Source organism: Dactylosporangium cerinum (assembly GCF_042653625.1).
Classification (GTDB): Bacteria; Actinomycetota; Actinomycetes; order Mycobacteriales; family Micromonosporaceae; genus Dactylosporangium; species Dactylosporangium cerinum.
Genome location: NZ_JBHSIU010000037.1, coordinates 253,289 through 308,289, shown reverse-complemented (window position 1 = coordinate 308,289; position 55,001 = coordinate 253,289). Strand labels below are relative to the sequence as shown.

The 55,001-nt window shown below is 72.0% G+C and carries 56 protein-coding genes (2 of these 56 running past the window's edge); 38 read left to right on the top strand and 18 right to left on the bottom strand.

Features of this window, described 5'->3' with window-relative positions:
• Nucleotides 1-889: the 3' portion of an FAD-dependent oxidoreductase gene (locus ACFPIJ_RS28050; RefSeq protein WP_380118988.1), read on the top strand. It extends 236 nt beyond the left edge of the window; 889 of the gene's 1,125 nt are visible here — the last part of the coding sequence; its start codon lies off the left edge, out of view; it ends in the stop codon at nt 887-889.
• Here the strand turns inward: ACFPIJ_RS28050 and ACFPIJ_RS28045 are convergent.
• From ACFPIJ_RS28045 to ACFPIJ_RS28035, 3 genes are read right to left on the bottom strand one after another with little or no spacing between them, the layout of a single operon-like run.
• On the bottom strand, nt 838-1,878 hold the full coding sequence (locus ACFPIJ_RS28045; protein ID WP_380118986.1) for a winged helix DNA-binding domain-containing protein: 1,041 nt from the start codon (nt 1,876-1,878) through the stop codon (nt 838-840). The two genes, ACFPIJ_RS28050 and ACFPIJ_RS28045, sit on opposite strands and share 52 nt — an antisense overlap.
• A 32-nt stretch (nt 1,879-1,910) precedes the next feature.
• Nucleotides 1,911-2,459: a Clp protease N-terminal domain-containing protein gene (locus ACFPIJ_RS28040; RefSeq protein WP_380118984.1), complete on the bottom strand. Its 549-nt coding sequence runs from the start codon at nt 2,457-2,459 to the stop codon at nt 1,911-1,913.
• Nucleotides 2,459-2,689 (bottom strand): helix-turn-helix domain-containing protein, encoded by a 231-nt coding sequence (locus tag ACFPIJ_RS28035; protein WP_380118981.1) that lies wholly within the window; start codon nt 2,687-2,689, stop codon nt 2,459-2,461. Before ACFPIJ_RS28035 ends, ACFPIJ_RS28040 begins: the two co-directional genes overlap by 1 nt.
• Before the next feature lie 62 nt (nt 2,690-2,751).
• Between ACFPIJ_RS28035 and ACFPIJ_RS28030 the strand changes: the two genes are divergently transcribed.
• The 4 genes from ACFPIJ_RS28030 (at nt 2,752) to ACFPIJ_RS28015 (ending at nt 6,195) form a co-directional block, all read left to right on the top strand.
• Nucleotides 2,752-3,729 (top strand): isopenicillin N synthase family dioxygenase, encoded by a 978-nt coding sequence (locus ACFPIJ_RS28030; RefSeq protein WP_380118979.1) that lies wholly within the window; start codon nt 2,752-2,754, stop codon nt 3,727-3,729.
• A gap of 92 nt (nt 3,730-3,821) precedes the next feature.
• On the top strand, nt 3,822-3,947 hold the full coding sequence (locus tag ACFPIJ_RS28025; RefSeq protein WP_380118976.1) for a hypothetical protein: 126 nt from the start codon (nt 3,822-3,824) through the stop codon (nt 3,945-3,947).
• An 81-nt stretch (nt 3,948-4,028) separates the two neighbouring features.
• Complete coding sequence (locus ACFPIJ_RS28020) at nt 4,029-5,339, top strand: LCP family glycopolymer transferase (protein WP_380118974.1); 1,311 nt, start codon at nt 4,029-4,031, stop codon at nt 5,337-5,339.
• Between the two features lie 7 nt (nt 5,340-5,346).
• On the top strand, nt 5,347-6,195 hold the full coding sequence (locus ACFPIJ_RS28015; RefSeq protein ID WP_380118972.1) for an NAD-dependent epimerase/dehydratase family protein: 849 nt from the start codon (nt 5,347-5,349) through the stop codon (nt 6,193-6,195).
• Between the two features lie 141 nt (nt 6,196-6,336).
• Here the strand turns inward: ACFPIJ_RS28015 and ACFPIJ_RS28010 are convergent, their stop codons facing one another.
• Complete coding sequence (locus tag ACFPIJ_RS28010; protein ID WP_380118970.1) at nt 6,337-7,503, bottom strand: M48 family metalloprotease; 1,167 nt, start codon at nt 7,501-7,503, stop codon at nt 6,337-6,339.
• 189 nt (nt 7,504-7,692) lie between these two features.
• Between ACFPIJ_RS28010 and ACFPIJ_RS28005 the strand changes: the two genes are divergently transcribed.
• From ACFPIJ_RS28005 to ACFPIJ_RS27940, 14 genes are all read left to right on the top strand, one after another.
• Nucleotides 7,693-9,363, top strand: a complete 1,671-nt coding sequence (locus ACFPIJ_RS28005) for a GspE/PulE family protein (protein ID WP_380118968.1) — start codon at nt 7,693-7,695, stop codon at nt 9,361-9,363.
• A 46-nt stretch (nt 9,364-9,409) separates the two neighbouring features.
• The gene (locus ACFPIJ_RS28000; protein WP_380119171.1) at nt 9,410-10,495 is read left to right on the top strand and encodes a type IV pilus twitching motility protein PilT; all 1,086 of its coding nucleotides are present in this window, start codon (nt 9,410-9,412) and stop codon (nt 10,493-10,495) included.
• Nucleotides 10,496-10,580: 85 nt separating this feature from the next.
• Nucleotides 10,581-11,813: a type II secretion system F family protein gene (locus ACFPIJ_RS27995; RefSeq protein ID WP_380118966.1), complete on the top strand. Its 1,233-nt coding sequence runs from the start codon at nt 10,581-10,583 to the stop codon at nt 11,811-11,813.
• A 93-nt stretch (nt 11,814-11,906) separates the two neighbouring features.
• Nucleotides 11,907-12,377 (top strand): prepilin-type N-terminal cleavage/methylation domain-containing protein, encoded by a 471-nt coding sequence (locus ACFPIJ_RS27990; protein ID WP_380118964.1) that lies wholly within the window; start codon nt 11,907-11,909, stop codon nt 12,375-12,377.
• Between the two features lie 80 nt (nt 12,378-12,457).
• On the top strand, nt 12,458-13,234 hold the full coding sequence (locus ACFPIJ_RS27985) for a prepilin peptidase (RefSeq protein WP_380118962.1): 777 nt from the start codon (nt 12,458-12,460) through the stop codon (nt 13,232-13,234).
• Between the two features lie 21 nt (nt 13,235-13,255).
• On the top strand, nt 13,256-14,278 hold the full coding sequence (pilM, locus tag ACFPIJ_RS27980) for a type IV pilus assembly protein PilM (protein ID WP_380118960.1): 1,023 nt from the start codon (nt 13,256-13,258) through the stop codon (nt 14,276-14,278).
• Nucleotides 14,275-16,617, top strand: coding sequence for a PilN domain-containing protein (locus ACFPIJ_RS27975; RefSeq protein WP_380118957.1), 2,343 nt, complete (start codon nt 14,275-14,277; stop codon nt 16,615-16,617). Before pilM ends, ACFPIJ_RS27975 begins: the two co-directional genes overlap by 4 nt.
• Entirely contained in the window at nt 16,617-17,162 is a 546-nt protein-coding gene (gene pilO / locus ACFPIJ_RS27970) for a type 4a pilus biogenesis protein PilO (protein ID WP_380118955.1), read from the top strand. The genes ACFPIJ_RS27975 and pilO overlap by 1 nt, the downstream gene beginning before the upstream one ends.
• Nucleotides 17,163-17,169: 7 nt before the next feature.
• Entirely contained in the window at nt 17,170-18,894 is a 1,725-nt protein-coding gene (locus ACFPIJ_RS27965) for a putative Ig domain-containing protein (protein ID WP_380118953.1), read from the top strand.
• Entirely contained in the window at nt 18,891-19,502 is a 612-nt protein-coding gene (locus ACFPIJ_RS27960; protein WP_380118951.1) for a hypothetical protein, read from the top strand. The genes ACFPIJ_RS27965 and ACFPIJ_RS27960 overlap by 4 nt, the downstream gene beginning before the upstream one ends.
• 168 nt (nt 19,503-19,670) lie before the next feature.
• The gene (locus tag ACFPIJ_RS27955; RefSeq protein ID WP_380118949.1) at nt 19,671-21,227 is read left to right on the top strand and encodes an RICIN domain-containing protein; all 1,557 of its coding nucleotides are present in this window, start codon (nt 19,671-19,673) and stop codon (nt 21,225-21,227) included.
• 135 nt (nt 21,228-21,362) lie between these two features.
• Complete coding sequence (locus tag ACFPIJ_RS27950; RefSeq protein ID WP_380118947.1) at nt 21,363-22,112, top strand: phosphatase PAP2 family protein; 750 nt, start codon at nt 21,363-21,365, stop codon at nt 22,110-22,112.
• A gap of 16 nt (nt 22,113-22,128) precedes the next feature.
• Nucleotides 22,129-23,019, top strand: coding sequence for a methyltransferase domain-containing protein (locus ACFPIJ_RS27945; RefSeq protein WP_380118945.1), 891 nt, complete (start codon nt 22,129-22,131; stop codon nt 23,017-23,019).
• The gene (locus ACFPIJ_RS27940) at nt 23,019-23,564 is read left to right on the top strand and encodes a VanZ family protein (protein ID WP_380118943.1); all 546 of its coding nucleotides are present in this window, start codon (nt 23,019-23,021) and stop codon (nt 23,562-23,564) included. The genes ACFPIJ_RS27945 and ACFPIJ_RS27940 overlap by 1 nt, the downstream gene beginning before the upstream one ends.
• Here ACFPIJ_RS27940 and ACFPIJ_RS27935 read toward each other — a convergent pair.
• Together ACFPIJ_RS27935 and ACFPIJ_RS27930 are read right to left on the bottom strand one after the other, a co-directional pair.
• Nucleotides 23,496-24,401 (bottom strand): hypothetical protein, encoded by a 906-nt coding sequence (locus tag ACFPIJ_RS27935; RefSeq protein WP_380118941.1) that lies wholly within the window; start codon nt 24,399-24,401, stop codon nt 23,496-23,498. The two genes, ACFPIJ_RS27940 and ACFPIJ_RS27935, sit on opposite strands and share 69 nt — an antisense overlap.
• Nucleotides 24,398-24,907 (bottom strand): SigE family RNA polymerase sigma factor, encoded by a 510-nt coding sequence (locus ACFPIJ_RS27930; RefSeq protein WP_380118938.1) that lies wholly within the window; start codon nt 24,905-24,907, stop codon nt 24,398-24,400. Before ACFPIJ_RS27930 ends, ACFPIJ_RS27935 begins: the two co-directional genes overlap by 4 nt.
• A 77-nt stretch (nt 24,908-24,984) precedes the next feature.
• Here ACFPIJ_RS27930 and ACFPIJ_RS27925 point away from each other — a divergent pair, with 77 nt between their 5' ends.
• The 6 genes from ACFPIJ_RS27925 (at nt 24,985) to ACFPIJ_RS27900 (ending at nt 30,579) form a co-directional block, all read left to right on the top strand.
• Nucleotides 24,985-25,428 carry a hypothetical protein gene (locus tag ACFPIJ_RS27925; protein ID WP_380118936.1) on the top strand — a complete coding sequence of 148 codons (444 nt, stop codon included), beginning with the start codon at nt 24,985-24,987 and terminating at the stop codon, nt 25,426-25,428.
• A 39-nt stretch (nt 25,429-25,467) separates the two neighbouring features.
• Nucleotides 25,468-27,519 (top strand): M3 family metallopeptidase, encoded by a 2,052-nt coding sequence (locus ACFPIJ_RS27920; RefSeq protein WP_380118933.1) that lies wholly within the window; start codon nt 25,468-25,470, stop codon nt 27,517-27,519.
• Nucleotides 27,520-27,630: 111 nt separating this feature from the next.
• Nucleotides 27,631-28,260: a hypothetical protein gene (locus tag ACFPIJ_RS27915; protein ID WP_380118930.1), complete on the top strand. Its 630-nt coding sequence runs from the start codon at nt 27,631-27,633 to the stop codon at nt 28,258-28,260.
• Between the two features lie 131 nt (nt 28,261-28,391).
• Nucleotides 28,392-29,105 carry a FadR/GntR family transcriptional regulator gene (locus tag ACFPIJ_RS27910; protein WP_380118928.1) on the top strand — a complete coding sequence of 238 codons (714 nt, stop codon included), beginning with the start codon at nt 28,392-28,394 and terminating at the stop codon, nt 29,103-29,105.
• Nucleotides 29,102-29,926, top strand: coding sequence for a sterol desaturase family protein (locus ACFPIJ_RS27905; protein WP_380118926.1), 825 nt, complete (start codon nt 29,102-29,104; stop codon nt 29,924-29,926). The genes ACFPIJ_RS27910 and ACFPIJ_RS27905 overlap by 4 nt, the downstream gene beginning before the upstream one ends.
• A complete protein-coding gene (locus tag ACFPIJ_RS27900; RefSeq protein ID WP_380118924.1) occupies nt 29,923-30,579 on the top strand; it encodes a lysoplasmalogenase in 657 nt (218 codons plus the stop codon). The genes ACFPIJ_RS27905 and ACFPIJ_RS27900 overlap by 4 nt, the downstream gene beginning before the upstream one ends.
• A gap of 79 nt (nt 30,580-30,658) precedes the next feature.
• On the opposite strand, the gene ACFPIJ_RS27895 is transcribed toward ACFPIJ_RS27900, so the two are convergent.
• Nucleotides 30,659-32,194 (bottom strand): citrate/2-methylcitrate synthase, encoded by a 1,536-nt coding sequence (locus ACFPIJ_RS27895; RefSeq protein ID WP_380118921.1) that lies wholly within the window; start codon nt 32,192-32,194, stop codon nt 30,659-30,661.
• 65 nt (nt 32,195-32,259) lie between these two features.
• Here ACFPIJ_RS27895 and ACFPIJ_RS27890 point away from each other — a divergent pair, with 65 nt between their 5' ends.
• On the top strand, nt 32,260-33,483 hold the full coding sequence (locus ACFPIJ_RS27890) for a LeuA family protein (RefSeq protein WP_380118919.1): 1,224 nt from the start codon (nt 32,260-32,262) through the stop codon (nt 33,481-33,483).
• On the opposite strand, the gene ACFPIJ_RS27885 is transcribed toward ACFPIJ_RS27890, so the two are convergent.
• Nucleotides 33,480-33,671, bottom strand: a complete 192-nt coding sequence (locus tag ACFPIJ_RS27885; protein ID WP_203847739.1) for a hypothetical protein — start codon at nt 33,669-33,671, stop codon at nt 33,480-33,482. The two genes, ACFPIJ_RS27890 and ACFPIJ_RS27885, sit on opposite strands and share 4 nt — an antisense overlap.
• Nucleotides 33,672-33,798: 127 nt before the next feature.
• Between ACFPIJ_RS27885 and ACFPIJ_RS27880 the strand changes: the two genes are divergently transcribed.
• Together ACFPIJ_RS27880 and ACFPIJ_RS27875 are read left to right on the top strand one after the other, a co-directional pair.
• The gene (locus ACFPIJ_RS27880) at nt 33,799-34,875 is read left to right on the top strand and encodes a sensor histidine kinase (protein ID WP_380118916.1); all 1,077 of its coding nucleotides are present in this window, start codon (nt 33,799-33,801) and stop codon (nt 34,873-34,875) included.
• Entirely contained in the window at nt 34,872-35,531 is a 660-nt protein-coding gene (locus ACFPIJ_RS27875; protein ID WP_380118914.1) for a response regulator, read from the top strand. Before ACFPIJ_RS27880 ends, ACFPIJ_RS27875 begins: the two co-directional genes overlap by 4 nt.
• Here the strand turns inward: ACFPIJ_RS27875 and ACFPIJ_RS27870 are convergent.
• The 4 genes from ACFPIJ_RS27870 to ACFPIJ_RS27855 form a co-directional block, all read right to left on the bottom strand.
• On the bottom strand, nt 35,528-36,472 hold the full coding sequence (locus ACFPIJ_RS27870) for a DUF1996 domain-containing protein (RefSeq protein ID WP_380118912.1): 945 nt from the start codon (nt 36,470-36,472) through the stop codon (nt 35,528-35,530). The genes ACFPIJ_RS27875 and ACFPIJ_RS27870 overlap by 4 nt on opposite strands.
• Nucleotides 36,473-36,561: 89 nt before the next feature.
• Nucleotides 36,562-37,212, bottom strand: a complete 651-nt coding sequence (locus ACFPIJ_RS27865; protein ID WP_380118909.1) for a response regulator — start codon at nt 37,210-37,212, stop codon at nt 36,562-36,564.
• Nucleotides 37,209-38,375, bottom strand: coding sequence for a sensor histidine kinase (locus tag ACFPIJ_RS27860; RefSeq protein WP_380118907.1), 1,167 nt, complete (start codon nt 38,373-38,375; stop codon nt 37,209-37,211). The genes ACFPIJ_RS27865 and ACFPIJ_RS27860 overlap by 4 nt, the downstream gene beginning before the upstream one ends.
• Nucleotides 38,375-39,052, bottom strand: coding sequence for a hypothetical protein (locus ACFPIJ_RS27855; RefSeq protein ID WP_380118905.1), 678 nt, complete (start codon nt 39,050-39,052; stop codon nt 38,375-38,377). The genes ACFPIJ_RS27860 and ACFPIJ_RS27855 overlap by 1 nt, the downstream gene beginning before the upstream one ends.
• Nucleotides 39,053-39,231: 179 nt before the next feature.
• On the opposite strand from ACFPIJ_RS27855, the gene argS reads away from it, so the two are divergent.
• Nucleotides 39,232-40,917 (top strand): arginine--tRNA ligase, encoded by a 1,686-nt coding sequence (argS, locus tag ACFPIJ_RS27850; RefSeq protein WP_380118903.1) that lies wholly within the window; start codon nt 39,232-39,234, stop codon nt 40,915-40,917.
• 78 nt (nt 40,918-40,995) lie between these two features.
• Nucleotides 40,996-42,195, top strand: a complete 1,200-nt coding sequence (locus ACFPIJ_RS27845; protein ID WP_380118901.1) for a glycosyltransferase — start codon at nt 40,996-40,998, stop codon at nt 42,193-42,195.
• Between the two features lie 2 nt (nt 42,196-42,197).
• Here ACFPIJ_RS27845 and ACFPIJ_RS27840 read toward each other — a convergent pair whose 3' ends face one another.
• On the bottom strand, nt 42,198-42,752 hold the full coding sequence (locus tag ACFPIJ_RS27840) for a glycosyltransferase family 2 protein (RefSeq protein WP_380118899.1): 555 nt from the start codon (nt 42,750-42,752) through the stop codon (nt 42,198-42,200).
• Nucleotides 42,753-42,815: 63 nt separating this feature from the next.
• Nucleotides 42,816-43,889, bottom strand: coding sequence for a glycosyltransferase family 4 protein (locus ACFPIJ_RS27835; RefSeq protein ID WP_380118897.1), 1,074 nt, complete (start codon nt 43,887-43,889; stop codon nt 42,816-42,818).
• A 337-nt stretch (nt 43,890-44,226) separates the two neighbouring features.
• On the opposite strand from ACFPIJ_RS27835, the gene ACFPIJ_RS27830 reads away from it, so the two are divergent.
• The 4 genes from ACFPIJ_RS27830 to ACFPIJ_RS27815 all read left to right on the top strand — a co-directional run bounded on the left by ACFPIJ_RS27830 (nt 44,227) and on the right by ACFPIJ_RS27815 (nt 48,159).
• Complete coding sequence (locus ACFPIJ_RS27830) at nt 44,227-45,639, top strand: DUF1996 domain-containing protein (RefSeq protein ID WP_380118895.1); 1,413 nt, start codon at nt 44,227-44,229, stop codon at nt 45,637-45,639.
• An 89-nt stretch (nt 45,640-45,728) separates the two neighbouring features.
• The gene (locus tag ACFPIJ_RS27825; RefSeq protein ID WP_380118893.1) at nt 45,729-46,889 is read left to right on the top strand and encodes a sensor histidine kinase; all 1,161 of its coding nucleotides are present in this window, start codon (nt 45,729-45,731) and stop codon (nt 46,887-46,889) included.
• Nucleotides 46,886-47,533, top strand: a complete 648-nt coding sequence (locus ACFPIJ_RS27820; RefSeq protein WP_380118891.1) for a LuxR C-terminal-related transcriptional regulator — start codon at nt 46,886-46,888, stop codon at nt 47,531-47,533. The genes ACFPIJ_RS27825 and ACFPIJ_RS27820 overlap by 4 nt, the downstream gene beginning before the upstream one ends.
• Complete coding sequence (locus tag ACFPIJ_RS27815; protein ID WP_380118889.1) at nt 47,530-48,159, top strand: carbohydrate-binding protein; 630 nt, start codon at nt 47,530-47,532, stop codon at nt 48,157-48,159. Before ACFPIJ_RS27820 ends, ACFPIJ_RS27815 begins: the two co-directional genes overlap by 4 nt.
• A 4-nt stretch (nt 48,160-48,163) precedes the next feature.
• Here the strand turns inward: ACFPIJ_RS27815 and ACFPIJ_RS27810 are convergent, their stop codons facing one another.
• Together ACFPIJ_RS27810 and ACFPIJ_RS27805 are read right to left on the bottom strand one after the other, a co-directional pair.
• Nucleotides 48,164-49,537 carry a DUF1996 domain-containing protein gene (locus ACFPIJ_RS27810; protein WP_380118887.1) on the bottom strand — a complete coding sequence of 458 codons (1,374 nt, stop codon included), beginning with the start codon at nt 49,535-49,537 and terminating at the stop codon, nt 48,164-48,166.
• Nucleotides 49,538-49,618: 81 nt separating this feature from the next.
• Entirely contained in the window at nt 49,619-50,029 is a 411-nt protein-coding gene (locus ACFPIJ_RS27805; protein WP_380118884.1) for a MerR family transcriptional regulator, read from the bottom strand.
• A gap of 56 nt (nt 50,030-50,085) precedes the next feature.
• Between ACFPIJ_RS27805 and ACFPIJ_RS27800 the strand changes: the two genes are divergently transcribed.
• Nucleotides 50,086-50,934, top strand: a complete 849-nt coding sequence (locus ACFPIJ_RS27800; RefSeq protein WP_380118882.1) for an SDR family NAD(P)-dependent oxidoreductase — start codon at nt 50,086-50,088, stop codon at nt 50,932-50,934.
• Here ACFPIJ_RS27800 and ACFPIJ_RS27795 read toward each other — a convergent pair.
• Together ACFPIJ_RS27795 and ACFPIJ_RS27790 are read right to left on the bottom strand one after the other, a co-directional pair.
• Complete coding sequence (locus ACFPIJ_RS27795) at nt 50,915-51,562, bottom strand: response regulator (protein WP_380119168.1); 648 nt, start codon at nt 51,560-51,562, stop codon at nt 50,915-50,917. The two genes, ACFPIJ_RS27800 and ACFPIJ_RS27795, sit on opposite strands and share 20 nt — an antisense overlap.
• Nucleotides 51,563-51,597: 35 nt before the next feature.
• On the bottom strand, nt 51,598-52,830 hold the full coding sequence (locus tag ACFPIJ_RS27790) for a sensor histidine kinase (protein ID WP_380118880.1): 1,233 nt from the start codon (nt 52,828-52,830) through the stop codon (nt 51,598-51,600).
• 110 nt (nt 52,831-52,940) lie between these two features.
• Between ACFPIJ_RS27790 and ACFPIJ_RS27785 the strand changes: the two genes are divergently transcribed.
• From ACFPIJ_RS27785 to ACFPIJ_RS27775, 3 genes are all read left to right on the top strand, one after another.
• A complete protein-coding gene (locus tag ACFPIJ_RS27785) occupies nt 52,941-53,645 on the top strand; it encodes a helix-turn-helix transcriptional regulator (protein ID WP_380118878.1) in 705 nt (234 codons plus the stop codon).
• 768 nt (nt 53,646-54,413) lie between these two features.
• Nucleotides 54,414-54,752, top strand: coding sequence for a VOC family protein (locus ACFPIJ_RS27780; protein WP_380118876.1), 339 nt, complete (start codon nt 54,414-54,416; stop codon nt 54,750-54,752).
• 101 nt (nt 54,753-54,853) lie between these two features.
• Nucleotides 54,854-55,001, top strand: partial view of a UDP-glucose dehydrogenase family protein gene (locus ACFPIJ_RS27775; RefSeq protein ID WP_380118874.1) — the start only. The gene runs 1,232 nt beyond the window's last position; the window shows 148 of its 1,380 coding nt (coding positions 1-148); its start codon is at nt 54,854-54,856; its stop codon lies off the right edge, out of view.

Sequence of the window (55,001 nt, the reverse complement as noted above, 5' to 3'; positions counted from 1 at the left end):
CAAGCAGCTCGGCGAGGCGCGCCGGGGGCGGGTCACCCTCATGCGCGGGCACCTGGTCGAGACGCTGCGCGACCTGGCGCAGGAGGCGGGCGCGACCGTCGTCACCGGGCGCCGCCTCGCCGACGTGGGTGCCGGCCGCACGGCCACGTTCGCCGACGGGGGCAGCGCGACCGCCGACCTGATCGTCGGCGCCGACGGCATCCACTCACGGTTGCGCGGCGTCATCGACCCGGCGGCGCCGGTCGCAAGGTACGCGGGGCTGTGGACCGTCGGCGGGCGCTCGGCACATGAGGTGGCGCCCGGCGCGTTCCACCTCATGTTCGGCGCGAAGGCCACGATGGTGTGCGCCCCGACGGCCGAGGGCACCCTCTGGGCCGCCCAGGTGCCCGCGGAGCGGCCGCCCGCGCAGACGCCCGGGCCGGACGAGCTCGCCGCGCTGTTCGCCGGGGACCGCGGGCCGGCGGTCGAGCTGATCCGGCGGACCGGGCAGTGGCATCCGCGCACCGTGATGCAGGCGATGCCGGGTGGCGTGCCGCGCTGGCACCGCGACGGCCTGGTCCTGCTCGGCGACGCCGCCCACCCGATGGGCGCCGGCCAGGGCGCCAACCTCGCCGTCGAGGACGCCGTGGTCCTCGCCAGGTGTCTGCGGGACGACCCCGCGGGCGCGCTGCAGCGCTACGAGGAGCTGCGCCGCCCCCGCACCGACCAGATGCTGAAGGTCGCCGGTGCGAACCGGGACGCGAAGGTCGCCGGGCCCGTCGCGGCCCGGGTGCGCGACGTCATGATGCCGTTCTTCTTCAAGCGGTTCGCCGAGAAGGGCGGTGCCTGGATGCACGACTACGACGTCGAATGGAACTCGGTCAGCGCGCCGGCCTCCGCGTCGACCTGACGGCGCACCGACGCCGGCAGTGCCGCGAACGGCTCCCAGGACACGACGCCGGCCTTGCTCACCGTCCAGGTGCCGGCGACCTGGCCGTCGACGAGGAACGTGCCGATCGACTGCGGCATCCGCATGTGGAACACCTTCGTGCGGTGCTCCTCGGGCAGGATCAGGGTCCGCCGGGCGTGCACCAGGAGGGTCGCGTCGTAGGTCGGCAGGAACCGCACCGGCGCCGGGGTCTGCGGGTCGGGCAGCGGCTGGTCCGGCAGGTCGACGAGCTCCCGCCCGCGTTCGTCGCGGAAGCGGCGCAGCTCCATCGTGGACAGCACCTTGGCGATGTCGGTGACGCTCAGGCCGGCCCAGTCGGCGATCTCGGAGCGGTGGGCCGGCCCGAACCCGCCGAGGTAGCGGCGCACGAGCAGCTCGCGGGCGGCCTCGACGGTGACGTCCGGCGCGCCGACCCAGTCCTCCGCCAGGCCGAAGAGGTCGGCGCGGCGGCGGGCCCACGTGCCGGACGGCGGCACGCGGACCATGTCGAGATACATGCCGATGCCGCCGCGGACGGCCGCGCCGAAGACCTGGTCGATCTCGGCCCGCCGGACCGGCCGTTGCAGCAGGAGCGCGCGCAGGCCGGCGGCGGCCTCGCTCAGCTCGGCGGGGCTGATGTCGTTGCGGTCGACGCGGTGATACCAGTCGCGCCGGGCGTCCCGGATCGCGATCAGGAACGGCCAGAAGTCCGCCCGGGACACGAGATGGATGGTGGCCCGCAGGATGGTGGCCTGGACGACCTCGCGGGCCTCCAGGAGCCGGGTCAGCGACTCCCGCTCGAAGCCCTCGATCCGGGTCCACAGCCCGATGTACATGGAGGGCGCGTACTGCGCCTGCAGCCCGGCCATCCGCTCCAGGACCGTGGCGGGATCATCCGGCACCCGGGCGATGAGGGACTGCCGGGCCAGCAGCGCGCGATTGAGGTCCCGCCAGGTCAGTGTCCGCTCCATGCCGACACTCAAGCACAGGGGTGCGACAGGAATCAGGCGACGTTGCGCAGCGCGGCCTTGACCAGCTCCATGGTGCGGTCGTAGGTCATGCCCTGCTCGCGCAGCAGCCGCCCGCCGGTGCCGCGCTCGTCGCGCAGGACGCCCAGCAGGAGGTGCTCGGTGCCGATGTAGTTGTGCTTCATCGACAGCGCCACCCGCAGCGACAGCTCCAGGGCCTTCTTCGCGTCGTTGCCGAACCGGTTGGACAGCTTGGTGCGGCGGAACAGGAACCCGCCGCGGCGGGGTGGCTCGGCCCGCTCCAGGGCGCCCGGCCCGAACGTCTGCTCGACGCTCTCGCGCACCGCGTCCAGGTCGATGCCGATGGAGCGCAGCGCGGCCGCGTCGTCGCCGGCGGCGAGCGTCGCGCGGAGTTCCCCGGCCTCGATGCCGCAGGCGCGCAGCACGTCGGCGGCGATCCCGCCGGCACTGAACATCGCCAGCACCAGGTGCTCGGTGCCGACCGTGCGGTGGCCGAGGGCGTCGGCCTCCTCGTTTGCGGTGTGGACCACGGTGCGGGCCCGGGTGGTGAACCGCTCGAACATCACTGCTCTCCAATCACTGGGGTCCGGTCGGCGTGCTTCTTGTGCACCGCCTGGCGCGACACGTCGAGGGCGTCGGCGATCTCCTGCCACGACCAGCCCTGCCGGCGCGCGTTGTCGACCTGGAGGTTCTCGAGTGCGTCGGCGAGGCGGCGCAGCGCGACCGCCGCCCGCAGGCCGATCCGGGGATCGGGGCTGGCCGCGGCGTCCGCGAGATCGCCTGCTTCCGTCATGTGTCAACCGTAGTTGACAGCCAATCGGGTGTCAACGTTGGTTGACAGTTAGTCTCCGTCGCATGGACGCGCTGCCGGTCATCGACATCTCCGACCCCGCCGTTGCCGCACCCCAGATCGAGGCGGCCTGCCGCCGCAGCGGCTTCTTCTACGTGACCGGCCACGGCGTGCCGGCCGAGCTGATCGACCGGCTCGACGCCGCCGCCCGCGCCTTCTTCGCGCTGCCCGAGCCGGACAAGCTGGAGATCGCGATGGCCCGCGGCGGGCGGGCCTGGCGCGGGTTCTTCCCGGTCGGCGCCGAACTGACCTCCGGCGTCCCGGACCGCAAGGAGGGCGTCTACTTCGGCACCGAGCTGGGGCCCGACGCCCCGCAGGTGCGCGCCGGGCTGCCGCTGCACGGCGCCAACCTCTTCCCCCGGCAGGTGCCCGACCTGCGGCCCGCGGTCCTGGAATACCTGGACCGGCTCACCGGCGTCGCGCAGACCGTGCTGCGCGGCGTCGCGCTGAGCCTGGGGCTGCCCGGGGACTACTTCGCGACCTCGTACACCGCCGACCCGACGATCCTGTTCCGGATCTTCCACTATCCGCCGGACGATCAGGCCGGGGGCGGTGGGTGGGGCGTCGGCGAGCACACCGACTACGGCCTGCTGACGCTGCTGCTGCAGGACGGCAACGGCGGGCTCCAGGTGCGCACCCCGGACGGCTGGCTCGACGCGCCGCCGATCCCCGGCACCTTCGTGTGCAACATCGGCGACATGCTCGACCGGATGACCGGCGGATGGTACCGCTCGACCCCGCACCGGGTCCGCAACCTCAGCGGCAACGAGCGGCTGTCGTTCCCGTTCTTCTTCGACCCCGACTTCAACCAGGAGGTGCCGCCGCTGCCGGCGACCGGCCACGCCGGCGGGCAGCGCTGGGACGGACAGGACCTCCGGGCGTTCACCGGCACGTACGGCGCATATCTGGTCGGAAAGGTGGGCAAGGTGTTCCCGGAGCTCATCGCCGAAACCCGTCACCAGGAAGTGCCGGACATCGGTTAGACCCAGGTCAGGGTGCTGGCACGATGACGGGAGCAAACCCGCGGGCGGTGAACCTACCGTTGTTCTTACCACCACCGCACCAGGAGGCCCCGATGACCACGCAGACGCAGACCACGACCCGCAAGCTCACCAACCTCGACAGCGAGCAGGGCATGCTCGTGCTCCTCGCCGTGATCGTGCTGGTCAGCATCATCGGCGTGATCCTGGTCGGCGGCTGAGCCCGGCGGGCGGAACTCCCAGGTGACTGCAAGGTAACTTGCAAGTGCAATCACGGGCACCCCTCATACCGTCATAGGGGTATGACCTCCGACGCCTCGCTCGAACAGGAGCTGCGGGACGTGTTCCAACGCCACGAGCATCTCGCCGAGGACCTGAGCCTCGACGACCGGCCGGCCGACGACCCATCGTCGCGCCGGCCGCAATCGTCCCCGCGGGGCGCCGGGTCCACGACTCCCAAGCAGGCCAAGACACTGCGGCGCAGCCGCAAGGACCCGCGATGGGCGCGCGCACTGGTGGTGGTGGGCGCGCTCATGATGGTGGCGGCGGGCAGCGTGTTCGTGGTGAAGGACGCGGTCATGGGCTACGCGACGCGCAACGTCAAGCAGGAGGACCTGATCGTCCCGGCCGCCGAGCAGCAGGGCAGGCACGTCACGATCAGCGGCGCGAAGAACATCCTGCTCATGGGCATCGACCCGCGCCCGGGCCAGGACCCGTCCGAGGCGATCCGCTCCGACTCGATCATCATCCTGCACATCCCGGCGGGCCACGACTCGGGATACCTGGTCTCGATCCCCCGCGACACCTGGGTGAAGATCCCCAGGTTCGACAACGGCAAGAACCGTTACCCGGGCGGCCACGACAAGATCAACGGCGCGTTCGCGATCGGCGGCCTCGGCACCACGGGCAAGGAGCAGCGCAAGTTCGGCGTCACGCTGCTCGCCGACACCATCGAGGAGAACTGGGGCATCACGTTCGACGCCGCGGCGATCATCGACTTCACCGGCTTCCAGAACGTGGTCAACGTGCTCGGCGGCGTGGACATGTACGTCGACCAGGAGGTCAAGTCGGTCCACATCGGTCACAACGCCAAGGGCGAGACCAAGGTCCCGTACATCCAGCGCGACAACGGCCGCGGCGGCACCGATCTCATCCCGATCTCCGGGGTCACCCCGCAGATGTACCACGTCGGCTTCCAGCACCTCGAGCCGTGGCAGGCCCTGGACTACGTCCGCCAGCGCGAGACCCTGCCCAACAGCGACTACGACCGGCAGCGGCACCAGCAGCAGTTCATCAAGGCCCTGTTCAAGCAGATCCTGAGCAAGGACGTCCTCACCGACCCCGGCAAGCTCAAGAAGGTCCTCGACGTCATCGGCCAGTCCATGACGATCGACTCCGGCGGCATCGGCCTCGACGACTGGATCTTCGCGATGAAGGGCATCAGCGGCGACAACCTGCTCACCGTCAAGACCAACAACGGGACCTTCTACTCATCCTCGGAGAACCCGGGCGCGGAGGCGCTCGACCCGACGACCCTGGAGCTTCTGGCGTCGATCAAGGCGAACTCCGTGGAAGACTTCATGGCTCAGCACACCAGCCTGATCTCGAGTTAGGACCCGCATGGCCCGCATCGTCGTCACCGGAGCGCACGGCAAGACCGGGCGGGCGGTCGTCACCGACCTGCTCGCCCACGGCCACCACGTCGTCGCGACCGACGCCGTGGGCCGGGCCGGGCACCTCAGCGAGCTCGGCACGCCCATGCTGGTGGCCGACCTGACCGACTACGGGCAGGCGGTCGAGGTCCTGCAGGACGCCGACGCCGTGGTGCACCTGGCCAACATCCCGGCGCCCGGCATGTATCCGCCGGCGGTCACGTTCAACCGCAACTCGACGATGAACTTCAACGTGTTCCACGCCGCGCAGCAGGCCGGGGTCGGGCGGGTCGTGTGGTCCTCCAGCGAGACGACCCTCGGCCTGCCGTTCGACACTCCCCCGCGGTACGCGCCGGTGGACGAGGAGCACTACCCGTTCCCGACGACGACCTACGCGCTGTCCAAGGTCGTCGGGGAGACCCTCGCCCGGGAGATCTCCGCGTGGAGCGGGATCCCGTTCGTCGGCCTGCGGCTGTCCAACGTGCACACGCCCGAGGAGTACGCCGCGGTCCCCGGGTACTGGGGCGACCCGCACCTGCGCAAGTGGAACCTGTGGGGCTACGTCGACGTGCGGGACGTGGCCGCCGCGTGCCGCCTGGCCCTCGACGCCCCGGTGAGCGGGGCGGGTTCGTACGTGATCGCCGCGGCGGACACGATCATGGACCGGCCGTCGGCGGAGCTGATGCGGGAGGTCTTCCCGGACGTGCCGCTGACCCGCGAGCTCGGCGAGTTCGAGACGTTGCTCGGCATCGACCGGGCCCGCGAGGTCCTCGGGTACGCCCCGCAGCACTCGTGGCGCACCGAACTGCGGCACTAGGGTCTGTATCGAAGTGGGGGTCGGAGCGAGGCGAGGCTCAGCGCCTGGGCTGGGCCGGTCCGGCGCAGCGCGCCGGGCCAGCCTGGGCGAGGCTCTGAGTCCGCCGCAGCCCGGCCATCCACTTCGATACAGACCCTAGGGTCACACCGAGCCCAACAGGAGGGCCCGGAGGTCGGTGAGGGCGCTCGGGGACGCCGCGACGTCGTGCAGGTTGCACTCGGCGCCGGACTCCGAGACCAGGACGCCGGGGGTGGCCGGGTGGACCCGGCGCCAGCCGCGCGAGGTCAGCGCCGCCTCCATCACCACGACCACGGACGGGGTCGCGTCGAGGTCCTCGGGTTCGGTCGGCGGCTCGGGCTGGGCCGGCCAGTTCGCCGCGACCAGCTCGTCCAGCCGGGTCAGCAGGACCTCGACGACCTCGACCGGGCCGGTCGGCTGGCGGCCCAGGAGGGTGGCGACCTGGTCGTGCACGGCGCGGGCCTGCCGGACGACCCAGCCGGGCCAGGCGGTGGCCGGCACCGCGGCGAACGTGGTCCACTCCGCCGGTGAGCGGCGCAGGACGTGCCGGGCCAGGGTCCGCTCGTCGGCGGCCGTGAGCGGATCGACGGGCACCAGGTCCACGGCCCGCAGCGCGAGATGCGCAGCCGCGAGAGGGGCGATGGCGCCGGCCAGGTTGGGGTGCCGGCTCATCAGCGCGGTCCGGGTGTCCTCGTCCAGGGATGCCATGACGGCGCCGGCCCGGATCGCGGCCCGCCAGCCGTCGTGGACGTCCTGGATGGCGGCGGAGGCGTGCTGCCAGACCTGCTCCTCCAGGTCGAAGGCGAGGTCGGCGAACTCGAACTCGGCCAGATCCGCCTTGACCACCGCGCGGGCGGCGGTGTGCAGCCCGGACGCGCTGCTGGCGGCCTGGTCGGCCTTGCGTTCCAGGGCGGTGGCGAACTCGCGGGTGGCGCGCAGCACCGCCGCCACCCGTGGCGGCAGTTCGACCCGGGACGGGTCGGCGGCCTCCTCGTAGAGGTCACGCAGCCGCGCCACGAGGTGCGCCCGGCGGTGGTCCACGACGGCGAGCTCGTGCGCGACCAGGGCCCGGATCTCGTCGATGGTCAGGCAGTACAGCAGCGGCAGCCCGACGATCAGCAGCCGCCGGCGCCGGCTGGCCCAGGAGCGGATGACCCCGTGGCCGGTCAGCACGACCGCGTCCGGGGCGGCCACGCCGACCCTCGCGGCGACCTCGGTGACCAGGGCGAGCAGCTGTCCGGTGACGACGACTCCCTCCGGTGGGGGTTCTGGGGGACGTCCGTAGCGCATCAGGACCCATCTGGCGCGCCACACACTGATCTTGCCGGGCAACGGATCTTCGACGACGGCAACCGACACAGCGAACGATCCTCATGACTGCGGCGGGGCACGTCAACGAGCACCGTCCATCCGGCCGGGGTGAATCCCGAAAGTCACCCGGATCGGTGCCGATGATGCGGTTGAGGACTCGGGGGTGAGATGTACCAGACGTTCAGTCCGTTGCTGGACGCGCTGAAGGAACGTGGGGCGGATCCGGAAGCGGTCGACCGGGCGGCCGCGGAGGCGGCCGCCACCGGCAGGTCGATCCGGGCCGTGCTCATCAACGACCACATCGTCACCGAGGACCAGCTGACCGAGGCGTCGGCGGACGCGTACGGGATCCAGACGCTGGACCTGGTCGGCTACCCGATCGACCCGGCCGCGGTCACGAAGATCCCGATGGCGCTCGTCCTGAAGCACCGGGTGCTCGGTATCGCCCTCAACGAGAGCGAGATCACCGTCGGCATCACCGACCCGGGTGACGTCCTGGCGCTGGATGACGTCCGGGCCGCGACCGGTCTCACGGTCCGGCCGGTCGTGGTGGCCCGCTCCGAGCTGCGCAAGATCATCGACCGGTTGAAGCGGGAGGAGAACGACCTCGGCGAGGTCGCGGAGAGCCTGCGGGCGGAGGCGGCGCCGACCACCTCGGCCCTGACGACGCTCAACGAGGACGCGCCGATCGTCCGCTACGTCAACTCGCTCATCGAACAGGCGATCGTGAACCGCGCGTCCGACCTGCACCTGGAGCCGGGCGAGCACAACATGCGGGTGCGGTACCGCATCGACGGCGTCCTGCACGAGGTGGACACGGTGCCCAAGCACGTGCAGTCGGCGCTCATCTCCCGGTTGAAGATCATGTCGAACGTCGACATCACCGAGCGGCGCGTCCCGCAGAACGGCCGGATCACCGTCGAGATCAACCAGCGGGCGGTGGACCTGCGCACGGCGACCCTGCCGACGGTGTGGGGCGAGAAGATCGTGCTGCGGGTCCTGGACACCAGCGGGATGGACCTGAAGCTGGCCAAGCTCGGCTTCAGCAAGGCCAACGCGGAGCGGTTCGCCAACTCCTACAGCAAGCCGCACGGCATGCTGCTGGTGACCGGCCCGACCGGCTCGGGCAAGTCGACGACGCTGTACGCGACGCTCGCCGAGATCAGCAAGCCCACGGTCAACATCATCACCGTCGAGGACCCGGTGGAGTACCGGCTGCCCGGCGTCAACCAGGTGCAGGTGGACCACAAGGCGGGCCTGACGTTCGCCGCAGTGCTGCCGGCGATCCTGCGCTCCGACCCGGACGTGGTGCTCATCGGTGAGGTCCGGGACCGCACGACCGCGCAGCTGGCCGTCGAGGCGGCGCTCACCGGCCACCTGGTGCTGTCGACCCTGCACACGAACGACGCACCGAGCGCCGTCACCCGGCTCGTCGAGATGGGCATCGAGCCGTTCCTGGTCGGCTCGTCGGTCGACTGCGTCCTCGCCCAGCGGCTCGCCCGCCGGCTGTGCGACTGGTGCCGCACCGAGTACGCACCGAGCGAGGCCGAACTGGTCGGGGCGCGCTGGCCGTTCGACCTGCTCGGCCCGCCCGAGAAACTGTGGCGCCCGGTCGGCTGCCGGTCCTGCGCCAACACCGGCTACCGGGGCCGCATCGCGCTGCACGAGGTCATGCCGGTCTCCGCCGAGATCGAGAAGCTGGCGATCGACCGGGCCTCCGCGCACGAGATCCAGGCCGTCGCCCGCACCGAGGGCCTCGTCGACCTGCGCCTGGACGGCCTGGCGAAGGCCGCCGAGGGGCAGACCTCGATCCCCGAAGTGGTGCGCGTGGCGGTGTAACCCTCAACACACGAAGCGGGCTGCCGATGGGCCGCGTGTGGAGACCATGGTGACCAGCGACGAGCGCGCCTCGCTCGATGCGATGCTGGTGTCGCTCGTCCGCGTCGGCGGCTCCGACCTGCACCTCACCGTCGGGGCGCCGCCGACGGTGCGGATCAACGGCGGCCTGCGGTACCTGCCCGGCTACGACGACCTCACCCCCGACGACACGGAGATGCTGGTCCGCGCCGCCGTGCTCAACGAGGGCCAGTGGAAGCACTTCGAGCAGGTCCAGGAGCTCGACTTCGCCTACGCCATCGAGGGCGTGTCGCGCTTCCGGGTCAACCTCTACGCCCAGCGCGGCTCGTTCGGCGCGGCGTTCCGGGCGATCCCGCACAACATCAAACCCCTCGACCAGCTCGGGGTGCCGGAGCAGGTGGCCCGCTTCGCGCACCTGCACCGCGGCCTGGTCCTCGTCACCGGGCCGACCGGCTCGGGCAAGACGACCACCCTCGCGGCGATCCTCGACCTGGCCAACCGCACCCGCTCCTCGCACATCGTGACGATCGAGGACCCGATCGAGTTCCTGCACGAGCACAAGCGGTGCCTGGTGAACCAGCGCGAGGTGGGCGCGGACACCACGTCGTTCTCGATGGCGTTGAAGCACGCGCTGCGCCAGGACCCCGACATCATCCTCGTCGGCGAGCTGCGCGACCTGGAGACCACGTCGACGGCGCTGACCGCGGCGGAGACCGGCCACCTGGTCCTCGCGACCCTGCACACGCAGAGCGCGGCGCAGACCGTCGACCGGGTCATCGACATCTTCCCGCCGCACCAGCAGCAGCAGGTCCGCGCGCAGATGTCCAACGCGCTGCAGGGCGTCGTCACGCAGGCCCTCGCGCCGCGCGCCGACGGTCAGGGCCGCACGATCGTCACGGAGATCATGTTCGCCACCCCGGCCATCCGGAACCTGATCCGTGAGGGCAAGAACCACCAGATCCCGTCGTTCATGCAGTCCAGCGGCAACGACGGGATGCTCTCGTTCGACCAGCACCTGGCCGAACGGGTCCGCCAGCAGCTCGTCACGTACGAGACGGCGCTGGAGCTGTGTCACTCGGCGGAGGAGTTCCGCCGTCTCGCCGGCCGGATGTGAGCACACGTGAGAGAGCGAAGCGAACGAACCATGTTGCAGTCGCGGATGTGCCTCGTGGCGTCGGCGAGCGAAGCGAGCTGACGACATGAGTGCGACAAAGACCTACGACTACCAGTCGATCGACCAGGCCGGGAAGCGCGGCAAGGGCAAGATCGAGGCCTCCAACGAGCTGGCCGCCGCGCAGCTGCTGCGCCAGCAGGGGCTGACCCCCCTCGCGATCACCAGCGCGGACTCGCTGATGAAGCGCGACATCACCATCCCCGGATTCGGCGACCGGACCACACTCAAGGACCTGTCGGTGTTCTCCCGGCAGTTCGCGACGATGACGCAGTCCGGCATGTCGCTGCTGCGCTCCCTGGCGGTGCTGGAGGAGCAGGCACAGAAGCCGTCGCTGAAGAAGGCGGTCGGCGAGGTCCGGCTCGACATCGAGGGCGGCACGTCGCTGTCCGGGGCGCTCGGCAAGCACCCGAAGGTGTTCCCGACCCTGATGGTGGCGATGATCCGGGCCGGCGAGACCGGCGGCTTCCTCGACAGCGCCCTGGACCGCATCGCGACGAACTTCGAGAAGGACACGCACCTGCGCGGGAAGATCAAGAGCGCGCTCACGTACCCGGTGATCGTGCTCGTCTTCACCGTCGTGATGATCAGCGCGGTGCTCATCTTCATCGTGCCGATCTTCGAGAAGATGTTCAAACAACTCGGCGGGGAGCTCCCCCTGCCCACCCGCATCATCGTCAACGCCAGCCACACCCTGTACTGGCTGGGGCCCCTCGTCATCGGGTTGATCGTGGTGGTCACGGTGACGCTGCGCCGGGCCGCGGCGGCGAACCCCGCGGTGCGGCTGACGCTGGACAAGGTGAAGCTGCGACTGCCGGTCTTCGGGCCGCTGTTCACGAAGATCGCGCTGAGCCGCTTCTCCCGCAACCTCGGCACCCTGCTCGGCGTCGGCGTGCCGGTGCTGCAGGCACTGGACGTGGTCGGCGCCACCACGGGCAACGCCGTCATCAGCAACGCCATGGCCGACCTGCAGAACGCGGTCCGCGAGGGCCAGCCGATGTCCTCGCAGCTCGGCTCGCACAAGATCTTCCCGTCGATGGTCGTGCAGATGGTCGAGGTCGGCGAAGAGAGCGGCCAAATCAGTCAGATGCTGGAAAAGGTTGCCGATTTCTACGACCGAGAGGTTGATAGCGCGGCCGACGCACTCACCGCGTCCATCGAACCGATCATGGTGCTCGTCATGGGCGGCGTGGTCGGCGGGATGATCATCTGCCTCTATCTGCCGATGTTCTCGATCTACCAGAACATCCAGAGCAACTGAACATGAACGGCGCAAGGCAGCGGAGCCTCGCCGCCAACCACCACACCCCGTGCAGGAGCAGGAGGCTCAACCATGCAGGAAACGCTGCGCAGGATGCAGAAGAAGCGTGCCGCCGGAGAGGGCGGATTCACGCTCGTCGAACTCCTCGTCGTTGTCGTGATCATCGGCGTCCTCGTCGCGATCGCCGTCCCCATGTACCTGAACTACCGTAAGGGCGCGGCGAACAAGTCCGCCGAGTCCGACGTGCGCGCCGCCGTCAGCGCGGTCGAGCAGTTCTACACAGAGAACGGCAACAAGTACCCGGACGACGTCGTCACCCCCGGCGCCGTGGGCGTGAAGGTCACCTTCAAGCTCGGCGCCGCGACGGACGGCCAGCAGGTCGCGACCCTGTCGCCGGGCAACACCCTGGTCTACAAGCAGCTCACCACCGGCACGTACCGGATCTGCGGCATGAACGAGGACGGCAAGGTGGTCTACAAGTACGAGAGCGCCGTCGGTGGCTCCGTCAAGAAGACCTCCGACGCGAACCTCGGCGACTGCATCGGCGCCGCCGCGCCGGCCTGACCGGTCCTGTCCGACGCTGTGGCGGCCCGTGGTCCAGCGGGCCGCCACATCCGACTCCGGCTCGAGAAAGGAGCACGCTGATGCTGTTCGCGCTCGTCGGCGTGCTCGGCCTGGCGATCGGGTCGTTCCTCAACGTCGTCATCCACCGTGTCCCCCGTGGCGAGTCGCTCCTGCGGCCGGCCTCGCACTGTCCACAGTGCACGGCGCCGATCCGGCCGTGGCACAACGTCCCCGTCGCCGGCTGGCTGCTGCTGCGCGGCCGCTGCGCCGACTGCGCCGCCCCGATCAGCGTCCGCTACCCCCTGGTGGAGCTCGGCACGGCGGCGCTGTTCGTCGCCGTCGCCGCCCGGTTCGGCTGGTCGGCCTCGCTGCCCGCGTGGCTGTACTTCGCGGCGATCGCGGTCGCCCTCGCGCTCATCGACCTCGACGTGCTGCGCCTGCCCAACGCGATCGTGCTGCCGTCGTATCTCGTGGTCCCGGCGCTGTTCCTCCCCGCCGTGGTGCTGGAGCGGGACTGGTCCGCGGGGCTGCGCGGGCTGGTCGGGATGGCCGTCCTGTTCACCTTCTATCTGCTGCTGTCCCTGGTGTACCCGGGCGGCATGGGCTTCGGCGACGTCAAGCTCGCCGGCGTGCTCGGCCTCTACCTCGGCTGGCTCGGCTGGGCGCCCCTGGCCGTCGGCACCCTCGCCGCGTTCCTGCTCGGCGGGATCGCCGGGGTCGCGCTGATGGCCGGTGGCCGGGCCGGCCGCAAGACCGCACTGCCGTTCGGCCCGTCGATGCTCGCCGGGGCGCTGATCGCGCTGTTCGCGGCGGCGCCGATCACCGACTGGTACACCTCCATCCTCCTGCCCGCCTGACGGTCTTATCTAAGGAGCACGATGGCTGCCGTCAACCTGATCGGACTGGACATCGGCACGGTGTCCATCCGCGCGGCGGAGACCAGCAACAGCAAGGACGGCCCGGTCATCAGCAACTTCGGCCACATCCTGCTGCCGCCCGGGGTCGTGCTCAACGGCGCCGTGCAGGACGAGGGGGCCGTCACCGGCGCGCTGCGGCAGCTGTGGTCGACGTTCAAATTCCGCAGCCGCAAGGTCGCGCTCGGCGTCACCCACCAGCAGGTCGTCGTGCGCGAGACCACGGTGGCCAACCTGCCGGCCAAGGAGATGCGCAAGGCGCTGCCCTTCCAGGTCCGCGACGCGCTGCCACTGGCACCGGAGAAGTCCCTCATCGACTTCTATCCCCTGGAGGAGCCCAGCGGCGACACCGTGCGCGGGCTGCTCATCGCCGCGCCCAAGGAACCGGTCCTCGCCGCGATCAGGGCCATCGAGGCGGCGAAGCTGCACGTGGTCCGGGTGGACCTGGCCTCCTTCGCACTGCTGCGTGCCGCGTCCCGGCTCGACGAGCAGGTCGAGGCCCTGGTCGACATCGGCGCCCACGCGACCAGCGTCATCGTGCACCACGACGGCGAACCGCTCATCGTGCGGACCATCCCCCGCGGCGGCAACGAGATCACCAAGACCATCGCCGACCGGCTCGACGTGCCGGTCGAGCAGGCCGAAGAGCTCAAGTGCCGCATCGGCCTGCGCACCGACACCGACGGGCAGACCGCGTCGGCGCTCAAGGACGCGGTCCGGCCGCTCATCAACGAGATCGGCAGCTCGTTCGCGTACCTCACCGCCGCCGGCCGGCAGGCCCGGGTCAGCCGGCTCGCGCTGTCCGGGGGCGGTTCGATGCTCCCCGGCCTCCTCGAGGCGTTGCACGCCCAGCTGCACGTGGAGGTGATCGCGGTCGACCCCATCATGCGGGTCCGCGGGCTGCGGCGGGTCCGGCACGGCAGCCTCGAACAGATCCGCGCCTCGGCGGCGGTGTCGGTCGGACTGACCCTGGGAGCGGCGTCGTGACCGGCCCGACCCCCGGCACCTGGTGGGAGGACGAGCCGGAACGCAAGCTGACCGGCATCGTCCTGCCCTCCTGGGGCGACGACCCCGACGACCGTGGCGACCCTGACGACCGTGGCGGCTTGCACGGCCGGGACGAGGCTCAGGGCCGTGGTGGGCCAGGCGGGCGCGACGACCGGGGTGGCGGCGGCGGTCCCGGCCACCCCGCCTCCTCGACGCCGGGACCAGCCGCGCCCCTGCCCCGGGATCAGCCCTGGGACCGACCGGCCGAACAGTCCTGGAACCGGCCGGCGGACCCGTCGGCGGACCAGGCATCGGACCGGCCGGCGGACCCGTCGGCGGACCAGGCCTGGGACCGACCGGCGGACGAACCCTGGAACCGGCCGACCGACCAGACCTGGAATCCTCCGGTCGAACAGGCCTGGGACCGGCCGGCGGACGGGCAGTGGGCCGCCCGGGTCGTCGACCCGCTCAACGACCCGCTGACCGGCCCACTCGACGGTGACTGGCGGCAGGAGACCCCTCCCGCCGCCGAGCCGCAGCAGCGGCTCGTGCCCGTCGTGCCGTCGGGGCCGCCGCCGATGTGGCCGCCCGCCGACCTGGCCCCCGTGGACCAGCCGCACGCCCGGGTCGACCTGCCGCCGCTGCCCGGGGTCCCGGAGCCCGTCCCGGGTCAGGAGAACGCCCTCGTCTCGCAGTCGGCGAAGGCGGAGACGGCCGCGCCACGGCGGGAGTTCCCCCGGTACATCGCCGGCGAACTCGTCCTGCCCGGCGCCGAACCCCACCCCACCGCCGTCCAGCCGCAGACCGCCACCGCCGAGCTCAGGACGCCGGCCCCGCAGCCCTGGACGCCCGGCACGGCAGCACCGCCGCAGACCTGGACACCCGACACGGCAGCACCCCCGCAGACGTGGACGCCCGAGGCGGCACTCCCCCAGACCCAGCCCGCCGCCACGTGGGCGCCGCAGCCGGCCGCGCCCGCGCCGGCCGCCGACCGGTACCCCGCGCCCCTGCCCGCCGACCAGCCGCCCACCGCGCTGCCGGACGAGCCGCCGGCACCCCCCGTGTCGCTGCCGGGCGTCCAGTTCACGGCGCCACCCCGGCCATCCAGGCCGGCCCCGCAGGCCGAGCCCACTCCCGCCGCGACCCGGACCACGCCCCCGGCCACCACCCCACCGGGACCCGCGACCCGGACCATGCCCCCGGCCGCGATGCCCCCGACCCAGATGCCGGCGGCCACGATGCCCCCCGCCGCGATGCCGGCGGGACCCGCGCCGGCCGCCGCGGGCCAGGCGGCCGCACCGCATCCGGGCGGGGCGCATCCGGCGCCGCCGCACCCGGTGCCGCTGCCGCCCGGGTTGCCCGAGGCCAGCGTCCCGCCGCCGCCGCGACCGGCGCCGCCGTCCATCCCGCCCGCCGGGCACACGATGCAGCCCGCGACCATGCCGCCCGCCGCGATGCCGCCCGCGGGCGGGACGGGGCCGGCCGGGCACGGTCAGGCCGGGCCGCCGTCCGCCGGAGGGGCCGCCGATGCGGTGACCGCGATGCAGCCCGCGGTGCCCGCCGTCGTGCACGCGACGCACCAGAGTGTGCCGAGCGCCCCGCCGCAGGTCACCGGAGCGGATCAGCAGGCGGCACCCGTACCGGCGAAACGGACCAGGGAGGCAACGCCGCATCCCGCGTTCCCGGAGGCGACCGCGCGCACGATGCGCATCCTGCCGATCGCGGCCGAACTGCTGCCGCTGGAGATCACGGAGCTGCGGCGGCTGCGGATGGTGCGGCGGCTCGTGATCGCCGGTGTGGCGGTGTGCGTGGTGCTGCTGTTCGGCTGGTACATGGTCGCCGACGGCAACACCGACCAGGCGCAGTCGGAGCTCACCGCGGTGCAGGACAGCCGGCGGGACCTGAACCGTAAGAAGGCGACGTACACCGAGCTGGAGGCGACCCGCCAGCAGATCAAGGACATCACGACCCAGCTGGGGATCGTGATGGAGTGGGACCTGTCCTGGTCGGCGCTGCTCACCTCGTTGCAGAAGGCGGCGCCGAAGGGCGTCGTCGTGACGAGCGTGACCGGCGCGCTGAGCGTGCAGGACCCGAATACCGCCACCGGTGACGTGATCGGCGCCATCACCCTCGCCGGCACGGCGCCGTCGAAGGACGAGGTCGCGGCCTACGTCGACACCCTCGGCACCGTCAAGGGCCTCGACAGCCCGTTCCCGTCGGACACGACGCAGAGCGACAAGAACCTGACCTTCACCATCCGGGTCGACGTCACCAAGGCTGCGCTCGGCGGGCGGTTCACGTCGCCCAGCGCGGTGCCGAGCGCGTCAGGAGGCAAGTGATGCGACCCGAGCGGCTCTGGATCCTCGGCGGCGCGTTCACCGCCGTCATCCTGCTGGTGGCCGGCTACTACCTCGTCATCCAGCCGCGGTATCAGGAGGCCGACGACCTGCGGACCCTGGCCAACGACACCACCGTCGAGGTGGCGAAGCTGCGCAGCCAGATCGCGGACCTGGACAAGCAGAACAAGCGCCTCAACGAGTACACCGCGCAGGTGAAGGACGACCTCGCCGCGCTGCCGGAGACGGACTCGGTGGCGGCGCTGCTGCGCGAGGTGCAGGTCGCCGGTGACCTGACCGGGGTCACCGTCAGCGGGGTCAGCGTCGGCGGCGCGACCGACCTCACCGTCGCCGGGCCGATGACCGTGCACACGCTGCCGATCAGCCTCACCGCCTCCGGGCCCGCCGCGAAGATCAACCCGTTCCTCGACCAGCTGCAGAAGGTGCAGCCCCGGGCGCTGCTGGTCGGTTCCGTGAACGCCGCGACGACCGACGGCAAGACCTCCCTGTCCCTGACCATCCAGGCGTTCTACGCCACCGGGAAGTAGCGGCGCCATGCGACGGATCCCCCCTTCCGACGCCGGGTTCAGCCTGGTCGAGACGCTCACGTCGATCGCGATCATCGGCCTGGTGATGACCGCGCTGACCACGTTCTTCGTGTCCACCACCACGACACTCAACACACAGCGCGGCCTGCAGACCGCGGTCCGGCTCGCCCACGACGGCGTGGACCTGGTCAAGTCGCTGCCCGGCGCGAAAATCGTCGCCGGCCGCGGCGAGCTGGACGCGACGCAGCAGCTCGACGAGCTCAAGGACGGCAAGATCCCCGGCCTCAAGCTGCCCGGCCTGGCGAACCTGCTGGCCACGATGACGCCGGCGTTCGACGCCGACCTGGGCAGCCTCGCCGCCGGCGTGGCCCCGGCGCTGCCGATCGTGCCGGAGCTGGTGACGGTCAACAACGCGGGGTTCAAGCGGTACTGGTTCGTCGGCTCCTGCAACATGCCGCTGGGCAACGATCTGACCCTCCTGTCGGCGGACAAGCTCGGTGTCTGCAGCCTGCTGTCACTGCCGGGCATCCTGGTGCCGTTCTACCGGGTGATCGTCGCCGTCACGTGGGACAACGACCGGGGCTGCGCGAGCACCGGCGGGGTCTGCTCCTTCGTGACGCAGACCATGGTCAGCGCGGCGACGGCGGACCCGGTCTTCAACCCGAGCATCACCGTCACGCCGCCGCTGCCGGACAACCCCGGCAACCAGACGGACGAGGTGACGGTGCCGATGGTGAAGCCGCTCACGCTGGCCGCGACGACCGCGTACCCGCCGCTGGCCTGGACCGTGGAGGGGCTGCCGCCGGGCCTGTCGTACACGACCGCGGGCGTGATCACCGGAACCCCGACGACCGCGGGCTCCTACATCGTGCGCATCATCGCCACGGACGCCATGTCGACCAACGACGCGTCGTTCACCTGGACGGTGGCCGCGCTGCCGGCGCTCGCACCGACGACCCAGACCTGGGATCCCAACACGGCCGTGGCCTATCAGGTGCCGATGACCGGCGGGGTCGGCCCGAACACGTGGACAGCGACCAGCCTGCCCGCCGGGCTGGTGATCGACCCGGCCACCGGCGTCATCTCCAGCACGAAGACGCCGATGGCCGCGGCGGCGAACTCGTCGGTGAAGGTGACGGTGGTCGACGCCAACAAGAAGACGACCGCCGCCACCTTCCAGTGGAACTGGAAGGTGGCGGTGCAGTACCCGAATGCATCGACGCCGATCGTCTTGGCGAAGGACTCGTCCTACCCCGGGCAGGTTCTGGGGTTCGGCGGCACTCCTCCGTACACCTGGTCCGCCGACATCATGCCGCCGGGGCTGACGCTGAACGCCACCACGGGGGCGGTCAGCGGCAAGGTAACCGGCACGACCCGCTACCTGGTGACCCTGAAGGTGACCGACAGCAAGGGCGTGACCAACTCGACCTTGGTGCCGGTCACCATCACGGACTCGGGGCTTCGGGTGACCTCACCGCCGTTCAACTCGAAGCCGGACCTGTCAAGCGCCAAGGGCAAGACGTTCAGCCTGCCGGCCCTGGGCGCGGCCGGCGGAACCGCTCCGTACAAGTGGACGGCGACCGGCATGCCGACCGGCGTCACGTTCAACACCACCACGTACCAGTTCGAGGGCTCCCCGACGACGGTTGGCAGCTCTACGGTGACACTCACTGTGACCGACAAGGTCGGCGCGACGTCGGTCTACATGTTCGTCTGGACGGTGACCGCGTGAACCTGCGGATGATGACGCGGCTGCGCCGCGACGACGGCGTCACCCTCGCCGAGATGGCCGTGACGACCAGCATCATGTCGGCGGTGATGGCCATCTTCACCACCGGCGTGGTGCAGCTGTTCCAGGCCGGCAACAACAACGAGCTGGTCGCGATGACCCAGTCGCAGCTCAACACGGCGTTCGTCCGGCTGGACCGCAACGTGCGCTACGCGGCGGGGATCGCCGAGGAACACAGCGACGCGGCCGGCAACAAGTTCGTGGAATACCTCAACACCGAGGTGTCGGCCGGCGAGAAGCCGGAGTGCGCGCAGCTGGAGCTGAACCGCGCCACCAGGGTGCTGCGCCGCCAGGTCTGGCCGCAGGCGACGAAACTGCCCGGCAAGTGGGTCGTGCTGGCCAGCGAGCTCGACATCGAGAAGAGCTCGTTCGACCTGCTGAAGCCGGAGCCGGGCACGAACACCAGCTTCCAGCGGCTGAAGATCGTCCTGGTGGTGGCCAGCAACCCGGGTCGCGGCCAGACCGAGGCGAAGACCGAGATCACGTTCACCGCACTGAACACCGACCGGTTCACCGACGCCGACGCCATCTGCCCGGAGGCGCGCAAATGAGCGGCCAGCGCAGCGGCTCGGGCCGCTCATCATGTGACAGGTCTGGCTCAGGCCGACGCCGGAGCGCAGCGGAGGTGGCGGCATGAGCGGCCAGCGCAGCGGCTCGGGCCGCTCATCATGTGACAGGTCTGGCTCAGGCCGACGCCGGAGCGCAGCGGAGGCGGCGGCATGAGCTGGTTCAGGCGGTTGCGGGACGAGCGGGGCTCGCTGCCCCTTGCCATGATGCTGACCCTGGTCGGGACGTCGCTGTCCACGCTGATGCTGCCGGTCGTGATCACCCAGCTGCAGGACACCGCGGAGACGGTCGACCGGGCGAAGGCGCTGCACGCCGCCCAGGCGGGCATCGACATCGTGATGGGCGGGATCCGCGGGTCGCTCGGCAGCATCGCCAACCTGATCTGCATCCCCGCCCTCGATCCGCTGCGCGGCACGGTCAGCGCCGCGGTGTCCGGGGTGAGCGCCGTCCTGCCCGGCCGCTACGAGGTCTCGGTCGAATACCAGGACGCCACGCGCACGCCGGTCCCGTGTGCGACGAAACTGTCGAAGCTGCTGACGGTGCCCGCCTTCGCCGTCATCACCGCGCGGGGCACCGACAAGCCGGGCAAGACCACCGACGTGATCGACCCCAAGGACCGGCGGACCCGGACGCTGACCGCCACCTACGTCTTCCGGTTCACCAACGCGAACGTCGACGGCGGCCTGCTGCGCCTGTACGGCGGGGCGTACTGCCTGGACGCCGGCTCCGGCTCGCCCGCGGCCGGCACGATCGTCACCACCCAGCCGTGCAACACCGGCAGCACGCGGCAGACATTCGCCTACACCAAGGACCTGACGCTGCGGCTGGTCTCCTCGATCACCGCCAAGAACTCACTGGGCATGTGCATCGACTCGAACGTGAACCCGGCCACCGGCAGGCTCCTGCAGTTCCAGCAGTGCGGCGTCAGCCCGCTCATCCCGTACCACCAGCGCTGGAGCCTCAACGACAGCTCCAACTTCCGCAGCACCGCGACCAACAGCACCGATCTCGGTGACTTCTGCATGCACGCACAGGCCGGCGCCACCAAGGGCGCGTTCATGGAGCTCACCACGTGCGGCGGATCGGCGGACAACACCCGCACGTTCGCGCCGGACGCGACCGTGGGCGCCGGCGCCGCCGACGCGCCCAACCAGCTGGTCAACTTCCAGCAGTTCGGCCGGTGCGTCGACGTGACCAACTTCAACGTGACGCTCGGGTTCCTCATCGTGTGGCCGTGCAAGCAGGCACCAGTCATCACCGGCGTCGGCTGGAACCAGCGCTTCGTGGTGCCGGTCACGCCGAACAAGAAGGGGAAGATCACCGGCCAGATCACCACGTACGACAGCACGAACAAGAAGACCTACTGCCTGACGACGTTCACGCCGGGCGGCTCCTCGCACTTCGTGACGATGCAGGCGTGCCCGGCGCTCACCGCCAAACCGGAGGAGAAGGCCCTCGCCCAGTGGGACATCTCCTACAACATCCCCGACTCCTACGACACGAGTTACATCATCGTCGACACCTACGGCCGGTGCCTGAGCCCGACGAACCTCGACGACAAGAAGCTGCCCCCCGACGACATCTTCAAGGGCAGCACGGTGGTCAGCAAGCTCACCACCGCTCTGTGCGACAGCAGCAAGCTGCAGAAGTGGAACGCGCCGCCGAACACCGCGAAGCCGACACCCCTGAAGGACATCGGGGAGAAGTAGCGATCCCGTAGCCCTGCGGGCGCCCTCGGGGCGACCCGTAAGGGATCGCCTGACCCGGGCCCGCCCCACAGATCAGGGTCCGGTCCGTGTTTCGCCTGGATGGCGTGTGGCCCCGCAGTGACGAGGCTGAACGTCATGACCATCACCTGGGAGAAACCCGCGCTGCAGCGGGTCGGCATCGGCCGGCAGGTCGGCATCGTCGCGGCGGCGGTCGCCGCGTACTTCGGGGTCCGCGGCGCCACGGAGGCCGCGACGGACCGCGCCCTGGCCAACGCCGCGACCGTCGTGGACTTCGAACGGTCCGTCGGGCTGTTCCACGAGGGGTGGCTGCAGTCCACCTTCGCCGGCACCCCGGCCGTGGCGACGTTCTTCAACTGGATCTACATCTGGGGGCACTGGCCGGTCATCGTCGTGACCCTGATCTGGCTGGCCCGCACCAACCCGAAGATCTACTTCCGCACCCGCAACGCGATGCTGGTCTCCGGCTCGATCGGGCTGGTCATCTTCACGCTGTTCCCCCTGGCTCCGCCGCGGCTGGCCGGGCTCGGCCTGACCGACACCGTGACGCAGTCCTCCGATGCGTACCGGGTGCTGCAGCCGACGATGTTCACCAACCAGTACGCCGCGATGCCGAGCCTGCACGTCGGCTGGGACCTGCTCATCGGCCTGGCGATCCTGGCCGCGGCCCGGGGTCCGCTGCTGCGGGCGGTCGGCGCGGCGATGCCGGTGCTGATGGCTGCGGCGGTGGTGCTGACGGCGAACCACTACATCGTCGACGCGATCGTGGGTGCCACCCTCACCGCGACCTGCTGGTTCGTCCTGCGGGCCCGGGAGACGCAACGGCTCGGCGGCTATGCCGGATGGGGCGGCCTGCGTCTGCGTTAGGGCCTACGCTTTGCACATGGAACACCTCGATCTGGAACATCTCGGGTTCCCGGCGGACGTGATCCCGCTGCAGTATCAGGCGCTCCTGCTGTCCGACGACCGCCGGATGGCGGCGTTCTCCGACGCGATCGCGCACGCTGTGCGGCCCGGGACCCGGGTCCTGGACCTCGGCTGCGGGACCGGCGTGCTGTCCTACTTCGCCGCCCGGGCCGGCGGGACCGTCACCGCGATCGAGCGGGAGCCACGGGTCTTCGCCACCGCCCAGGCGGCGTTGTGGGCCACCGTCGGCGACGCCGTCACCGTCCTGCACGCCGACGCCCGCGACTACCTGCCGGAGGAGCCGGTCGACGTGGTGCTCTGCGAGATGCTGCACGTGGGGCTGCTCCGCGAGCGGCAGATCGAGGTCATCAACAGCTTCAAACGCCGCTACCTGCGCCACATCGGCGGCCCGCTGCCGCGGTTCGTGCCCGAGGCGTGCGTGCAGGCGATCCAGCCGGTCGAGCAGGACTTCACCTACTTCGGCTACACGGTGCCGGCACCGGTGTTCCAGCTGCCGGAGAGCCTCCAGCCGCGCACCGTCGAGGCCGCCCCGCCGCAGGTGTTCCAGCAGTTCTTCTACACCGACCCGCTGCCGCACCACTGCATCGGCGACCTGCGGTTCGTCGCGGAGCGCCCGGCCCTGGTCAACGCCGTGCGGGTGGTGACGAAGAACTTGCTGTCGCTGCTGTACGAGCCGCCCGGCAGCATCGACTGGACCATGAACTACCTGGTGGTGCCGCTGCGCGAGCCGGTCGAGGTGCTCACCGGCGACGAGGTGCGGATCCGCTTCGACTACTGCCCCGGCGACGAGATCACCGTCCTGGCCGACAGCCTGACCGCCGCCACCCCGGCCAGGGCAACGCGTTGATGCTTCGGTGGATCACGGTCCTCGCCGCATTCACGGCGGCCGGCACGCTCTGGTGGTTGCTCGCCCGCCGCAACTCCCCCGACCGGAGGCGCACCTTCGGACTGGTGGCTTCGGTCGCCGGCACACTGCCGTGGATCTGGATGATCCTGACCCCGTCGTCCGCGGACCGGCGGATCCAACTCGACCCCGTCGCCGGCCTGGACGGTGTGCTGTCCAGCGGATTCGGCACGGCCACCGTCCAGATCGTCGGCAACCTGCTCGTCTTCGCCGCGTTCGGCGCGTTCGCCCCGCTGCGCTGGCGGCTGCACCTGTGGCAGGTGCTGCTCCTGGCCGCGCTCGGGTCGGCCACCGTGGAGGTGTTGCAGTACGTGCTGGATCTGGGCCGGGTCAGCGCCACCGACGACATCCTGATCAACACGCTGGGTGCGGGGCTGGCCTACGGAGCTGGGCGACTCGCGCCGCCCAGCTCCGCGCCCTCACGAGGCCTTGACGTGGAACCGCTCGTCGGTCACGAGGGCGGCGAGCCGGTCCTCGGGCAGGGGTAGCGCCGCCAGCGCCTTGTCGCCGCCGCCGGGCCGCTCGTCGGCCTTGTCCTGGGCGAGGAACACCACGGTGCCGTCGGCGTGGCGGTAGGCGGCCCACTGGTCGTAGCCGTCCGACGTGCCGGTGGCGACACCGACGGTGACGCCCGCCGTGGTCGTCACCAGTTTGCAGGTCGCCGGGGCGGTCCAGAACGCGCCCGCCACCGCGCACATGTCACCCGACGCGCCGATCAGGCCCGGCTCGTACACCGTGACCAGGAGCTGGCCGACGCCGCCGTTCTTGCCGATCTGGGTGGTGGCCAGATAGGACCAGGCGTCCTTGCCGCCGACCTTGTTCTCGAACTGGGCCTGCGACATGCGCGACGGCACGAGCTGGTCGGTGCCGGGGTTGTCCAGCGCCGTGTAGCCGGCCGGCACGATCGCCAGGAGGTCCTTCATGAGCTGCTCACCCTGGTCGAACTTGTGCCCGGCGCGGGCGGTGCGGTCCTGCTGCGGCTGGCCGTCGGCCCCGGTCGGGAACACCTCCTTGGTGTCGCCGGGAGCCGGTGGGGTGAGGCCGGCGGTCGCACCGGCGCTGGCTGCGGTGCCGGCGGTGCCGGCGACGCTCGGTGGCGCGCCGACCTGGTGCGGCGCCGCGGAGCCGGATCCGCCGCCGGCCACGCCGACCGCGACCGCGACGACGACGGCGGTCACCGCGACCGCGGCGCCACCGGCGACGACGTTGCGGCGGCGGACGGCCCGGCGGCCGGTGGTCACCGCGGCGGCCGGCGACATGGGCGGCGGCGGGGTGGAGCTGTCGAGGGCGTCGCGCAGCGACACCCGGAAGTCGTCCTCGTTCATGTCTGCTTCCTCATTGTTCGCACGGGGCTGCTTTCGAGGTGCGTGCGAAGGGTCTGCAGCCCCCGCGCGGCCTGGCTCTTCACGGTGCCGGTCGTACAGCTGAGCAGGGCCGCCGTCGCCTCGACGGACAGGTCCTCCCAGTACCGCAGGATCAGGACCGCCCGCTGCCGGGCGGGCACGTGGGCCAGGGCGGCGAGCATCGCGATCCGCTCGTCGGGTGCCCCGTCGTGCGTGGCGCCGTCGAGCGGAACGTCCGTGACCCGGACCCGGTGCCACCAGCCGAGCCGTCGCTCGTCCAGGAACGCCCGGAACAGGGTCTGCCGGACGTAGCCGTCGAGCGCCTCGTGCCGGCTCACCCGGTCCCACGCCAGGTACAGCTTGGTGAACGCCACCTGGGTGAGGTCCTCGGCCCGGTGCCAGTCGCCGCACAGCAGGTACGCCGTGCCGCGCATCGTGCCCGACCGCGCGGCGAAGTACTCGGCGAACGCCGTGTCCCGATCCGTCATGCGGTACTCACGGTGCCGGCCACCGGTTCGGTTGCACGGGACAGCCGGAAATCCCCGGCTCCACTACCTTGCAGCTCATGTGGTTCAGGGTGGTGGTCGGCGGGCTGGCGCTCGCCGGCGGGCTCGCCGCGACCGGGCTCGTGCCGGGCGACTCGACGCAGGCGACGGTCGAGCACTGCTCCGTCAGGTACAGCGGCAGCCCGGAGACCCGGTCCACGAAGTGCACCGGCCACTGGTCGCGGTTCGGCGCCACATTCACGGGCGAGATCGACGGTGTCGAGGTCGTCTCGTTCTGGCAGGTGATCCCGCCGTACCCGGGGCCCGGCGAGTGGGGCGAGGTGGCGGTCCCCGACGACGACGCCGTGCGGGTCCGGCCGGCCGTGGCGGTGCCGGGCCTGGCGACCGTGACCCCCTGGAAGGTCTGGAGCGTCCGGGTGGCGCTGGCCGTCGAGGCCGTGTCCTGGATCGTGCTGCTGGTCCACCTCGTGTGGGCGCGGCGACGGAAACCCGTCACGGCCTGACGGGCGGTCAGCGCGCGGACGTCCCGATACAGTCGGTAGGTGACCACGGACAACCCGTTCTTCGCCGCGAGTGACCTGCCCTACCAGCTGCCGCCCTTCGACCGCATCGAGACGGGGCACTACCTGCCCGCGTTTGAGCGGGGCATGGCCGAGCAGCGCGCCGAGGTCGAGGCCATCGCCAGCCTGCCCGAGCCGCCGACGTTCGAGAACACCCTGGTGGCGCTGGAGCGCTCCGGTCGCGTGCTGCAGCGCGTGTCGGCCGCGTTCTTCAACGTCACCAGCTCCGACACCAGCCCCGACCTGCAGCAGATCGAGTCGCAGGTGGTGCCGCTGCTGTCCGCGCACGGCGACGCCATCATGCTCGACCGGCGGCTCTTCGCCCGGATCGAGCAGCTGTACGCCGATCGCGACACCCTCGCCCTGGACGGCGAGGCGGCGTGGCTGCTCGAGCGGTACCACACCGAGTTCGTCCGCGCCGGAGCCCGGCTGTCCGAGCCGGAGCACGTCCGGCTGCGGGAGCTCAACGCCGAGCTCGCGGCCCTGGCCACGGAGTTCGGCAACAACGTCCGCGACGAGATGAAGGCCAGCGCCGTCGTCGTGCAGGACGCGGAGGACCTGGCCGGGCTGTCCGCCGACGCGATCGCCGCGGCCGAGGTCGCTGCCCGCGACCGGGGCCTCACCGATGGTTACGCGCTGAACCTGATCCTGCCGACCGCCCAGCCGGCCCTGGCCGCGCTGCACAACCGGGGGGTCCGGGAGCGGTTGCACGCCGCCTCCGTCGGGCGCGGCTCCAGCGGCGGCGAGCACGACACCACCGCGTCCGTGCTGCGCATCGTGCGCCTGCGGGCGGAGCGGGCGCGGCTGCTCGGCTTCGAGCACCACGCGGCCTACAACATCGCCGACAACACCGCCCGCAGCGTCGGGGCGGTCCAGGAGATGCTGGCGAAGCTGGCCCCGGCCGCGGTCGCCAACGCCCGGATCGAGGCCGAGGACCTGCAGGAGGCGATCGGCGAGGCCTTCACCCTCGAGCCGTGGGACTGGGCGTACTACACCGAGCAGATCCGCCGGGACCGCTACGCGATCGACGAGACGGAGTTGCGGCCCTGGTTCGAACTGGAGCGGGTGCTGCGCGACGGGGTCTTCTTCGCCGCCGGCCGGCTGTACGGCATCCGGTTCGAGGAGCGACCGGACCTCCCCGCGTATCACCCCGACGCCCGCGTCTTCGAGGTCTTCGACCGGGACGGCGGCCCGCTCGGCCTGTTCATCGGCGACTTCTTCACCCGCCCGTCGAAGCGCGGCGGTGCCTGGGCCAACGCCCTCGTCCCGCAGTCGCGGCTGTTCGGCACGGCCCCGGTCGTCGTCAACAACCTCAACGTCAACCGGGCCCCGGCCGGCGAGCCGACGCTGCTCACCCTCGACGAGGTCCGGACCCTGTTCCACGAGTTCGGTCACGCGCTGCACACCCTCTTCTCGCAGGTGCACTTCCCGAAGTTCGCCGGCACCCGGGTCCCGCGCGACTTCGTCGAGTATCCGTCGCAGGTCAACGAGGTGTGGATGCTCTGGCCGGAGGTCCTGGCCAACTACGCCACGCACCACCGGACCGGCGAGCCGCTCCCCCAGGAGATCGTCGACCGGCTCCAGGCCGCGGAGCAGTTCAACAAGGGCTTCGCGACCACGGAGTACCTGGCCGCGACGCTGCTCGACCTGGCCTGGCACACGCTGACCGTCGAGGAGGCGGCGGCGGTCACCGACGTCCTCGCCTTCGAGGCCGCGGCCCTGGAACGGGCGGGCGTCGCGGTGCCGTTCGTGCCGCCGCGGTACCGGACCGCGTACTTCGCGCACATCTTCAGCGGCGCCGCGTACAGCGCCGGCTACTACTCCTACATCTGGAGCGAGGTGCTCGACGCCGACACCGTCGACTGGCTCACCGAACAGGGCGGGCTGCGCCGGGAACTCGGGGACACGTTCCGTGACGGCCTGCTCGCCAAGGGCGGCAGTGCCGACTCGATGGAGGTCTATCGGGCCTTCCGCGGTCGCGATCCGTTGATCGAGCCACTACTCAAGCGACGTGGGTTGATCAGCGTTCCTTAGGTTTTGTTAAGACGTCTTCCGGACGGGGCGCCGCGTCCATAAGCTGTCGCGGTGCGTGGCGCCACCCCCCGGCGTAGGCCCGCTGCCGCACGTCGCCTGCATTTCAGCAGGATGGCGCTGCTTGCCGCGGTCAGCCTCGTCGCCTCATTGATCAGCGTCGGTGTCTCGTGGGCGATCTTCCCCAACGAGCCGGCGGCGGTCACCGACGACACCTCCTTCGACGCCGCCAAGTTCTACGAGACGCACGCCCGGGCCAACGCGGCCCGCGGGGTCGAGCTGGCCTCGGCGCCCGGCGCGTCGCTGGTCCCGAAGCCGGTCGCCGGGCTCACCCAGGCGGCGACCAACAACGCGTACATCGTCATCGAGGTCGGCCGGCAGCTGGGCCTGCCCGAGCGCGCGTACGTGGTGGCGATCGCGACCGCGCTGCAGGAGACGTACCTCAAGAACCTGGCCAACCCGAAGGTCCCGGCGTCGCTGAAGCTCCCGCACGAGGGCACCGGGACCAACTACGACTCGCTCGGCATCTTCCAGCAGCGGGTCAGCATCTGGGGCACGGTCGAGCAGCTGATGGACCCGGCGTTCGCGTCGGCGAAGTTCTACGCGAAGCTGGTGAAGATCTCCGGCTGGCAGTCGATGAGCGTCACCGGCGCCGCCCAGGCGGTCCAACGCAGCGCCTTCGCCAGCGCGTACGCCAAGCACGCCACGACGGCCCAGAAGATCGTGGACAGCCTCACCGACTGACAGTTCCCAGCTCCGACGGCTTCGCCAGCGGTTCCGTGGGGGGCTGCGCCTCCCCACACCCCCCATGCTCGCTTCGCTCCCACTTTGACCGAGTACTGGTCCAACCAGTTGATGTGTGAGACAGTCGCCGCGTGACATTGACGCCGGCTCCCCGCAGCTCCGTGTCCGACCACGTCTTCGCGCAGCTGCGCGACGCCATCCTCAGCGGCGCCTACGCGCCCGAGGACGCGCTGCCGAGCGAGCGGGAGCTCGCCGCGACGTTCGAGGTGAACCGGCACGCCGTGCGCGAGGCGCTGCGCCGGCTGCAGCAGCTCGGCCTGGTCAAGGTCAGCCAGGGCGGCGCGACCAGGGTCCTGGACTGGCGGGTGCACGCCGGCCTCGACCTGGCGATGTCCACCGCCATGTCCAGCGGCGACATCCTGCCGGTCAGCACCCTTGTGCGCGACATGATGGAGATGCGTGCCTGCCTGGGGGCCGACGCGGCCAGGTTGTGCGCGCTTCGCGGTGCCCCCGCCGCCAAGGAAACCGTCATCACCGCGGTCGACGCACTCGCCGGCGCCGCCCCCGACCTGGACCGCATGGGCGAGGCGAACGTCGCGCTGTGGCGGGCCGTCGTGGCGGGCAGCGGCAACACCGCGTACCTCCTCGCCTTCAACAGCCTCGTCAGCGGCGCGCTCGCCGTCGGTCACGTCCCACCCACGCTGCGCACCGCCGAACTGCTCGACGTCGCCGGGCACCGCCGGCTCGCCGCGCACATCGCCGCCGGCGCCTCCGCTGCGGCGTTCGCCGAAGCCCAGGCCCTGCTCACCGCCCCCTTGCTGTCCCGGAAGGAAACCCGAGCATGATCCCCGCCGTGCTCTACGCCGTGCCCGCGTTCCTGCTGCTCATCGTCATGGAGGCGATCTCCTACCGCTTCCTGCCCGACGACGACGAACGCGGCTACGAGGTCCGCGACACCAGCACCAGCCTCTCCATGGGTCTCGGCAGCCAGATCATCGGCGTGCCGTGGAAGATCCTCGTCGCCCTCGCCTTCGCCGGCCTGTATGTCCTCACCCCGCTCAAGCTCGACCCGCACAGCCCGTGGACCTGGGCGCTGCTGTTCTTCGCCGACGACTTCGCCTACTACTGGTTCCACCGCCTGCATCACGAGATCCGGATCTTCTGGGCCGGCCACGTCGTGCACCACTCCAGCGTCTTCTTCAACCTGTCCACGGCCCTGCGGCAGAGCTGGACCCCGATGACCAGCACCCCGTTCTGGCTGTTCCTGCCGCTGCTGGGCATCCCGCCGTGGATGGTGTTCCTGCAGCAGTCGATCAGCCTCGCCTACCAGTTCTTCCTGCACAGCGAACGGGTCAACCGCCTGTGGCCGCCGCTTGAGTGGTTCTTCAACACCCCGTCGCACCACCGCGTCCACCACGGCGCCAACCCCGAATACCTGGACCGCAACTACGGCGGCATCCTCATCATCTGGGACCGCCTCTTCCGCACGTTCGAACCCGAACAGGCCCGCGTCCGCTACGGCCTGACGAAGAACATCGGCACCTACAACCCCCTGCGCGTCGCCACCCACGAATACCGCGACATCTGGCGCGACGTGCGCACCGCATCCAGCTGGCGGCACCGCCTGCGCTTCGTGTTCGGCCGCCCCGGTTGGCAGCCCTCATGAGCCTCCCCCTGCGGCTCTTCTTCGTCGCCGCCGCTGTTGAGCTCACCGGCGTCGCCCTGGCCTGGCACCCGTTGCAGTGGATCGCCAAGCCGCTCCTTGCCCCGTTGCTGCTCTGGTACCTCTACCGCCAGGCCGGCATGTCCCTGATCGGGTGGGGCCTGGTCTTCGCCTTCGCGGGCGACGTCGCCCTGCTCGTGCCGGGCCTCGTGCCCTTCCTGCTCGGCATGGCCTGCTTCCTGGGCACCCAGATCTGCTTCCTGCTCGCCTTCCGCCGCCGCGCTCCCCTGCTGCTTCCCGCGGCGATCGGCTACGGCGTGCTGTGGGCGGCGCTCAACGTCCTGCTGTGGCCGTCGCTGGGTGCTCTGCGCATCCCGATTCTGGTGTACAGCCTGGCTTTGAGCGCCATGGCCGCCGCCGCGGCGGGCGTGTCCCGGACCGTCGCGGCGGGCGCGGCTCTGTTCCTGCTGTCGGACCTGCTGATCGGCCTCGGCGCCGCCGACCTGGACTTTGCCGGCCGCGACCTGATCGTCATGACCACGTATATCGCCGCGCTCCTGCTCATCACCACCGGCAGTGCTCCCCGCCCGGCCGCCCCGGCCACCTTGACCCAACCGGCCCCGCACCGTTCCCCGCAGCCCGACGCCCGGCCCTGACCGTGGTCCGGCCGTGGTGCGGGTTTCTGGAGACGGGACGGAAGGGCGGGTCTGGTCGTGCCCGGCCGGAGCTGTTCGATCAGGCGAGCGGGCCGGTGTACGAGGCGCGTAGGCGCAGGCGGGTCGGGTGGGCGTACTCCTCCATGGCGTGGGCGAGCCAGCCTGCGGTGCGGGCGACGGCGAAGATCGCCTCGCCGGCGCCGCGGGGCATGCCGGCCAGGGTGGTCAGCAGGCCGAGGGCGAAGTCGACGTTGACGTGCGGGAGGTGGCGGCGGCGCGCCTCGACGAGGATCGCGTCGGCGACGGCGAGCGCCGGATGTGGTGGGCGGACCCGGCCGGCGCGGACCGGGGCAGCGACCGGGCCGGTAACCGCCGGGGCGACCGGGCCGGTGGCCGTCGCAGCGACCGGGGCGGTGACCGCTGGGGCGACCGGGCCGGTCACCACCGACGTGACCGGGCCGGTGACTGCCGCAGCGACCGGGTCGATGGCCACCGCTGTGGCCGGGTCCACAAGAGCCCGGGCGACCGGGGTAGGGGCGGACGGGCCGGGATGGGTCGTGGCGCGGATGCGGTCGAGGAGGGCGGTGGCGCGGGCGTCGCCGGACTTGTAGACGGCGTGCCCGAAGCCCGGGATGCGTTCGCCGCGGCGGAGCCGCTGGCCCATCACGGCGGCGGCGAGGGACGGGTCGGTGGCCTCGGCGAGCATCGCCTCGACGCCGAGGGAGGCGCCGCCGTGCAGAGCGCCGCTGGTGACGCCGAGGCCGGCGGCGACGACGGCGTAGGGGTCGGCGCGCACCGAGGCGGCGACCCTGGCGGCGAGGGTCGAGGCGGCCAGCTCGTGGTCGGCGAGCAGCACCATCGCGAACCGCAGCACGTCGGCGAGCGCGGGATCGGCGTCGGGCCCGGCGAACTTCTCCCACAGCCGCCACGCGATCGCACCCCCGTCGGCGACGGCCGACCCGGCGCCGGGAACAGCGCCACTGGACCCAGCGCCGGTAACGGCGGGAGTGGGCCCGGTCCCGGGAACGGCGGCGGCAGCAGTGGCAGGGGTGGGTAGCGCGTCGACGAGGCCGGCGATCAGGGACTGGCCGGTGCGGGTCACCGCCTCCGGGTCCAGGGTCAGGCGGACCGGGTCGGCGGCGGCGAGCGTCGTGGTGATGACCTGGAGCCGCTCCAGCGGAAGCACCCCCGGCGGGAGCTGGTCCTGCGCCGCGCGGGCCACCGCCACCGCGACCGGATCGGCGGCCCACCCGGAAGCCGGCGCCGGCCCGGCAGACGAAACCGCAGGCGAGAGGTCGCCGGTCCACAGCCAGGTGGCGGCCGCCTCGAAGGTGGCCGTCGCGGCGAGCTCGATCGCGTCGCGGCCGCGATAGTAGGCACGGTCCTGGCCCAGCAGGGTCACCGCCGACTCGATCACCAGCTCCGACGCGGCGCCGGGGCGGTGGCGGGGGCGGCCGCGCAGGGCGAGGCGCTCGATCTCCTCCGAGTCGAACACGCTCCGTCCGTCGTCGCCCTTGCGGCGGGCCAGGACGCCGCGGCTGACATACGCATAGAGGGTGGCGGGTTTCACACCGAGCCGGCGGGACGCCTCGTCCGCCCCGATCCACCTGCCCACCGGCACCTCCTACTTGATTTTCGTCAACATTGACACACAATGCGGGCAACGGTCAACCTCGAGGCATGCCACAGATTCACTTCCTGGACGTCACCAACCGTGACGGGGTGCAGACGGCGCGGACCGGGCTGTCGAAGTTCGGCAAGACGATGGTCAATTTCTACCTCGCCAAGCTGGGCGTGGCCCAGTCCGAGATCGGCTTCCCGTTCCTGTTCCACGAGGTGCCCTACGTGCGGGCGCAGCTCGCCCTGCAGCAGGCCGGCGCGTTCCACGACCTGCGGCTGTCAGGCTGGTGCCGGGCCGTCCAGGGGGACGTCGAGAAGGCCGCGCCGCTGGGCCTGGAGCACTACAACCTGTCGATCTCGACGTCGGATCAGATGCTGCGGGGGAAGTTCCGGGGCCGGCTCGACCGCGACGCCGTCATCAGGGAGATGGTTGCCGCGGTGCAGGCGGCGAAGCAGGCCGGCGTCCAGACGGTCGGGGTCAACGCCGAGGACGGGTCACGGACCGACGACGGGTTCCTCACCGAGTTCGCGCTCGCGGCCCGTGCGGCGGGTGCCGACCGGGTCCGGTACTGCGACACCATCGGCGGCGACACGCCCGGCCGGATCGGGGACCGGTTCGCCGCCCTCGCGACGGCGACCGGGATGCCGGTGGAGACGCACTGCCACAACGACCTCGGCATGGCCGTCGCCAACTCCCTCGCGGGCGCGTTCGGCGACCTGGCGGCGGGGCAGGACGCGTGGATCAACACGTGCGTCAACGGGATCGGCGAGCGGTCCGGCAACGCGGACCTGATCTCCACCATCCTGGCGCTGCAGCACGGATTCGGGGTGCCGGAGCAAGCGACCATCGGCGATCCGATCGACCTGACCTGGGCGCGCCGGTTCGCGGCCTGGGCGTCGTACGCGTTCGGCCAGCCGCTGCCGCAGCACCAGCCGGGCGTCGGGGTCAACGCGTTCGCGCACGAGTCGGGCATCCACGCCGACGGGGCGCTCAAGGACCATCGCAACTACGAGCTGTACGACGAGGACACCCTCGGCCCGTTCCCCGCCGACCGGCACGCCAGGTCCGGCCGGCTGGTGCTCACCGGCGAGTACGGCGGGCTCGCCGGCTTCCGGCACGTCATGGACGACCTCGGCGTCGACGTCAAGGACGAGGACCTGACGTTCAAGGTCGTCCAGCTGTGCAACGCGGCGACGGGCCGGCCGCTGACCGACGACGAGCTGCGGCTGATCGCCACGTACCCGGACGAGCTGGCGCTGCTCTATCCGGGGTACACGAACTAGAGCATGCCGTGCTCGATGATCCATTCGTATGACGCGGTCTCCTCGTAGGAGAACTCCAGGGCGACAACGACGGCGAAGCGGCGGTCGATCTGGTAGCCGGTGTACCGGTGGACGGCGCACTCCATCCAGACCGGGATGCGCGACGCCGGGTTGGCCAGGACGGCATGCTTGCCGCAGCGGTGCTCCATGGGCGGCAACGTTAGCCATGGCACCGTCGATACATCAGCCTGCTGCCTGATACTCCATATGGTGTACGAGACGGTGCCTCCGCGCGGACGACGACCTGGCCCGATGCCACGCCTACCGTTCGACGGCATGACGAAACTGCAGATGGTCGCCGCGTTCGCCGCGGTCACGTTCATCGCCGTGCTCAGCGGCAGCGGGGGCGACCTCGCCGCGGGGGCGCTACCGCTCGCGACCTGGCTGGCGACGCTGGTGTGGGCGCAGGTCAAGTGGCCGCTCACCGGCCTCGTCACCGGGATCTGCAGCGTCGTGGCGATGCGGATCGCCGAGCTCACCACCGGCGGCTGGTTGTGGCCGGTGACGCTGCTGTACGTGTCGGTGGTCATCGGCCCGCGACCGCGGCTGCGGCTGGTCGTCGGGATCGCGGCCGTGCACGCCGTCTGGGCGTTCACTCTGGAGTGGGCGGTGCTGCAGCACAGCGCGAGCCGGGCGATCGCCGGCGTCGGCCCGGACGTGCTGTGGCTGATCGCGGCGCTCGCGGTGACGATCGCGATCGGCAACTGGCGGCGCTGGATGCACACGGCCATCCAGCAGCAGCACGCCGAGCTCCAGCAGCAGCACGCCGAAGCCGAGCAGCAGCGCGCCGAGGAACGGCTGCGGGTCGCCCGGGAGGTGCACGACACGGTGGCGCACACCCTCGCGGTCGTCGGGGTGCACCTCAACGTGGCCGCGGACGCCCTGGACACGGCGCCGGACGAGGCCCGCGACGCGCTGCGGGTGGCGCAGGACGTGCGGCGCAAGGCGATGGGCGACCTGTCCTCGCTCGTCGGGGTGCTCCGCGACGACCGCCGGCCGACGGCCGAACCGCTCGACCTGGAGGCGCTCGTGTCGCAGGTCCGGGCCGCGGGGCTCGACGCGCACCTGCACGTCGAGGGTGCCGACGCGGCGCTGCCGGTGCGCACCGCGGTCGGTCTCATCGTCCGCGAGGCGCTCACCAACACCGTGCGGCACGCCGCGGCGCGGACCGTCACGGTCACCGTCCACTACGGACCGACGACCGAGGTCACGGTCGCCGACGACGGCCAGGGGTCCACCGCGCCGGAAGGGCACGGGCTGACCGGGATGCGGGAGCGGGTCGAGGCGTTGGGCGGTTCGCTCACGACGGACGGTGCCGGTGGCTTCGCCGTGCACGCGACAATCCCGTCATGACCGTGCACGTATTACTCGCCGACGACCAGGCCCTGGTCCGCGCCGGATTCAGCAGCCTGCTGCGGCGCACCCGGGACCTCACCGTCGTCGGTGAGGCGTCCACCGGTGACGAGGCGGTCCGGGAGGCCCGGCGGCTGCGGCCCGACGTGGTGCTGATGGACATCCGGATGCCGGGCCTGGACGGGATCGCGGCGACCGCGCAGATCGTGGCGGACCGCGACCTCGCCGGCACCCGGGTCGTCATCCTCACCACGTTCGAGACGGACGAGCACGTGTTCGCGGCGCTGCGGGCCGGCGCGAGCGGCTTCCTCACCAAGGAGGTCGAGCCCGACGAGCTGCGCCGCGCGGTCCGGGTCGTGGCGGCCGGCGAGGCGCTGCTGTCGCCGAGCGTGACGGCCCGGGTGATCGGGCAGTTCGCACACCGCCCGGCCGCCGGGCCGGCACCGTCTCAAGGCCGGCTCGCCGTCCTGACTCCACGGGAGGTCGAGGTGGTCCGCCTGGTCGCCGCCGGGCTGTCCAACGAGGAGATCGCCCGGGAGCTGTTCATCAGCCCGCTGACCGCGAAGACCCACGTGACGCGGGCCATCGCGAAGGTCGGCGTGCGGGACCGGGTGCAGCTGGTGATCCTCGCCTATACCGAAGGACTCGCTTCCTAGGGCTTGTGCTGGTCCACCCCGAAACCGTTGCACTGGCGGCCGCCGTTGATGCAGTGGCTCACCAGAGCCGCCTGGCGGGACGCGTCCCAGCCGTTCATGAAGTCGTAGTGGAACGACGAGCCGTTGCCGGAGGAGTACGCGAGGCCGGACGTGTTGCCGCCGGGCAGCTTGTACGGGACCTTCATCTCGAACATCGGCAGCGGCACCGGGTTGCCGGCCGGGCAGACCCCGTTGACCGGCCACACCACGTGCGACTTGTGGTCGGCGCTGTCCAGGCTGCGGCCGTCCCAGCAGCTCGGCGCCTGCATCCGCACGATGAGCGACGACCGGGCCGGGCACGCCGGCGGGATGGCCTTGCCGACATAGTCCCCGCAGTTCCAGGTACCGCTGAACTGCGCGGAGTCCTGCAGCTTCATGTCGCCGACGATGAGGCGGAACCCGGCCGGGAACGGCTGCACCGTCCGGTAGTCCTTGACCCCCGACTTGTAGTAGATGGTCACCTTCTCCGGCTTCACCACGGTGCCGTTCTGGGTCAGGGTCGGGAACCAGTACGACGACGCGTCGAGCGTGTCCTCGCAGGACGTCCTGCCGCGCAGCAGGCTCTGCGGCGTGGAGGTCGCGTTCGAGGCGGGGTTGCCGACGAACGTGTGGTTGTGGGCGGCGCCGGCGAGCCCGGGGAAGACGATCGGGTCGTCGCTGAGCCGGTGCGTCTCGGTGCAGTTGGCGTGGAACTCGCGGTACTGCGCCTGCGGCGGCTTGTCGGTGAACGTCTTGACCGGTGCGGCCGTCGCGGTCGGCACAGGTGACGCGGGTGGCGCGGCCGAGGACGGCGCCGGTGGTGCCGGCTGCGAGGGTGCGGCCGACGACGGTGCCGGTTGGGAGATCACGACCGGCCCCTGGTTCGGGTCGCACGCCGCGAGGAACAGGCCGGCTGCCAACAAAAACGCTGAGCGTCTGCGCACGGTTGTGGTGCCTTTCGGATCGATGGTGCCACCCACCGTGCGAACCTATGGCCGCGCCGCCCCGGCGGTCATGAGTCGAAAGTCCCAGCGCTCCACCGGACCACCGCCTCGGTGCGGCTGCCCACCTGGAGCTTGGCGAACGCGTGGTACAGGTGGTTCTTCACCGTCTTCTCGGTGAGCCGCAGCCGCTCGGCGATCGCCGCGTTGGACAGCCCGGCGCAGAGCAGGTCCAGGACGTCGCGTTCGCGATCGGTGAGCCCGAAGCGGTCCCGGGCGGCCCGGCGGGAGCCCTGCTCGCGCAGCGCCGACCCGGCCACCGACACGGCCACGGACGCGGCGACCGGCGACAGCCAGCTCTGGCCGGCCGCCACGGCGAGGACCGCGCGGAGCAGGTCCGGCGGGTCGAAGTGGCCGTGCACCAGGTAGCCGCGGGCGCCGCCGCGCAGCATCGAGGCGATCACGTCGGGGCTCGCGTCGCTGGTGAGGGCGAGCACGGCGGTGTGCCGCGCCAGCTCGTCCACGATGGACAGTCCGTCGGCGATCGGCATGCGGTGGTCGAGAAGGGTCACGTCGGGCCGGTGCCGCAGCGCGAGGGTGAGCGCGTCGCGGCCGTTGCCGGCCTCCCCCACGACCCGCACCTCGCCGCTGAGATCGAGCACGCCGCGGAGCGAGTCACGCACGATCGGGTTGTCGTCGACGATCAGGACCGACGTCGTCATGGCGTACCCACCTCCAAGGGGGTGACGGCCACGATCTCGGTGCCGCGGCCGGGCAGCGCGGAGACCCGCAGGGAACCGCCGACGTTGCGGGCCCGCTCGGCCATGCCGACGATGCCGAGATGCCCGTCGGCCTGCAGGGCGGCCAGGTCCCGGGGCGTGAACCCGCGGCCGTCGTCGCGGACCCGCACCTCCAGGCGGCCGCCGGCGGCGCGGACCACCACGTCGACGCGCCGGGCGTCCGCGTGGCGGGCCACGTTCTGCAGCGCCTCGGCGAGGATGCGCACCACCTCGTAGCGGACCTCGACACCGGGCTCGATCGGCTCCGCGTCGACCCGGACCGGGATCCGCCAGCGGTCCGACCAGTCGTGCACGGTGCCCCGGACCGTCTCGGCGAACCCCAGGTCGAGCTGGTCGATGCGCAGCCCTTCGAGGAGTTGCCGGGCCTCCCGGGCGGCGGCCTCGGCGCCGCGGGAGACGGTGCCGGCGAGTTGTTCGGCGAGGGCCGGGTGGCGGCGCAGCGACTGCGGCAGCGCCAGGGCGGCGAACGAGACGCCGCGCAGCGTCTTGGCGACCGAGTCGTGCAGTTCCCGGGCGAGACGGGCCCGTTCGGAGGCGGCGGCGGAGCGCTGGGCCGCGCCGATCACCTCGACGGCGAGGTCCAGGTGCCGTTGCAGGGCGGTGGTCGCGGCCGCCGCACCGATCCCGGCGAGCACGCTGACCATCGGGAACGCGACGATGAACGCGGCCACGTCCGGCGGCGGGTCGTTGGCGCGCAGGACCGCGCCCGCCGCGGTGAACCCGAGTGCCGCCTGCGCCGCCCACAGCGGCAGCGCCCGCATCCCGAGCAGTGCGCCGCCGAGCGCGGCCGAGCCGGCCACGTAGCAGAAGAACGCCATCCCACCCCGGCTGAGCATCAGCACCGCGACGGCGAGCGCGAGGTCCACGGCGAGCGCCGGCCATGGGTGGCGGGTCACCGCGGGCCAGCGGGTCAGGACGCTCACCTCCGCGACGGTGCCGGCGGCGACGGTCGCGACGACGGCCAGGATCCGCCACCAGTCCTCGACGAGCAGCAGCCCCGCGGCTGCGGCGGTGGACGCGATCGCGGCCCGCCCGAGCAGCACGGCGCGGGCGATGGCGGCGGGGGCGGCGGCCGGGAGGTTCATCAGCGCAACTGGAGGTCGTCGACGAAGAAGCGGTACGCGTTGGGCAGCATGTCCGTCGCCACGACCAGGTCGATGCGGCGCACCGGCTGCCCGGGGGCGAGCTCGCGCAGGTCGACGTCGAACGGCGTCCACACGTCGACCGGCGCGGTCAGCACGACCGGTGCCGTCCCCGACGGTGCCGCCGTCGCGGACACCGTGACCCGCAGGACGGTGCCGTGGACCCGCCCGCCGTAGACACGGAACGTGAGGCGGGTCGCGGTGACCGGTCCGGCGGCGACGAGGGCGACGGCGGCGGTCTTCTCCTTCGGCTCGACCCGCAGCGCGACCTGGTCGGTGCCGGGCACCACGCCGTTGGTGACCACCTTCGCCCCGGTGCTCTGCACGGTCCAGCCGGTGCCGACGGCGGCGCCGTACACGACGCACGACGGCCGGCTGCTGCCCCCGGTCCCACACGCGGGCGCAGCCACGGACGGCGACGCAGCCAGGGACGGCGACGCGCCCACGGACGGCGACGCGCCCACGGACGGCGACGCGCCCACGGACGGCGACGCGCCCACGGACGGCGGCGCAGCGACCGGCGGCGACGCGCTCAAGGCCGGGCCGGGCGGATCCTGGTCGCGTGGCAGCAGCAGCGGTGGCACACCGACCGTCACCAGGCCGATGCCGACCGCCAGCATGCTCAGCCGGGCCCGTCGCGAGAAGATGCGGCCGACCCTACTGGAATTCGGTTGCCGCCCGCCTGTGGTCCCCGGGTACCCTCAGCGGACCATGGCTGCGACGACGACGGCGGTTTCGCGACGACGACGGTGACCACACCGCCGTCCGTCCCGCCTCGCCATCCGTCTGGAGTCCCACGATGGTCGTGCCGTCGTTCGCCGTCTCGCTCGCCGACCGGATCACCGCCGCCCTGCCCGGCGCGCCCGCGGGGTTCGACCCGCAGATCCGCCTCTCGGAGCACGCCGACCTGCAGGTCGACGGTGTGCTCGGGCTGGCCCGGTCGCTGCGGCGCGACCCCCGGCAGCTCGCCGCCGAGGTCGCCGGGCAGCTGCACGGCGGCGGTCCTGTCGCGGACGTGCGGGTCGCCGGTCCGGGATTTCTCAACCTCACCCTGAGCGGCCCGGCGCTGCTCGGACGGGTCGCGGCCCGGCTCGCCGACCCGCGGCTCGGCGTGGGCCGGTCGGCGGCGGGCGGGCGGACCGTGCTGGACTATTCGCACCCGAACGTGGCGAAGGAGATGCACGTCGGGCACCTCCGCTCGACGATCATCGGCGACGCGCTCGCCCGGGTGCTGGGCCACCTCGGCGGCACCGTCGTGCGGCAGAACCACATCGGCGACTGGGGCACCCAGTACGGGATGCTCATCCAGTACCTGGCCGAGCACCCGTCGGACCGGTCGGCGCTGACGGTGCGGTACAAGACGGCCTATGCGCTCTTCCAGAGCGACCCGGCGTTCGCCGACCGCAGCCGGCGGCGGGTCGTGGCGCTGCAGGGCGGCGACCCGGACAGCCTCGCCGCGTGGCAGGCGATGGTGGAGGAGTCGACGCGGTACTTCGCCGACGTGTACGACCGGCTCGGCGTCCTGCTGACCGGCGCCGACATCGCCGGTGAGAGCAGCTACAACCCGATGCTGGCCGGCGTCGCCGAGGACCTGGAGCGGCTCGGCGTGGCCCGGATCAGCAACGGCGCCCTCTGCGTGTTCGACGACGACCCCGGCACGGCGCCGCTGATCGTGCGCAAGAGCGACGGCGGTTTCGGCTACCCGGCCACGGATCTGGCCGCGGTCCGGCACCGGGTCACGACGCTGCGGGCCGACCGGATCGTCTACGTCGTCGACGCGCGGCAGGCGCCGCACTTCCGGATGGTGTTCGACACCGCGCGGCGGGCCGGTTGGCTGCCGCCGGAGGTCGAGGCGGTGCACGCCGCGTTCGGGATGGTGCTGGGCGCGGACGGCCGGCCGTTCAAGACCCGGTCCGGCGACACCGCCCCGCTCGTCGGGCTGCTCGCCGAGGCGGTCGCGCGGGCCACCGCGGTCGTCGCGGCGAAGAACCCGGCGCTCGGCCCGGACGAGGTCGCCGCGCGGGGCCGGGACGTCGGGATCGGCGCGGTGAAGTACGCCGACCTGTCCACCAGCCGGACCCGCGACTACCTGTACGACCCGGACCGGATGATGGCGCTCACCGGCAACACCGGCGTGTACCTGCAGTACGCGCACGCCCGGCTGCGGTCGATCCTGGCGAAGGCCGGGTCCGGCGGGACCGTGACGGTGGACGCGCCGCTGGAGGACGTCGAGCGGGCCCTCGTCCTGCGGCTCGACGCGTTCGGTGACGTGCTCGCCGGCGTCGCCCAGGGCTGCGAACCGCACCGGCTCTGCACGTACCTCTACGACCTGGCGCAGACCGTGACGGCCTTCTACGAGCGGTGCCCGGTGCTCAAGGCGCCGCAGCCGGTCCGGGACAACCGGGTCGCGTTGTGCGCGCTGACCGCGCGGACCCTGGCGACCGGCCTCGGGCTGCTGGGGATCGCCGCACCCGAGCGGCTGTGAAATCCCTGAAACCTACTGTTCACCGGAGAAAGCACCCCTCAACCTGACAGATCGGGCATGCCAGGTGATGATGTGCCGGTGACGACCCAACTGCGCGTGATGTCGATCTATGAGGGCTTCTTCTCGGGCGGCGCCCGTGCCCTGCACAGCGCCGTCGTCGCCGGTCTGCACACCGGCGGCAGTCATCGCCATTCGGTGCTGAGCATCCACAGTGCGATGCACCGCGAGACGATCCTGCAGCACATGGAGGACGATGCCGGCTACCGCGCACTGCGCGCCGCCGGCGTCGCGGTCGCCGCGCTCGGCCGGCGCGTCGGAGGGTCCACCGGCGCCGCCCGCAGGTCGTTCAGCGCCGCCGAGATCGCGGCCGCGGCCGGTCACGCCGGGGACGCCGACATCGTCCTGTCGCTCAAGGAGCAGCCGCTGCGGCTGGTCAACCGGCCCGGCTTCCCCGACCGGCCGGTGATCGTCTGCCTGCACCGCTCCGACCCGGAGCACCAGGGCGGCGCGCTGGGCGACCTGCGGACCGCCGTCGCCGACGGCCGCGTCGCCGCCGCGATCTGCTGCGCCGAGTCGACCCGCACCGCGTACGCCGCCGCCGGCATCCCGTCCGGGCTGCTGCACGTCATCCCCAACGGTGTCGACCTGTCCCGCTTCCGGCCCGTTCCGGCCCGCCGGCGCGCCGGGCTGCGCCGCGCCGTGGGGGTGCCGGCGAAGGCGACGGTGGTGACGCTCGCCGCCCGGTACGACCCGATGAAGGACGTGCCGCTGTTCCTGCGTGCCGCCCGGGCCTTCCTCCGGCGCGACCCGGCCGGTCACGTCCTGCTGTGCGGCGCGGGGATGAGCACCGCCAACGCCGAGCTGTGCGGGCGGCTCACCGACGTGTTCGCCGAGGAGCCGCGCCTGCTGAGCCGGGTGCGCCTGCTGGGCATCCGCCACGACATGGAGGCCGTCTACGCCGCCTCCGACGTGGTCGCGCTGACCTCGGCCAGCGGCGAGGCCGCGCCGCTGTGCCTCATCGAGGGCGCCATGTGCGGCGCGGTCCCCGTCACCACCGACGTCGGCGACTCCGCCGACCTCGTCGCCGGCCACGGCCTGGTGACGCCGCGCGACCCGGACGCGATCAGCGCCGCCTGGACCGAGGCCGCCGGCCGGCGCGAGGAGCTCGGGCCGGCCCTGCTACGCAGCCGGGAGCGGTTCTCGCAGACCCGGATGATCGCCGCGTACGCCGCGCTCATCGACCACGTGCACCGCGCCGCCGGCGTCCGGGCCCGCTGACCTCAGTCATGAGCAGCGGGCCGCGCCGGTGCCGGGGCACGATGCAGCCCGTCGAAGAGGTCGCGGCGGACGAGCTTGTTGGTGACGCCCGCGCGGATCCGCTGCCGCAGGAACTCCTCGACGGCCTGCGGGCCGGTCCAGACGGTGCCGGTGGCGCGCCGTGGCAGCGGCGGGCCGGTGACGCCGTCCTCGGTCACCGGGACCGTGCCGGCCACGACGATGTCCGCGTCCGGCGCGGCGTCGGTGAGGGCGGCGAGGAGCCCGGGGTCGACCCAGTCGTCGGCGCCGACGAACCAGACGTAGTCGCCGGTGGCGGCGGCCAGCCCGGTGTTGCGGGCCGCCGACGGCCCGCGGGGCACGTCGTGGCGCACCACGCGGGCGGGCAGCGGCGCGTCCCGCGCCAGCGAATCCACGTCGAAACTGGACGCGTCGTCAACGATGACGAGGTCGACGGTGACCCCGTCGGGGACGCTGGTGGCGAGGACCGAGCCGACGGCCCGCCCGGCGTGCTGTGCGGTGCCATGGACGGGCACGATGACGCTGACCGTGACGCTCAAGGGTCACCTCCGTAAAGACGTGATGGCTTTTACAACGATGTGACCCGGTGCTGGGACGTGCGCTCAGCCCACGCGCGTGAGCGGTGGTGCCGGGATCGGTCCGAGCACGCTCGCGTAGGCGGCGGCGAGCGCGGCGGCCTGCGCCTGCGGGGTGTGCCGGGCCGCGAACGCCTCCTGCAGCCGGGGCCGGCCGGGCCGGCCGGTGGTGAGCACCGTGGCGAGCTCGGCGGCGACCGCCTCGGCGGTGCCGAGGTCCGGGTCGAGGCCGAGGGAGTCCAGCGCGGGAATGCTGCGGGCGACGAGCGGCAGCCCGGCCGCGGCGGCCTCGAGCAGCGGCAGCGGGCAGCTCTCCCAGGCCGCGGTGTGCAGGTACACCTCGGCGGCGGCGAGGTGGTTGCGCACCTCGGCGGGTGGCCGCCAGCCGGTGACCCGGACCCCTGCGGCGCGCAGGGCGGCCTCGGCGCGCGGGTCGCCGCCACCGACCCAGGTCCACCGCGCGCCCGGATGGTCGCGGTCGAGCAGCGCCTTGACCCGCAGCAGGAACGCCGGGTCCTTCTGCGCGCCGACCCGCCCGACGGTGACGATCGACCCGTCGTGGCGGCGGTCGGGCCGGGCCGTGCGGGCCCGGGTGGTGTTGGGCACGACGACCGCGGGCAGGCCCAGGGCCCGGGCCAGGTCCGCCTCGCGGGGGCTGCCGCAGACGGCCAGGTCCGTGGACGCGGCCACGGCCCGTTCCGCGGCCCGCAGCAGGCGGTTGACCGGTGCCGGCAGGTCGGTGCATTCGAAGCCGAAGCAGTGCGGCGTGTAGAGGATCGCGGGCCCCGCCGCGGCACCGGCCCGCACGACGGTCCGCCCGACCAGCCCGGCCCAGGTGGCGTGCAGGTGCACGATGCGCGGCGCGACGGCGGGCAGCGTCTCGCGCAGTGCCCGGGCGAGCCGGACCGGGCCGCGACCGGCGTCGCGACTGCCGGCGAACAGGTCCTCGTGCCGGACCGGGACATCGCTGCCGGTCCGCCGGCGGAACAGCAGGTGATGTTCGAACTGGGGGGTCGAGCGGACGAACTCGACGATCGCGGCGGCGGTGCCGCCGCCCATCGACTCGGTGACGTGCAGGATGCGCGGGGTTTCTCGCCGCATGGCCTCGTCCTCCGGTCCGGTAGCGCGTGCACGGAGAGTATCAGTCAAAACACGCTATGTAGGCACAAACCGGATGACACACGCGATCCACTGGAGAGCGCTCTCCGTTTTCGCCTTAAGTTCCGCTGAGCTACGCCTGGAATGTCCGGCTTCGCACCGGCAGGACGTCGCCACGTATTGACGGACCGGCTATGCGGGCGCAACATTTGGGAGAGCGCTCTCCAACGGCGCTTCCCCGCCACTGGTTCCTCCGCCGGCACCGGCGACGCGTGTGACCGCCGCACGCCGTCGCGCACCACGGACCGGCGCCGGCACCCGCCCACACCCTGGGAGCTCCATGAGTACAAGACGGCTCAGAAGAATCCTGGCCCCCATCGGGGTCACCACCGCGGTGGTCGCATCGATGGTGGTCGGCGCGATCCAGCTCACCTCCGCCGCCGCCGCCGACGCCACCCTGCTCTCGCTCAACAAGCCGGCCCTCGCGTCCTCGCAGGAGCTCGGCGAGTCGCCGCCGGCCGGCGCGTTCGACAACAACCCCGGCACCCGCTGGGGCAGCCAGTGGAGCGACCCGCAGTGGCTGCGGGTCGACCTCGGCGTCACCGCGACCATCTCCCAGGTCGTCCTGCAGTGGGAGAACGCATACGGCAAGGCGTTCCAGATCCAGACCTCGCCCGACGGCAACGCCTGGACCAGCATCTACAGCACCACCACCGGCACCGGCGGCACGCAGACGCTCAACGTCAACGGCTCCGGCCGCTACGTGCGGATGTACGGCACGCAGCGCGGCACCGGCTACGGCTACTCGCTGTGGGAGTTCAAGGTCTACGGCACCTCGACCGGCACCCCGCCGGCCACCGACGGCCCGGGCTGGGTCATGGCACCGAACCCGGTCACCGGCGTCACCCCGTCGACGGCGACCCCGCCGGCGACGAACCCGCCGACGACCCACCACGAGTTCCAGGCGAACTGCTCGGTGAGCCGCAGCAACCTCCCCGACGACCCGATCGTCTTCTTCGGGCTGCCGGGCGCCTCGCACTCGCACACCTTCATGGGCAACACCACCACCAACGCCAACACGACCCTGTCGTCGCTGCAGGCCGGTGGCACCGCCTGCATCACGCCCGGCGACAAGACGGCGTACTGGATGCCGACCCTGCTCAACAACGGCGTCGCCGTGCAGCCGGTCGACCGCCAGGTCATCTACTACAAGAGCGGCGTGCTCGACTGGCGCAGCGTCCGGCCGATGCCGGCCGGCCTGCGGTACGTCGTGGGCAGCCCGTCCTCGACGCTCGACCAGTTCAAGAACCACCCGGGCGCGGTCGAGGGCTTCGAGTGCGGTGACCTGACCCGGCAGTGGGACATCCCGGCGAACTGCACGCCGGGCAGCCAGCTCAACGTCCGGTTCCAGGCCCCCAGCTGCTGGGACGGCCGGCACCTGGACTCGCCGGACCACAAGGCGCACATGGCCTACCCGGTCGTCGGCGTCTGCCCGTCGTCGCACCCGGTCGCCGTCAACATGATCGAGTTCAAGATGGCGTGGCCGGTCAGCGGCAACATGGCGAACGTCGCGTTCTCCAGCGGCCGTGGCTACTCGTTCCACTACGACGTGTACAACGCATGGGACCCGCCGACCCTGGCGGCGCTGACCACCCACTGCATCAACGGTGGCCTGCAGTGCAACCCGCGCGGTTTCGACCAGTACAAGCCGGAACGCGGCGCGGCGCTCAACGAGAACTACGTCCTGCCGTAACGAACACCCCGGTCGGCGCCCCGTCCTCCCCGGGCGGGGCGCCGACTGCTGTCTATGTGACCAGCTCCGAACCGCGTAGAGTCCCGCCCGTGGGGCAGCATGTCGACAGGGTCGTGGCACCGGCCGCCCTGGGACGTGCGGTGCTGCTCGCCCGGGCCGCTGCCACGCTGACCGCCGGCGCCGTCGGGCTCCGGCTGGTCGCCGACCCCCGCCCGCTCCTCGCCGCCCTGGCCGTCGTCGCGGGCACCACCCTCGCCGGGCTCGCCGTGCTGTCCCGCCATCCGCACGTCGCGCGCCACCCGGTGCCCGTCCTCGCCGCCGACACCGCCGCCGTCCTCGGCGTCCTCGCGCTCGACGGCGGCGGGGTCACCTTCTACTGCTGCGCCGTCGGCGCGTCCGCGCTCGCCGGGGTCCTCGCCGGGATGTGGGCGCTGCCGCTCGCCGCGACGCACACCGCGCTCGGCTACCTCGTCGCCGCCGCCGTCCTGCCCGCCGGCGCCGACCCGCGGCTCGCCGGGTTCGTGCTGACGTTCCCGATCGCCTGCGTGCTCGCCGCGGCCGGCGCCGCCGTCGCGACCGCGGCGCTGGGCCGCTACGTGGAGCTGTCGGTGCGGGTGGTCGCCTCCGCGCAGCGCACCGCCGCCGCCTCCGAACGCGCCCGCCTCGCCCGCGAACTGCACGACTCCGTCACCAAGACCCTGCGCGGCGTCTCGTTCGCCGCCCTCGCGCTGCCCCAGTCCCTGCGCCGCCACCCCGACCTCGCCGAACAGCTCGCCGACACGGTCTCGCGCGGCGCCTCCGTCGCTGCCGAGGAGGCCCGCGAGCTCGTCGACGGCCTGCGCCTCGACGCGCCCGACAGCGACTTCGCCGACACCGTCCAGGAGATCTGCCGGCGATGGTCGCAGGTGTACGGCATCCCGGTCCGGCTCGCCACGGCGCCCGTGGACCCGCCGGTCGCGGTGCGATACGAACTGTGCCGCATCCTGCAGGAGGCCCTGCACAACGTCGCCCAGCACGCGTCGGCCCGGCACGTCGGCGTCGCGGTCCGCGGCGCGCCCGGCCGCCTCGAACTGCGGATCCGCGACGACGGCCGCGGTTTCGGGCTGCCCGCCGACCTGTCGCAGCTGCGGGCCGCCCAGCACTTCGGGCTCATCGGCATGTACGAGCGGGCCCACACCATCGACGGGAGCCTGCACGTCGCGTCCTCCCCCGGCCGCGGCACGACCGTGGAGGTGACGGTGCCGGCGTGATTTCAGTTCTGGTGGTGGACGACAACCCGATCGTGCGGGCGGCGCTGCGGGGGTACCTCGACGGCGTCGACGGCGTGCGCGTGGTCGCCGAGGCCGCCGACGGGCACGAGGCGGTCGCCCGGGCGCGCGAGGTCCGGCCGGCCGTGACGCTGCTGGACCACCGGATGCCGGTCGCCGACGGGCTGTCCGTGCTCGGCGAGCTGAGCCGGCTCAGCGACGTCCTCGTCATCACCAGCGACGCCGACCCCGGCCTCATCGGACGGATGCTGCGCGGCGGCGCCCGCGGCTACCTCGTGCACGGCGCGTTCGACCCGGGCGAGCTGGGCCGGGCCGTCCTCGCCGTCGCCGCCGGGCACGGCTGGCTGTCACCGGTCGCGGCGGCCGTCGCGACCCGGACCGTCCGCGCTCAGGCGTCGCGGGAGGACCTCGCGCAGCGGCAGGAGGAGACGCTCACCCGGTTCCGGCTGACCCGCCGCGAGAAGGACGTCCTGGACCTCCTGGCCGAAGGGCTGTCCAACGCGGCGATCGCGCACCGGCTGCTGCTGACCGAGAAGACGGTAAAGAACCACCTGCATCACGTCTTCACCAAGCTCGGCGTCCGCGGGCGCATGGAGGCCGTCCTGCTGTGGACCGGCCGGCGATGACGGCGTGGCCGCGGCGGCTCGGCTGGACGGCCCTGGCCGTCGGGGTGGGTGCCACCGCCCTGTTCGTGCCGCCACTCGTGCTGCCGGACGGTCGCGGAGGACTACCGGACGGTCGTGGCGTGGTGCCGGACGGCCGCAGCGACCCGCCGGCCGCGGCCGCCTCGACACCCCCACCGGCGCCGTCCTCCGCGCTGCCACGCACGGCGGCGCCGGCCTCCCCGACCGGAAAGCCCTCACCGGCCGCCGGGTTCGCGGCCATCACGCTGCACGCGGCCGACCCGGCCAACCTGCGCAGCGGCGCCCGCGTCATCGAGTGCCCCACCTGCGTCGGCGGCAGCCGGGTCGGCTACATCGGCGGGCCGAACACCCTGGCGATCCGGGTCGCCGGCGTGACCACCGCGGGCGAGCGGACGATGACCGTCACGTACGAGACGGCCGAGACCCGCACGCTCCGCGTCGCCGTCGGCGACGGGCCCGCGCAGGCCCTGACCCTGAGCGGCGCCAGGGACTGGCTCATCCCCGCCACCGTGTCGATCCGCGTGCAGCTGCCCACCGGCACCAGCTGGATCCGGTTCTTCAACGACGAGGGACCGGCCCCCGACGTCAACCAGATCCAGCTGCGCTGACGGGTCAGAACGTCCCGGCGGTGTTGCACTTCGCCTTCTGGACGATGCAGTTCTTCACCCGGTGCCCCTGCGCCGCGTTGTCCCAGGCGAAGAACGAGTCACCGTGGAACGACGAGGCCATCCCCGACGACAGCGTGAACCCGTCGGCGGATCCGGGCGTCGGGTACGCGATGACGAACGACACCGACGGGATCGCCACCGGGAACGCGCCGGAGCACGTCCCGTCGTACGTGTAGGCGACGTGTCCCTTGTGCGTCGGGCTGTCCAGGTGTACACCGTCCCAGCAGTCCTGGAACACCAGCTGGAACAGCAGTGAGGCGCCCGGCGCGCACCGCGGCCAGTTGCCGTCGGCGCTGCGCCCGATCTCGCCGCCGGGCCCCGCGCAGTAGAACTGGTTGACCGTGCCGGCCGGGGTCGGCGCCTGCAGCTTCGCGTCGCCGGCGATCATCCGGAACCCCTGCGGGAACGGCACCGTGCGGCTGGAATCGGTGAGGCGCGAGCCGTAGTAGACGACGACGGCCTTCGGCTCGACCGCCACGCCGCGTTCGTACAGCGTCGGCACCCAGTACGCGGAGAGGTCCGGCGCCGGCGCGCAACTGGTGCCGGCGTTCGCCAGGAGCGTGTCGGCGGTGCTGTTCGCGTCGGTGCTGCGGTTGCCGATAAAGCTGTGCATGTGCGACGCGCCGGGCAGTCCCGGGAAGACGATCGGGTCGTCCTTGCGCGAGTGGCTGTACGTGCACGACGCGTTGAACTCCGGCACCCGGACCGCGTTCGCGGGCGCGGGGTCCATGGGCATCGCGTTGAACGCGGCGAGCTGCGCGTTCCACTTCGCCTGGTCGACGTCGACCCAGCCGGTGGACGAGGGCGTGGCGGAAGGGGTACCGCCGCCGCCGCCCGAGGTGAACGAGAACCAGTTGATGTTCACGAAGTCGCCGCCGCCCGGGCTGCGCAGCACCGCGAACACCGCCTGCGGCCCGGCGGTGGCGTGCGTGCCGGTCGCGGACAACGTCGTCCACGCCTGCCAGCCGCCGGTCGCCGCGACCGGGAACTGGGCGAGCAGCGGACCGCTCACCGACCCGGTCCGCAGCTCGACGGTGCCGTTGCCGACCGCGGACGCGACCCGGGCGGCGGCGGTGAGCGTGCCGGCGGGGCCGAGATCGACGCCGTCGAACCGCATCCAGTCGCCGTTGGCGAGGTACGCGACGTTCTGGCCGCCGCCGGTGTCGACGGTCGTCTCGACCTGGACACCCGACTGCGCGGCGAACGCCTCGGCCTGCACGGTCACGGTGGTCGCCGCGTCGGCGAAGTTCACTGCGGTGACGGTGACACCGGCGAGCACGACGGCGAGGACACCGACCGTGCGCCTGAATCTGGACATGATGCTCCTCCTGGCGGGGAAGGGGGATTGACCACCTTCCACGCTAGGAACCCGGCCGTGGTTACGCCTGAGCCCAAAGGTTCATGCGGGGGGCCCAATTCCCGTCCACAGGTCGGTGGCGGTGCCGGCGCGGACGTGCTGCTCGTACACCGCGACCTTGCCCACGATCAGGTCCAGGCAGTCGGTCAGCTCGGCCATCTTCCGTTCGATCCGGAGCTGATGGGCGCGCAGCAGCTCCAGCCGCTCGGCCTCGTTGCCCGGCCCCTTCCTGACCAGGTCCGCGAACTGCCGGATCGCCTCCAGCGGCATGCCCGAGGCCCGGAACTTCGTGCAGACCTCGAGCCAGTCCAGGTCCGCCTGCCCGTACACCCGGCGGTTCTTCGGGTTGCGGTGCACGTCGGTGGTGAAGAGCCCTTCCCGCTCGTACATCCGCAACGTGTGCACGCTCAGACCGGTGCGTTCGGCGACCTGGCCGATACTGAGGGCCGTCATGCAGGCAGGGTAACGCCGTTGACCTAGACCGTGGTCTAGGAAATAGCGTCCGCGGCATGACCCATCCCACCGCTGACGACGTCCTGCGTGGCGTCGACCTGACCGGCCGGACCGCGATCGTCACTGGCGGCACCTCCGGCATCGGCCTGGAGACCTGCCGGGCCCTCGCCCGCGCCGGCGCCCGCGTCGTGGCCGCCGGCCGCACCGACGTCGACGGCCTCGACGTGCGCCGGCTCGACCTGGCCGACCTGGACCAGGTGCGCGAGTTCGCCGCCGGGTTCGACGCCGTGGACATCCTCATCGCCAACGCCGGGATCATGGCGTGCCCGCTCACCCGTGTCGGACCCGGCTGGGAGGCGCAGTTCGCGGTCAACCACCTCGGTCACTTCGCGCTCGTGCACCACCTGTGGCCGGCGCTGCTGCGGGGCCGGGACGCACGCGTCGTCGTCGTGTCCTCGAGCGCCGCGCCGGACGCCCCGATCCGCTGGGACGACCCGCACTTCACCACCGGCTACGACAAATGGCAGGCGTATGCCCAGTCGAAGGCCGCCAACGCCCTGTTCGCCGCGCAGCTTGACATGGTCGGTCGTTCGGCGGGGGTACGGGCAAGCTCCACCCACCCCGGCGCCATCCTCACCCCACTGCAGCGGCACCTGACCCGGGCGGAGATGCTCGCGGCCGGCTGGATCGACGAGGCCGGGCGGGCCGCGGCGTACTTCAAGACCCCGGCGCAGGGCGCGGCGACGCAGGTGTGGGCGGCGACGGACCCGGCGGCCGCGGGCCGGCACTGCGACGACTGCGCCGTCACCCCGTTCCGCCCCGACCCGGCCGACGCGGCGCGCCTGTGGACGCTGTCCGAGGCGCTCACCGGCGTCCCTGCGCTGGCTACGCTCGCAGGTAGGTGAGGACGGCCAGGACCCGGCGGTGGCCGTCGTCGGGGCCGGGCAGGTCGAGCTTGGCGAAGATGTTGCCGATGTGCTTGGCCACGGCGGCGTCGCCGACCAGCAGCGTGCGGGCGATCCACGCGTTGGACCGCCCCTCCGCCATCAGCCCGAGGACCTCGCGCTCGCGGGGCGTGAGCCGGGCGAGGGGATCCGCGGCGCGCTGCCGCGTCAGCAACTGCCGCACCACGTCGGGGTCGATGACGGTCTCCCCCGCGGCGACCCGCGTGACCGCGTCGGCGAACTCGGCGATGTCACCGACCCGGTCCTTCAGCAGGTAGCCGACGCCGGCCCGGCCGGCCGGCGCGAGGAGCTCCGCCGCGTAGGCGGTCGCCGTGTACTGCGACAGCACCAGCACCGCCGGCTGCGGGTCGCCGGCGCGCAGCGTCAGCGCCGCCCGCAGCCCCTCGTCCGTGTGCGTCGGCGGCATCCGCACGTCGGTGATGACGAGATCGGGCCGGTGCTCGGCGGCGGCCGCGAGCAGCGCCTCGGCGTCACCGACCGCGGCGGCGACGGTGTGCCCGAACCGCTCCAGGAGGCTGGCCAGGCCCTCCCGCAACAGGACGGCGTCGTCGGCGAGCACGATCCTCATGCCGGTCGACGGCAGGTTCCTCATGCCGGCTGACGTTAGGTGAGGCCGCACGGCAGATCCACTCGCAGCGTCGTCGGGCCGCCGGCCGGGCTGGTGACGGTGAACGTGCCGTCCATGACCGCGGTCCGATCGGCGAGCCCGCGCAGCCCGGTGCCGGCGGCCGGGTCGGCGCCGCCGTCGCCGTCGTCGGTGACCGTCAGCGTCAACTGCCGCCCGGCCAGGCGCCCGCTGACCGTGACCCGGGACGCACGCGCGTGCCGGACCGCGTTGGTCAGCGCCTCGCACACCACGAAGTACGCGGTCGTCTCCACCGCCGGCGGCAGCCGGCCCGGCAGCGGCAGGTCGATCTCGACGGGCACCTGGCAGCGTTCGGCGAGCTCCCCGACGGCGGCCGGCAGTCCCAGGTCGGTGAGCACCTGCGGATGGATGCCGTGGATCAGCTCCCGGATCGCGGCCAGGGCCTGCCGGGCCTGCCGTTGCGCGTCGTCCAGCAGCAGTTTGCTCCGGCCCGTCCCGCCGTCCCCGTCCAGCTCCAGCCGGGCCAGCCCGAGCGTCATCGCCAGCAGCACGAGGTGCTGCTGGGCGCCGTCGTGCAGGTCCCGTTCGATCCTGCGCCGCTCCGCCTCGAACGCGTTGAGCAGCCGCCCCCGCGACCGGGCCAGCTCCTCGACCCGGCGGTTGAGCTCGGCGTCGCGCGGCGCGAGCAGCCACCGGGCGAGGGCCGCCTGGGTCGCCGCGACGGCGCTCAACGCATACAGCCCGACCACCGCCACCAGCACCGCGACCGCCGTCGCCGCGAACGCCTCCCAACGACCGTCGATGACCAGCCCGCCGAACTGCAACGGCACCCCGGCGGCGACGAGCAACGGCGCCGCGGCCACGATCAGGCAGTCGGCGAGGATGCCCAGACCGACCAGGTCGACGAGCAGCAGCACCGACGACAGCGTCAGCACGTAGCCGAGCTCCCGCCACGTCGCGCCCTCCCCCAGCCGCGCCCGCAGCCACCCACCGAGCCCCGGCGGCGGCACCGGATGCGGGCTGGGCACCGGCGCCGGGTCGAGGATGCGCAGCCGCCGCCGCTCCACCGCGCCGACCGGCAGACCCAGGAACACCACCGCCGGCGGGAACACGACCCCCAGCACCAGCACCACCAGCAGGGTGACCCCGACGACGACGCTGCTCACCAGGTACAGCAGGCACCGCAACGGCCAGCGCGACAGCAGGAACCGGTGCGGCCTGACCGTCATCGCCTGCCACACACCCGTCACGGCACCGACCATACGGTCGCCCGGCCTTTTGCGGACGGGTGCGGACTGGAGCACCGGTGGTAGACCTGGCTCGACCGTTTCTTGTCATACCCCGTGGTTAGGCTGGCCGCGTGAATCGGACGGATCGGTTGTATGCGCTGGTCGAGGAGCTGCGCGCGGTGGCGCCCCGGCCCCGCAGCGCCCGCTGGCTCGCCACCCGTTTCGAGGTCTCGACCCGCACCATCGAGCGCGACATCGGCGCCCTGCAGGAGTCCGGCGTGCCGATCTGGGTCTCCCTCGGCCGCACCGGCGGCTATGCGGTGGACCGCTCCCGGACCCTGCCACCGCTCAACATGACCCCGGCCGAGGCGGTCGCGATCGCGGTCGCCCTGCACCGGCTCGACGGCACACCGTTCCACGACGCCGCCCGCACCGCCCTGCACAAGCTCCTGGCCGTCATGCCCGCCGCCGACGTCCGCCGCGCCGAGGACCTCGCCGGCCGGATCCACCTGGTCCACGGTGCCGACCCTGGTCCCGCGCCGGTCTCTCCCACCGTCGTGGAGGCGTTCACCACGGGACGGGTCCTCGACATCGCCTATGCCGACCGGTTCGGCGCCACCACCCGGCGTCTGATCGAGCCGGCCGGGTATCTGGGTGGGCCGCACGGGTGGTATCTGCTGGCGTGGTGCCGGCTGCGGGAGGGGATGCGCTCGTTCCGCGTCGACCGGATCCATGACGTGTCCGCCACCCCGGAGGTGGCTGATCGCCGGCCGCTGCCGGATTGTGCGATCGACGTTCCGGGGCATCTCGTCACGCGGGTTGCTATTGCTGCCTGACCGCTTGGTTGCGGTTCGCGGTTCTGGTCAGCATGACCTTCAAATATTCGCCCAACGTTGCGGGGACTTGATGGCACCGCCCGGCCGCTGGCGCGTCCGTGCGACAGGGTGGCGTGGTTCCGGTCCGTGCCGTCTTGCGGTGATGCCAAGCCAGGTCCGCACTCACATGATCCAGCGCCGTCGAGGTCGTCATTCGGTGGTGCCACACCGCCGCCGGTCACAACAGCCGCAATCTCCCCGCCCCGCCCACGCCGGACCCGACGTTCGAACTACCTGGTGGATCAGTGGTCGCGGGCGACCACTGATCCACCAGGTAGTGCAAGACTGCCGCTCCGGACCCGCCGAACAACCCGGTGCATCCTCGGTACCCGGTGAATCACTGTTGCCCCACGGGGGGGTAATCCACCGGGTAGTTCAAGATTTCCGTTCCGGAGCGCTGGTACCACCCAGTCCAGTGATCGATGGTTTTCGTTCTTTGGCTGCAGGCGGTGTTGGAGCACCGAATGATGACCTCGACGGTGCTGGATCATGTGAGTGCGGACCTGGCTTGGGATCACCGCGAGACGGCTGTCAGGGTGACCGCGCCACCCTGTCGCACGGACGCGCCAGCGGCCGGGCGGTGCCATCAAGTCCCCGCAACGTTGGGCGAATATTTGAAGGTCATGAAAACCAGAAAAACCCCGACAGGACGGTGTCGCGGAACAGGCACAGAATGAGCTCCAGATGGCCGGGAACCACCCCAGGCCAACACCAAAACAAAGGAGCACAATGAACGGCATCGGCTGGTTCCAGATCGGCGTCAGCGACGCACAGGCCGCCCACCGGTTCTACGGCGACCTGTTCGGCTGGACGTTCGCCGAGGACGAGGCATACCAGATGATCACCACCCCGGACGAGCAGTCCATCAAGGGCGGGCTGGCGGTCGGCCAGCCGGCACACGCGGTGTTCTGCGTCGTCGTGGAGGACGTGCCGGGGGTGTGCGGGCGGGCCGAGGCGGCCGGCGGCAAGGTGCTGGTGCCGCCGACGACGACGGACGACGGGCTCGTGTTCGCCAACATCACCGACCCCGAGGGCAACCACTTCGGGATCTTCCAGCCGCGGTCGTAGCCGGAGCCCGCGGGTGGCCCGCACGGGTGGGCCGCCCGCTTTGCCCCGGCCTGTGGACATCGACGGCAGGCCCGCAGGTCACGACTGTGTATCATCGGCCGGTGAAGGTATGCGTCGTGGGAACGGGTTACGTCGGCCTCACCACCGGCATCTGCCTGGCCTATCTCGGGCATGAGGTCACGTGTGTCGACCTCAACCAGGAGAAGGTCGACCTGCTCCGTGGGGGGCGTTCGCCGATCTACGAGCCGT

Coding starts and splice junctions, on each gene's coding strand:
- ACFPIJ_RS28045 (WP_380118986.1), bottom strand. CDS start 1,878: ATGGAGCGGACACTGACCTGGCGGGACCTCAATCGCGCGCTGCTGGCC.
- ACFPIJ_RS28040 (WP_380118984.1), bottom strand. CDS start 2,459: ATGTTCGAGCGGTTCACCACCCGGGCCCGCACCGTGGTCCACACCGCA.
- ACFPIJ_RS28035 (WP_380118981.1), bottom strand. CDS start 2,689: ATGACGGAAGCAGGCGATCTCGCGGACGCCGCGGCCAGCCCCGATCCC.
- ACFPIJ_RS28030 (WP_380118979.1), top strand. CDS start 2,752: ATGGACGCGCTGCCGGTCATCGACATCTCCGACCCCGCCGTTGCCGCA.
- ACFPIJ_RS28025 (WP_380118976.1), top strand. CDS start 3,822: ATGACCACGCAGACGCAGACCACGACCCGCAAGCTCACCAACCTCGAC.
- ACFPIJ_RS28020 (WP_380118974.1), top strand. CDS start 4,029: ATGACCTCCGACGCCTCGCTCGAACAGGAGCTGCGGGACGTGTTCCAA.
- ACFPIJ_RS28015 (WP_380118972.1), top strand. CDS start 5,347: ATGGCCCGCATCGTCGTCACCGGAGCGCACGGCAAGACCGGGCGGGCG.
- ACFPIJ_RS28010 (WP_380118970.1), bottom strand. CDS start 7,503: ATGCGCTACGGACGTCCCCCAGAACCCCCACCGGAGGGAGTCGTCGTC.
- ACFPIJ_RS28005 (WP_380118968.1), top strand. CDS start 7,693: ATGTACCAGACGTTCAGTCCGTTGCTGGACGCGCTGAAGGAACGTGGG.
- ACFPIJ_RS28000 (WP_380119171.1), top strand. CDS start 9,410: ATGGTGACCAGCGACGAGCGCGCCTCGCTCGATGCGATGCTGGTGTCG.
- ACFPIJ_RS27995 (WP_380118966.1), top strand. CDS start 10,581: ATGAGTGCGACAAAGACCTACGACTACCAGTCGATCGACCAGGCCGGG.
- ACFPIJ_RS27990 (WP_380118964.1), top strand. CDS start 11,907: ATGCAGAAGAAGCGTGCCGCCGGAGAGGGCGGATTCACGCTCGTCGAA.
- ACFPIJ_RS27985 (WP_380118962.1), top strand. CDS start 12,458: ATGCTGTTCGCGCTCGTCGGCGTGCTCGGCCTGGCGATCGGGTCGTTC.
- pilM (WP_380118960.1), top strand. CDS start 13,256: ATGGCTGCCGTCAACCTGATCGGACTGGACATCGGCACGGTGTCCATC.
- pilO (WP_380118955.1), top strand. CDS start 16,617: ATGCGACCCGAGCGGCTCTGGATCCTCGGCGGCGCGTTCACCGCCGTC.
- ACFPIJ_RS27965 (WP_380118953.1), top strand. CDS start 17,170: ATGCGACGGATCCCCCCTTCCGACGCCGGGTTCAGCCTGGTCGAGACG.
- ACFPIJ_RS27955 (WP_380118949.1), top strand. CDS start 19,671: ATGAGCTGGTTCAGGCGGTTGCGGGACGAGCGGGGCTCGCTGCCCCTT.
- ACFPIJ_RS27950 (WP_380118947.1), top strand. CDS start 21,363: ATGACCATCACCTGGGAGAAACCCGCGCTGCAGCGGGTCGGCATCGGC.
- ACFPIJ_RS27945 (WP_380118945.1), top strand. CDS start 22,129: ATGGAACACCTCGATCTGGAACATCTCGGGTTCCCGGCGGACGTGATC.
- ACFPIJ_RS27940 (WP_380118943.1), top strand. CDS start 23,019: ATGCTTCGGTGGATCACGGTCCTCGCCGCATTCACGGCGGCCGGCACG.
- ACFPIJ_RS27935 (WP_380118941.1), bottom strand. CDS start 24,401: ATGAACGAGGACGACTTCCGGGTGTCGCTGCGCGACGCCCTCGACAGC.
- ACFPIJ_RS27930 (WP_380118938.1), bottom strand. CDS start 24,907: ATGACGGATCGGGACACGGCGTTCGCCGAGTACTTCGCCGCGCGGTCG.
- ACFPIJ_RS27925 (WP_380118936.1), top strand. CDS start 24,985: ATGTGGTTCAGGGTGGTGGTCGGCGGGCTGGCGCTCGCCGGCGGGCTC.
- ACFPIJ_RS27915 (WP_380118930.1), top strand. CDS start 27,631: ATGGCGCTGCTTGCCGCGGTCAGCCTCGTCGCCTCATTGATCAGCGTC.
- ACFPIJ_RS27905 (WP_380118926.1), top strand. CDS start 29,102: ATGATCCCCGCCGTGCTCTACGCCGTGCCCGCGTTCCTGCTGCTCATC.
- ACFPIJ_RS27900 (WP_380118924.1), top strand. CDS start 29,923: ATGAGCCTCCCCCTGCGGCTCTTCTTCGTCGCCGCCGCTGTTGAGCTC.
- ACFPIJ_RS27890 (WP_380118919.1), top strand. CDS start 32,260: ATGCCACAGATTCACTTCCTGGACGTCACCAACCGTGACGGGGTGCAG.
- ACFPIJ_RS27885 (WP_203847739.1), bottom strand. CDS start 33,671: ATGGAGCACCGCTGCGGCAAGCATGCCGTCCTGGCCAACCCGGCGTCG.
- ACFPIJ_RS27880 (WP_380118916.1), top strand. CDS start 33,799: ATGACGAAACTGCAGATGGTCGCCGCGTTCGCCGCGGTCACGTTCATC.
- ACFPIJ_RS27875 (WP_380118914.1), top strand. CDS start 34,872: ATGACCGTGCACGTATTACTCGCCGACGACCAGGCCCTGGTCCGCGCC.
- ACFPIJ_RS27865 (WP_380118909.1), bottom strand. CDS start 37,212: ATGACGACGTCGGTCCTGATCGTCGACGACAACCCGATCGTGCGTGAC.
- ACFPIJ_RS27860 (WP_380118907.1), bottom strand. CDS start 38,375: ATGAACCTCCCGGCCGCCGCCCCCGCCGCCATCGCCCGCGCCGTGCTG.
- ACFPIJ_RS27855 (WP_380118905.1), bottom strand. CDS start 39,052: ATGCTGGCGGTCGGCATCGGCCTGGTGACGGTCGGTGTGCCACCGCTG.
- argS (WP_380118903.1), top strand. CDS start 39,232: ATGGTCGTGCCGTCGTTCGCCGTCTCGCTCGCCGACCGGATCACCGCC.
- ACFPIJ_RS27835 (WP_380118897.1), bottom strand. CDS start 43,889: ATGCGGCGAGAAACCCCGCGCATCCTGCACGTCACCGAGTCGATGGGC.
- ACFPIJ_RS27830 (WP_380118895.1), top strand. CDS start 44,227: ATGAGTACAAGACGGCTCAGAAGAATCCTGGCCCCCATCGGGGTCACC.
- ACFPIJ_RS27815 (WP_380118889.1), top strand. CDS start 47,530: ATGACGGCGTGGCCGCGGCGGCTCGGCTGGACGGCCCTGGCCGTCGGG.
- ACFPIJ_RS27810 (WP_380118887.1), bottom strand. CDS start 49,537: ATGTCCAGATTCAGGCGCACGGTCGGTGTCCTCGCCGTCGTGCTCGCC.
- ACFPIJ_RS27805 (WP_380118884.1), bottom strand. CDS start 50,029: ATGACGGCCCTCAGTATCGGCCAGGTCGCCGAACGCACCGGTCTGAGC.
- ACFPIJ_RS27800 (WP_380118882.1), top strand. CDS start 50,086: ATGACCCATCCCACCGCTGACGACGTCCTGCGTGGCGTCGACCTGACC.
- ACFPIJ_RS27795 (WP_380119168.1), bottom strand. CDS start 51,562: ATGAGGATCGTGCTCGCCGACGACGCCGTCCTGTTGCGGGAGGGCCTG.
- ACFPIJ_RS27780 (WP_380118876.1), top strand. CDS start 54,414: ATGAACGGCATCGGCTGGTTCCAGATCGGCGTCAGCGACGCACAGGCC.